Source organism: Streptomyces sp. NPDC058231 (genome assembly GCF_042882275.1).
In the GTDB taxonomy this organism is placed as follows: domain Bacteria; phylum Actinomycetota; class Actinomycetes; order Streptomycetales; family Streptomycetaceae; genus Streptomyces.
In genome coordinates this window covers 1-55,839 of the sequence record NZ_JBHVWN010000006.1, presented here as the reverse complement: position 1 = coordinate 55,839, position 55,839 = coordinate 1, and the positions used below count along the sequence as shown (strand labels likewise).

The 55,839-nt window shown below is 70.7% G+C and carries 54 protein-coding genes, 1 tRNA gene and 1 pseudogene (1 of these 56 only partly in view); 25 read left to right on the top strand and 31 right to left on the bottom strand.

Annotated features, from left to right (window positions below):
* From ACFVXE_RS06210 to rsmI, 4 genes are all read right to left on the bottom strand, one after another.
* Positions 1-8, bottom strand: partial view of a ubiquitin-like domain-containing protein gene (locus tag ACFVXE_RS06210; protein ID WP_389669638.1) — the 5' end (the start) only. 1,366 nt of this gene lie to the left of the window's left edge; only the first 8 of its 1,374 coding nucleotides appear in the window; its start codon is at positions 6-8; its stop codon lies beyond the left edge, outside the window.
* Positions 9-120: 112 nt separating this feature from the next.
* Entirely contained in the window at positions 121-987 is an 867-nt protein-coding gene (locus ACFVXE_RS06205; RefSeq protein ID WP_389669637.1) for a TatD family hydrolase, read from the bottom strand.
* Between the two features lie 33 nt (positions 988-1,020).
* On the bottom strand, positions 1,021-1,404 hold the full coding sequence (locus ACFVXE_RS06200; RefSeq protein WP_389669635.1) for a hypothetical protein: 384 nt from the start codon (positions 1,402-1,404) through the stop codon (positions 1,021-1,023).
* A gap of 159 nt (positions 1,405-1,563) precedes the next feature.
* A complete protein-coding gene (gene rsmI / locus ACFVXE_RS06195; RefSeq protein ID WP_389669633.1) occupies positions 1,564-2,457 on the bottom strand; it encodes a 16S rRNA (cytidine(1402)-2'-O)-methyltransferase in 894 nt (297 codons plus the stop codon).
* A 53-nt stretch (positions 2,458-2,510) separates the two neighbouring features.
* Here rsmI and ACFVXE_RS06190 point away from each other — a divergent pair, with 53 nt between their 5' ends.
* The 6 genes from ACFVXE_RS06190 (at position 2,511) to ACFVXE_RS06165 (ending at position 8,478) form a co-directional block, all read left to right on the top strand.
* The gene (locus ACFVXE_RS06190; protein WP_389669631.1) at positions 2,511-4,295 is read left to right on the top strand and encodes a dolichyl-phosphate-mannose--protein mannosyltransferase; all 1,785 of its coding nucleotides are present in this window, start codon (positions 2,511-2,513) and stop codon (positions 4,293-4,295) included.
* Positions 4,296-4,429: 134 nt separating this feature from the next.
* The gene (locus ACFVXE_RS06185; protein ID WP_389669630.1) at positions 4,430-6,064 is read left to right on the top strand and encodes a penicillin-binding transpeptidase domain-containing protein; all 1,635 of its coding nucleotides are present in this window, start codon (positions 4,430-4,432) and stop codon (positions 6,062-6,064) included.
* 189 nt (positions 6,065-6,253) lie between these two features.
* Positions 6,254-6,490, top strand: a complete 237-nt coding sequence (locus ACFVXE_RS06180; RefSeq protein WP_389669629.1) for a helix-turn-helix domain-containing protein — start codon at positions 6,254-6,256, stop codon at positions 6,488-6,490.
* A gap of 96 nt (positions 6,491-6,586) precedes the next feature.
* On the top strand, positions 6,587-7,009 hold the full coding sequence (locus ACFVXE_RS06175) for a hypothetical protein (RefSeq protein WP_389669627.1): 423 nt from the start codon (positions 6,587-6,589) through the stop codon (positions 7,007-7,009).
* A gap of 111 nt (positions 7,010-7,120) precedes the next feature.
* Positions 7,121-7,630: a YbaK/EbsC family protein gene (locus tag ACFVXE_RS06170; protein ID WP_389669625.1), complete on the top strand. Its 510-nt coding sequence runs from the start codon at positions 7,121-7,123 to the stop codon at positions 7,628-7,630.
* Positions 7,627-8,478 (top strand): EamA family transporter, encoded by an 852-nt coding sequence (locus ACFVXE_RS06165; RefSeq protein ID WP_389669624.1) that lies wholly within the window; start codon positions 7,627-7,629, stop codon positions 8,476-8,478. The genes ACFVXE_RS06170 and ACFVXE_RS06165 overlap by 4 nt, the downstream gene beginning before the upstream one ends.
* Positions 8,479-8,592: 114 nt before the next feature.
* Here ACFVXE_RS06165 and ACFVXE_RS06160 read toward each other — a convergent pair whose 3' ends face one another.
* The 5 genes from ACFVXE_RS06160 to ACFVXE_RS06140 form a co-directional block, all read right to left on the bottom strand.
* Complete coding sequence (locus ACFVXE_RS06160) at positions 8,593-9,387, bottom strand: SDR family NAD(P)-dependent oxidoreductase (protein WP_389669622.1); 795 nt, start codon at positions 9,385-9,387, stop codon at positions 8,593-8,595.
* Positions 9,384-10,547 (bottom strand): serine hydrolase domain-containing protein, encoded by a 1,164-nt coding sequence (locus ACFVXE_RS06155; protein ID WP_389669904.1) that lies wholly within the window; start codon positions 10,545-10,547, stop codon positions 9,384-9,386. The genes ACFVXE_RS06160 and ACFVXE_RS06155 overlap by 4 nt, the downstream gene beginning before the upstream one ends.
* Positions 10,548-10,772: 225 nt before the next feature.
* Positions 10,773-11,549, bottom strand: a complete 777-nt coding sequence (locus ACFVXE_RS06150) for an energy-coupling factor ABC transporter ATP-binding protein (RefSeq protein ID WP_389669620.1) — start codon at positions 11,547-11,549, stop codon at positions 10,773-10,775.
* Positions 11,537-12,298, bottom strand: coding sequence for a cobalt ECF transporter T component CbiQ (cbiQ, locus tag ACFVXE_RS06145; RefSeq protein WP_389669618.1), 762 nt, complete (start codon positions 12,296-12,298; stop codon positions 11,537-11,539). The genes ACFVXE_RS06150 and cbiQ overlap by 13 nt, the downstream gene beginning before the upstream one ends.
* A complete protein-coding gene (locus ACFVXE_RS06140) occupies positions 12,298-13,353 on the bottom strand; it encodes an energy-coupling factor ABC transporter permease (protein ID WP_389669616.1) in 1,056 nt (351 codons plus the stop codon). The genes cbiQ and ACFVXE_RS06140 overlap by 1 nt, the downstream gene beginning before the upstream one ends.
* 178 nt (positions 13,354-13,531) lie before the next feature.
* On the opposite strand from ACFVXE_RS06140, the gene ACFVXE_RS06135 reads away from it, so the two are divergent.
* Complete coding sequence (locus ACFVXE_RS06135; RefSeq protein ID WP_389669614.1) at positions 13,532-13,885, top strand: SsgA family sporulation/cell division regulator; 354 nt, start codon at positions 13,532-13,534, stop codon at positions 13,883-13,885.
* 129 nt (positions 13,886-14,014) lie between these two features.
* Here the strand turns inward: ACFVXE_RS06135 and ACFVXE_RS06130 are convergent, their stop codons facing one another.
* Both ACFVXE_RS06130 and ACFVXE_RS06125 read right to left on the bottom strand, forming a co-directional pair.
* Positions 14,015-16,243 (bottom strand): MMPL family transporter, encoded by a 2,229-nt coding sequence (locus ACFVXE_RS06130; RefSeq protein ID WP_389669612.1) that lies wholly within the window; start codon positions 16,241-16,243, stop codon positions 14,015-14,017.
* A gap of 110 nt (positions 16,244-16,353) precedes the next feature.
* Positions 16,354-16,926: a TetR/AcrR family transcriptional regulator gene (locus ACFVXE_RS06125; RefSeq protein WP_389669610.1), complete on the bottom strand. Its 573-nt coding sequence runs from the start codon at positions 16,924-16,926 to the stop codon at positions 16,354-16,356.
* A gap of 199 nt (positions 16,927-17,125) precedes the next feature.
* Between ACFVXE_RS06125 and ACFVXE_RS06120 the strand changes: the two genes are divergently transcribed.
* Complete coding sequence (locus ACFVXE_RS06120) at positions 17,126-20,404, top strand: S41 family peptidase (protein ID WP_389669608.1); 3,279 nt, start codon at positions 17,126-17,128, stop codon at positions 20,402-20,404.
* Between the two features lie 357 nt (positions 20,405-20,761).
* Here the strand turns inward: ACFVXE_RS06120 and ACFVXE_RS06115 are convergent, their stop codons facing one another.
* The 4 genes from ACFVXE_RS06115 to ACFVXE_RS06100 all read right to left on the bottom strand — a co-directional run bounded on the left by ACFVXE_RS06115 (position 20,762) and on the right by ACFVXE_RS06100 (position 24,409).
* Positions 20,762-20,938 (bottom strand): hypothetical protein, encoded by a 177-nt coding sequence (locus tag ACFVXE_RS06115; protein ID WP_389669607.1) that lies wholly within the window; start codon positions 20,936-20,938, stop codon positions 20,762-20,764.
* A gap of 95 nt (positions 20,939-21,033) precedes the next feature.
* The gene (locus ACFVXE_RS06110; RefSeq protein WP_389669605.1) at positions 21,034-21,936 is read right to left on the bottom strand and encodes an SDR family oxidoreductase; all 903 of its coding nucleotides are present in this window, start codon (positions 21,934-21,936) and stop codon (positions 21,034-21,036) included.
* On the bottom strand, positions 21,933-22,877 hold the full coding sequence (locus tag ACFVXE_RS06105) for an alpha/beta fold hydrolase (RefSeq protein WP_389669603.1): 945 nt from the start codon (positions 22,875-22,877) through the stop codon (positions 21,933-21,935). Before ACFVXE_RS06105 ends, ACFVXE_RS06110 begins: the two co-directional genes overlap by 4 nt.
* Positions 22,874-24,409 carry a flavin-containing monooxygenase gene (locus ACFVXE_RS06100; protein WP_389669601.1) on the bottom strand — a complete coding sequence of 512 codons (1,536 nt, stop codon included), beginning with the start codon at positions 24,407-24,409 and terminating at the stop codon, positions 22,874-22,876. The genes ACFVXE_RS06105 and ACFVXE_RS06100 overlap by 4 nt, the downstream gene beginning before the upstream one ends.
* 168 nt (positions 24,410-24,577) lie before the next feature.
* On the opposite strand from ACFVXE_RS06100, the gene ACFVXE_RS06095 reads away from it, so the two are divergent.
* On the top strand, positions 24,578-25,228 hold the full coding sequence (locus tag ACFVXE_RS06095) for a MerR family transcriptional regulator (RefSeq protein ID WP_389669902.1): 651 nt from the start codon (positions 24,578-24,580) through the stop codon (positions 25,226-25,228).
* Between the two features lie 68 nt (positions 25,229-25,296).
* Positions 25,297-25,572 carry a DUF2087 domain-containing protein gene (locus ACFVXE_RS06090; protein ID WP_389669600.1) on the top strand — a complete coding sequence of 92 codons (276 nt, stop codon included), beginning with the start codon at positions 25,297-25,299 and terminating at the stop codon, positions 25,570-25,572.
* Positions 25,573-25,607: 35 nt separating this feature from the next.
* Here ACFVXE_RS06090 and ACFVXE_RS06085 read toward each other — a convergent pair whose 3' ends face one another.
* Positions 25,608-26,423 carry an exodeoxyribonuclease III gene (locus ACFVXE_RS06085; protein ID WP_389669598.1) on the bottom strand — a complete coding sequence of 272 codons (816 nt, stop codon included), beginning with the start codon at positions 26,421-26,423 and terminating at the stop codon, positions 25,608-25,610.
* A 50-nt stretch (positions 26,424-26,473) separates the two neighbouring features.
* Between ACFVXE_RS06085 and ACFVXE_RS06080 the strand changes: the two genes are divergently transcribed.
* Positions 26,474-26,959: a GNAT family N-acetyltransferase gene (locus ACFVXE_RS06080; RefSeq protein ID WP_389669596.1), complete on the top strand. Its 486-nt coding sequence runs from the start codon at positions 26,474-26,476 to the stop codon at positions 26,957-26,959.
* 78 nt (positions 26,960-27,037) lie between these two features.
* Here ACFVXE_RS06080 and ACFVXE_RS06075 read toward each other — a convergent pair whose 3' ends face one another.
* Positions 27,038-27,823 (bottom strand): SAM-dependent methyltransferase, encoded by a 786-nt coding sequence (locus ACFVXE_RS06075; protein ID WP_389669595.1) that lies wholly within the window; start codon positions 27,821-27,823, stop codon positions 27,038-27,040.
* A gap of 445 nt (positions 27,824-28,268) precedes the next feature.
* Between ACFVXE_RS06075 and ACFVXE_RS06070 the strand changes: the two genes are divergently transcribed.
* Positions 28,269-28,586, top strand: coding sequence for a DUF1963 domain-containing protein (locus tag ACFVXE_RS06070; protein WP_389669593.1), 318 nt, complete (start codon positions 28,269-28,271; stop codon positions 28,584-28,586).
* A gap of 130 nt (positions 28,587-28,716) precedes the next feature.
* On the opposite strand, the gene ACFVXE_RS06065 is transcribed toward ACFVXE_RS06070, so the two are convergent.
* The 8 genes from ACFVXE_RS06065 to galU form a co-directional block, all read right to left on the bottom strand.
* Entirely contained in the window at positions 28,717-29,691 is a 975-nt protein-coding gene (locus ACFVXE_RS06065; RefSeq protein ID WP_389669591.1) for an alpha/beta fold hydrolase, read from the bottom strand.
* A gap of 581 nt (positions 29,692-30,272) precedes the next feature.
* Positions 30,273-30,346 (bottom strand) — tRNA-Ala (locus ACFVXE_RS06060).
* A gap of 88 nt (positions 30,347-30,434) precedes the next feature.
* Positions 30,435-31,571 carry a gephyrin-like molybdotransferase receptor GlpR gene (gene glpR, locus ACFVXE_RS06055; RefSeq protein ID WP_389669590.1) on the bottom strand — a complete coding sequence of 379 codons (1,137 nt, stop codon included), beginning with the start codon at positions 31,569-31,571 and terminating at the stop codon, positions 30,435-30,437.
* A 158-nt stretch (positions 31,572-31,729) separates the two neighbouring features.
* Entirely contained in the window at positions 31,730-32,341 is a 612-nt protein-coding gene (locus ACFVXE_RS06050; RefSeq protein ID WP_389669588.1) for a GNAT family N-acetyltransferase, read from the bottom strand.
* A gap of 17 nt (positions 32,342-32,358) precedes the next feature.
* Complete coding sequence (locus ACFVXE_RS06045; RefSeq protein ID WP_389669586.1) at positions 32,359-32,880, bottom strand: molybdenum cofactor biosynthesis protein B; 522 nt, start codon at positions 32,878-32,880, stop codon at positions 32,359-32,361.
* Positions 32,877-33,377 carry a cyclic pyranopterin monophosphate synthase MoaC gene (moaC, locus tag ACFVXE_RS06040; protein WP_389669584.1) on the bottom strand — a complete coding sequence of 167 codons (501 nt, stop codon included), beginning with the start codon at positions 33,375-33,377 and terminating at the stop codon, positions 32,877-32,879. The genes ACFVXE_RS06045 and moaC overlap by 4 nt, the downstream gene beginning before the upstream one ends.
* Before the next feature lie 124 nt (positions 33,378-33,501).
* Positions 33,502-34,812 (bottom strand): gephyrin-like molybdotransferase Glp, encoded by a 1,311-nt coding sequence (gene glp, locus ACFVXE_RS06035; protein ID WP_389669582.1) that lies wholly within the window; start codon positions 34,810-34,812, stop codon positions 33,502-33,504.
* A gap of 4 nt (positions 34,813-34,816) precedes the next feature.
* Positions 34,817-35,719 carry a UTP--glucose-1-phosphate uridylyltransferase GalU gene (galU, locus tag ACFVXE_RS06030; protein ID WP_389669580.1) on the bottom strand — a complete coding sequence of 301 codons (903 nt, stop codon included), beginning with the start codon at positions 35,717-35,719 and terminating at the stop codon, positions 34,817-34,819.
* 105 nt (positions 35,720-35,824) lie between these two features.
* On the opposite strand from galU, the gene ACFVXE_RS06025 reads away from it, so the two are divergent.
* Positions 35,825-36,406: a 5-formyltetrahydrofolate cyclo-ligase gene (locus ACFVXE_RS06025; protein WP_389669578.1), complete on the top strand. Its 582-nt coding sequence runs from the start codon at positions 35,825-35,827 to the stop codon at positions 36,404-36,406.
* Positions 36,407-36,457: 51 nt separating this feature from the next.
* Here ACFVXE_RS06025 and ACFVXE_RS06020 read toward each other — a convergent pair whose 3' ends face one another.
* Positions 36,458-39,211 (bottom strand): penicillin acylase family protein, encoded by a 2,754-nt coding sequence (locus ACFVXE_RS06020; RefSeq protein WP_389669577.1) that lies wholly within the window; start codon positions 39,209-39,211, stop codon positions 36,458-36,460.
* Between the two features lie 216 nt (positions 39,212-39,427).
* Between ACFVXE_RS06020 and ACFVXE_RS06015 the strand changes: the two genes are divergently transcribed.
* The 6 genes and pseudogenes from ACFVXE_RS06015 to ACFVXE_RS05990 all read left to right on the top strand — a co-directional run.
* The gene (locus tag ACFVXE_RS06015) at positions 39,428-40,951 is read left to right on the top strand and encodes a potassium/proton antiporter (protein ID WP_389669900.1); all 1,524 of its coding nucleotides are present in this window, start codon (positions 39,428-39,430) and stop codon (positions 40,949-40,951) included.
* 318 nt (positions 40,952-41,269) lie between these two features.
* Entirely contained in the window at positions 41,270-42,553 is a 1,284-nt protein-coding gene (locus ACFVXE_RS06010) for an MFS transporter (protein WP_389669575.1), read from the top strand.
* A gap of 66 nt (positions 42,554-42,619) precedes the next feature.
* Positions 42,620-42,973: an FmdB family zinc ribbon protein gene (locus tag ACFVXE_RS06005; RefSeq protein ID WP_389669573.1), complete on the top strand. Its 354-nt coding sequence runs from the start codon at positions 42,620-42,622 to the stop codon at positions 42,971-42,973.
* Between the two features lie 89 nt (positions 42,974-43,062).
* A complete protein-coding gene (locus ACFVXE_RS06000; protein ID WP_389669571.1) occupies positions 43,063-43,896 on the top strand; it encodes an S-methyl-5'-thioadenosine phosphorylase in 834 nt (277 codons plus the stop codon).
* 442 nt (positions 43,897-44,338) lie between these two features.
* On the top strand, positions 44,339-44,812 hold the full coding sequence (locus ACFVXE_RS05995) for an RcpC/CpaB family pilus assembly protein (protein WP_389669898.1): 474 nt from the start codon (positions 44,339-44,341) through the stop codon (positions 44,810-44,812).
* A gap of 171 nt (positions 44,813-44,983) precedes the next feature.
* Positions 44,984-45,451 (top strand): annotated as a pseudogene (locus ACFVXE_RS05990) (MscL family protein); the annotation flags it as partial.
* Between the two features lie 13 nt (positions 45,452-45,464).
* Here ACFVXE_RS05990 and ACFVXE_RS05985 read toward each other — a convergent pair.
* The gene (locus ACFVXE_RS05985) at positions 45,465-45,692 is read right to left on the bottom strand and encodes a hypothetical protein (protein ID WP_389669569.1); all 228 of its coding nucleotides are present in this window, start codon (positions 45,690-45,692) and stop codon (positions 45,465-45,467) included.
* 22 nt (positions 45,693-45,714) lie between these two features.
* Positions 45,715-46,092, bottom strand: coding sequence for a hypothetical protein (locus ACFVXE_RS05980; protein WP_389669896.1), 378 nt, complete (start codon positions 46,090-46,092; stop codon positions 45,715-45,717).
* A gap of 413 nt (positions 46,093-46,505) precedes the next feature.
* Between ACFVXE_RS05980 and ACFVXE_RS05975 the strand changes: the two genes are divergently transcribed.
* The 3 genes from ACFVXE_RS05975 to ACFVXE_RS05965 all read left to right on the top strand — a co-directional run bounded on the left by ACFVXE_RS05975 (position 46,506) and on the right by ACFVXE_RS05965 (position 49,733).
* A complete protein-coding gene (locus ACFVXE_RS05975; RefSeq protein WP_389669568.1) occupies positions 46,506-47,693 on the top strand; it encodes a low temperature requirement protein A in 1,188 nt (395 codons plus the stop codon).
* Between the two features lie 10 nt (positions 47,694-47,703).
* Positions 47,704-48,780 (top strand): P1 family peptidase, encoded by a 1,077-nt coding sequence (locus ACFVXE_RS05970; protein WP_389669566.1) that lies wholly within the window; start codon positions 47,704-47,706, stop codon positions 48,778-48,780.
* Between the two features lie 182 nt (positions 48,781-48,962).
* Positions 48,963-49,733, top strand: a complete 771-nt coding sequence (locus ACFVXE_RS05965) for a DUF6227 family protein (RefSeq protein ID WP_389669564.1) — start codon at positions 48,963-48,965, stop codon at positions 49,731-49,733.
* Positions 49,734-49,806: 73 nt separating this feature from the next.
* On the opposite strand, the gene ACFVXE_RS05960 is transcribed toward ACFVXE_RS05965, so the two are convergent.
* Positions 49,807-51,357 carry an MFS transporter gene (locus tag ACFVXE_RS05960; protein ID WP_389669562.1) on the bottom strand — a complete coding sequence of 517 codons (1,551 nt, stop codon included), beginning with the start codon at positions 51,355-51,357 and terminating at the stop codon, positions 49,807-49,809.
* Positions 51,358-51,418: 61 nt separating this feature from the next.
* Between ACFVXE_RS05960 and ACFVXE_RS05955 the strand changes: the two genes are divergently transcribed.
* The gene (locus tag ACFVXE_RS05955; protein ID WP_389669560.1) at positions 51,419-52,417 is read left to right on the top strand and encodes a helix-turn-helix transcriptional regulator; all 999 of its coding nucleotides are present in this window, start codon (positions 51,419-51,421) and stop codon (positions 52,415-52,417) included.
* A gap of 88 nt (positions 52,418-52,505) precedes the next feature.
* On the opposite strand, the gene ACFVXE_RS05950 is transcribed toward ACFVXE_RS05955, so the two are convergent.
* Complete coding sequence (locus ACFVXE_RS05950) at positions 52,506-53,504, bottom strand: RNA polymerase sigma factor RpoD/SigA (RefSeq protein WP_389669558.1); 999 nt, start codon at positions 53,502-53,504, stop codon at positions 52,506-52,508.
* A 148-nt stretch (positions 53,505-53,652) separates the two neighbouring features.
* Here ACFVXE_RS05950 and ACFVXE_RS05945 point away from each other — a divergent pair, with 148 nt between their 5' ends.
* The gene (locus ACFVXE_RS05945; protein ID WP_389669556.1) at positions 53,653-54,198 is read left to right on the top strand and encodes a GNAT family N-acetyltransferase; all 546 of its coding nucleotides are present in this window, start codon (positions 53,653-53,655) and stop codon (positions 54,196-54,198) included.
* A gap of 24 nt (positions 54,199-54,222) precedes the next feature.
* Here ACFVXE_RS05945 and ACFVXE_RS05940 read toward each other — a convergent pair whose 3' ends face one another.
* The gene (locus tag ACFVXE_RS05940; RefSeq protein WP_389669554.1) at positions 54,223-55,005 is read right to left on the bottom strand and encodes a dioxygenase; all 783 of its coding nucleotides are present in this window, start codon (positions 55,003-55,005) and stop codon (positions 54,223-54,225) included.
* A 178-nt stretch (positions 55,006-55,183) separates the two neighbouring features.
* Here ACFVXE_RS05940 and ACFVXE_RS05935 point away from each other — a divergent pair, with 178 nt between their 5' ends.
* A complete protein-coding gene (locus tag ACFVXE_RS05935; protein WP_389669553.1) occupies positions 55,184-55,696 on the top strand; it encodes a MarR family winged helix-turn-helix transcriptional regulator in 513 nt (170 codons plus the stop codon).
* Positions 55,697-55,839: the final 143 nt, after the last annotated feature.

Sequence of the window (55,839 nt, the reverse complement as noted above, 5' to 3'; positions counted from 1 at the left end):
TTGCTCACGCCGCTCCAGAAGATCCGTACGTCCCGGTCGCCCGATGGGCTTCGGGGACGATAGTGGAGCTTCGGTCACTCTCCAAAGCGGCACGACCACACACCGTCATGGCGCGATCGGTCAGTAATCGAACGCGCGGGCCGTGTTCTCGTTGATCGCCGTCGCGAGGGTGTCCTCGTCGACGCCCTTCACCTCCGCCATGGCACGGAGCGTGACCGGAATGAGGTAGGGCGCGTTGGGCCGTCCGCGGTACGGGGCCGGGGTGAGGAAAGGAGCGTCGGTCTCGACCAGGACCAGTTCGGCCGGCGCCACGGCCAGCGCGTCCCGCAGCGGCTGGGCGTTCTTGAACGTCACATTGCCCGCGAAGGACATGTAGTACCCGGCGTCCGCGCAGATCCGGGCCATTTCGGCGTCCCCGGAGTAGCAGTGGAACACGGTCCGCTCCGGGGCGCCCGCGTCGGCCAGGACGCGCAGCACGTCGGCGTGCGCCTCACGGTCGTGGATGACGAGCGCCTTGCCGTGCCGCTTGGCGATCTCGATATGGGCCCGGAAGGACTCCTCCTGGGCGGCCATGCCCTCGGGGCCGGTACGGAAGTGGTCGAGTCCGGTCTCGCCGACACCGCGCACCTGGTCGAGCGCGGCCAGTCGGTCGATCTCGGCGAGCGCCTCGTCGAGCGCCGCCTTCCCGCCGGGTCCGCGCGCCCCCTGGCGTGACCAGCCGTCCGGATCACCGTGCACGATGCGCGGCGCCTCGTTCGGGTGAAGCGCAACCGCGGCGTAGACGCTCGCGTGGGCGGCCGCGGTCTCCGCGGCCCAGCGCGAGCCCTGCACGTCGCAGCCCACCTGGATCACGGTGGTGACGTTGACCGCCGCGGCCCTGGCCAGGCCCTCCTCGACGGTGGCGTCCTGCATGTCCAGATGGGTGTGCGAATCGGCGACCGGCACCCGCAGGGGTTCGGGCAGTGGCGGGGCTTCCGTACGGCTCATGGCCACGATCGTACGAGGACCGTGGCCGTGACCTCACTTGCGGTGGAAGGGGTGGAGCAGATCGGACAGGTGCCAGTGGCGTGCCGTGTCCGGGGCGCCGGCGGTGGCGGCCTCGCGCTCGCTCGATCCGGCGCCGGCCTCGTGCGGGACGTCCGGCGCTTGCGTCCGGAGCAGCCGCTGGACGGTCGAGACCCGGCCGGCCCCCATGATCCGGAGCAGATGTCCGCCGCAGTTCGCGCAGGTGGGCCTGGACAGAGGCGACGGCACCCGCTCCCCGTCCGCCTTGTAGATGATGAAAGGCTTGTTGGCACCGTCGACGTGGTGCTCTATTTCGTAGGCCTGTTCCCACCCGTATCCGCACCTCATGCAGGCGAAGGCATACGCCTCATGCACGGTGGTTGCTGCGATCTCGCTCATGCCTGCTCCTCGTGTCCGCCGGACGAGCATTCCGGAGAATGCGTCCCTCATTAAGTGGACGCCTTTACCGGCGGAAGCGCACCGACCCCTGTCGAGTATTGGAGCGGTCTTGGCCCTTTCGTGGCAGATGGGGCCGGTGCGCGGTTCTCGCTTTGCTTTCTACGCCGGTCCTTTGCCCTCCGCAGGACCGGTCCGCGCCGCATTCTTTGCCGCCACGACCGCATCGAACACGTCGCGCTTGGGCAGTCCCGCGGCCGCGGCGACGGCGGCGATCGCCTCCTTGCGCCGCTCCCCCGCCTCCTCGCGCACCTGCACCCTGCGCACCAGCTCGGCGGCGTCCAGTTCCTCGGCCGATTCCGCCGCGCCCTCGACGACGACGGTGATCTCCCCGCGCACCCCTTCGGCCGCCCAGATCGCGAGGTCGCCCAGCGGGCCGCGCTTGACCTCCTCGTACGTCTTGGTCAGCTCCCGGCAGACGGCGGCCCGGCGGTCGCTGCCGAACACCTCGGCCATCGCGGCAAGGGTGTCGTCCAGCCGGTGCGGGGCCTCGAAGAAGACCATGGTGCGGCGCTCGTCGGCGACCTCGCGGAGCCGGCCGAGCCGTTCGCCCGCCTTGCGCGGCAGAAAGCCCTCGAAGCAGAACCGGTCGACGGGCAGTCCGGACAGGGCGAGCGCGGTGAGCACGGCGGACGGCCCGGGGACCGCGGTGACCTTGATGTCCTTCTCCACGGCGGCGGCGACCAGCCGGTACCCGGGGTCGGAGACGGACGGCATCCCGGCGTCCGTGACCAGCAGGACCCGCGCACCGCCGGTCAGCGCCTCGACGAGTTCCGGCGTACGGGCCGACTCGTTGCCCTCGAAGTAGGAGACGACGCGCCCCGTGGTGTGGATGCCGAGCGCCTGCGTCAGACGGCGCAGCCGGCGGGTGTCCTCGGCGGCGACGACATCGGCCGTCTCCAGTTCGGCGGCGAGGCGTGGCGGGGCGTCCGCCACGTCGCCGATGGGGGTCCCTGCAAGTACCAGCGTTCCAGTCGTTCCAGTCACAACAGCCATCCTCCCAGCCCGGGCGGCAGCGGTCGCACAGATGAGTTCCCTACGATGGCGCGGTGACGAGTACTGCGCCCGAAGCCCAGCAGGGTCAAGACGCCGGGGAACAGCACGGCGAAGAGCTGCCGTCCTGGCAGCAGCGGCTGCGCCGGTTCGGCCATGTGCCCCGGTCCGGAATCGGGCTGCGTGAACGGCTGATCCCGCCCTACACACAGCCGGGAGCACAGCTCTGGGCGGTGCTCGGGGTGTCCCCGCCGACGGCCGAGCGGCTGGTCCGGTGGTCCGCCTGGGGCGGTCCGCTGCTGGTGACGCTGGTCGCCGGGGTGCTGCGGTTCTGGCATCTGGGCAGCCCGAAGGCGGTGATATTCGACGAGACGTACTACGCCAAGGACTCCTGGGCGCTGATCAAGCAGGGGTACGAGGGGTCCTGGCCGAAGGGCGTCGACAAGTCGGTCCTGGCCGATCCCTCGCTGGTGCACGTACCGACGGATCCCGGCTATGTGGTGCATCCACCGGTCGGCAAGTGGATCATCGGCATCGGTGAACAGATCTTCGGGTTCACACCGTTCGGCTGGCGGTTCATGGTGGCGCTGCTCGGCACGCTGTCGGTGCTGATGCTGTGCCGGATCGGGCGGCGGCTGTTCCGTTCGACGTTCCTGGGATGTCTGGCGGGGGCCCTGCTCGCCGTGGACGGGCTGCATTTCGTGATGAGCCGCACCGCGCTGCTCGACCTGGTGCTGATGTTCTTCGTGGTGGCGGCGTTCGGCTGTCTGCTGATCGACCGGGACCGGGCGCGGGGCAGGCTCGCCGCGGCGCTGCCGGTCGACGGGGAGGGTGTGCTGCGCCCGGACGCGCTGGTCGCGGAGACGCTGCGGCTCGGGTGGCGGCCGTGGCGGATCGCGGCGGGCCTCTCGCTGGGTCTGGCGTTCGGCACCAAGTGGAACGGGCTCTACATCCTGGTCGCGTTCGGCCTGATGACCGTGTTGTGGGACGTCGGCGCGCGCCGGACGGCCGGTGCGGTCAGTCCGTACACGGCGGTGATCCGGCGGGATCTGCTGCCTGCGTTCGTCTCGACGGTGCCGGTCGCGATCCTGACGTACATCGCGTCATGGACCGGCTGGATCATCAGGAACGACCCCGAACGCCACGGCTACTACCGCGACTGGGCGGCGACCGACGGGAAGGGCGGCAACTGGACCTGGCTCCCGGACTGGCTGCGCAGCCTGTGGCACTACGAGTACCAGGTCTACGAGTTCCACGTGAACCTGACGTCGGGTCACACGTACCAGTCGAACCCGTGGAGCTGGATCGTGCTGGGCCGCCCCGTCTCGTACTTCTACGAGGAGCAGAGCTGCCCGTCCTCGGCGACGGGCAAGTGCGCCCGCGAGGTGCTGGCGCTCGGCACCCCGCTGCTGTGGTGGGCGGCGTGCTTCGCGCTGGTGTACGTGCTGTGGCGCTGGCTCTTCCGCCGCGACTGGCGGGCGGGTGCGATCGCGTGCGGTGTGGCGGCGGGCTGGCTGCCCTGGTTCCTCTACCAGGAGCGGACGATCTTCCTCTTCTACGCGGTGGTGTTCGTGCCGTTCCTGTGTCTCGCGGTGGCGATGATGCTCGGCGCGATGCTCGGCCCCGCGGCCGCCGGTTCCGGGACGGGGACCGGGCGGGACCCGGGACGGGCGGCTGTCGATCCGTCCGGTGAACGGCGCCGGACCCTCGGGGCCATCGCCGCGGGGGTACTGGTGCTCCTGATCATCTGGAATTTCATCTATTTCTGGCCGCTGTATACGGGAACCCCCATTCCGGACGGTTCCTGGCGTGACCGCATGTGGCTGGATACCTGGATCTGAGCGGCCTGTTCGCGCCACAGGGGATCGCATTCCGATAACAACCGCCCCTGCTGTCACTACCGTCCCGTAGTGTGCCCACAAGCGCTCTCTTGAACATGTTCAAGAGAGCCTCCTGGGGGAGGGGGACTGCACGGATGCGCAGTGGGGCGAAGGTCGCCGTGGTCGGTGGGGTGTTCGTGCTGGTGATCGGCGGCGTGGGGTACGGGGCGTACAACGTGCTCGACGGGATCGGCGGCGGGGGCGGTACGGACAGCCGCTCCGCCTCCGCCGAGGTGCGGACGGGGCCGCCGAGCAAGGCCGAGATCAGCGAGACGTCCAAGAAGTTCCTCACGGCCTGGGCGGACGGCCGGGCGTCCGACGCGTCACAGCTCACCGACAACCCGGTCGACGCCGAACCGGCCATCAGCGGATACAGCGCGCAGGCCCACGTCACGAAGGCTGTGATCACTCCCGGTCCGGCGACCGGCTCGAAGGTCCCGTTCACCGTGAAGGCGACGGTGTCGTTCGAGGGGAAGTCCAAGCCCTGGTCCTACTCGTCCGAGCTGACCGTGGTGCGCGGCCTGACCACCGGCAGGGCGCTCGTCGACTGGAAGCCGTCCGTGATCCACCCGGACCTGGAGGACGGGGAATCGCTGAAGACCGGCGAGGCCTCGACCCCGTCCATCGAGGCGCTCGACCACAACGGCCGGGTGCTGACGAAGGAGAAGTACCCGTCGCTCGGGCCGGTCCTGGACGTGCTGCGTGAGAAGTACGGGGAGAAGGCCGGCGGCACCGCGGGCATAGAGACCTGGATCGAGTCCGGGAACGCGGACGCCCCGGACCGGACGCTGCTGACCCTGGCCAAGGGGAAGCCGGGCACGCTGCAGACCACGCTGGACGCGAACGCCCAGGCGGCGGCCGAGAAGGCGGTCAAGCGGTTCAGCCAGGCGGCGGTGGTCGCCGTCCGGCCCTCCACCGGCGCGATCCGCGCGGTCGCCAACAACCCCGCGACCGGATTCAACACGGCCATGCTCGGCAAGCAGGCGCCCGGTTCGACGATGAAGATCGTGACCGCGGCGATGCTGATCGAGAAGGGGGTCACCGCCGCCAACCGTCCGGTCGAGTGCCCGAAGGAGGTGTTGTGGCAGGGCCGCACCTTCCACAACCTGAACTACTTCTCGCTCCCGGACACCGACACGCTCACCACCAGCTTCGCCCAGTCGTGCAACACCGCCTTCATCAAGCTCATCGACGAGACGCACGACGACGCCGCGCTCGCCAAGGAGGCACGGGACGTCTTCGGGATCGGCCTCGACTGGCACACCGGCATCACGTCGTTCGACGGGAGCGTGCCCGAGGAGACCGGCGGCGAGGCGGCCGCCCAGTACATCGGCCAGGGCACCGTCCAGATGAACGCACTCAACATGGCGTCGATCACCGCCACCGCACGGAACGGCACCTTCCGGCAGCCGGTACTCGTCCCGCAGTCCCTCGACGGCCGGCAGCTCGCCACCGCGTCCCGCTCGCTGCCGCCCGGCGTCACCCAGCAGCTGACCGCCATGATGCGGGCCACGGCCTCCTGGGGCACCGGCAGGACGGCGATGGCCTCGGTCGGCGGCGACAAGGGTGCGAAGACCGGTTCGGCGGAAGTGGACGGACAGGCCACGTCCAACAGCTGGTTCACCGGCTTCAGCAACGACCTCGCCGCCGCGGCGGTCGTCGACGCGGGCGGCCACGGCGGCGACGCCGCCGGCCCGGTGGTGGCGGCGGTACTGCGCGCGGGCTCCTGAACGGCCTCACCGGACGAGCGGTGGCCGACGGCGGACTCCGGCCGGGAGTGCTGGCGTAATTACGCCGGCACTCCCGGCCGCTTTGTCGTCTCTGGCGAACAATATTCTGCTGTTGTGACGCGATCATGGCTCCTAGACTGGCTGTCGGCCGCCGAATGCCACGGTTCGCCGGGGGGGAATATGTCTGTCGTGCCGGATATCGACGACACGGAACTAAGTATCCTGTTCATGCTGCACGAAGGTGCCAACGACGCAACCATTGCGCGCCGTCTCGGCGTAGGGCATCGCACCGTGCAACGCCGGGTGCACGATTTAGTGCAACGCTGGGAAGTCACCGGCCGGTTCGCACTCGGGGCCCACGCGCAGGAAGTCGGCCTGCTGAAGAATCCGCCTCAAGCCACGACGAAGCAGACAACTCGCATCTGACGCAATCACGCCACTTCTTTTGATTCGGCCGAGAAAGCGGATGCCCGGCGCTAGCCTAAAGCGGATTCGATCCCGGCACGAATGAATGGATTTATAATGCGCAGATCGCTCATCGCAGTCGCCTCCCTCATCGTGGGAATAGCCGGAATGGGCCTGGCGACGGCACCCGCGGCCGGTGCGGCCGGGTACGGCTGCGGAGGCTCGCTCATCGACCAGTACAACATCAAGGACTCCGCGGGCAGCACCTGGGGAACCATCAATCTGTACTACTCCACCGCGAACGGCGGCACGAACTGCGCGGTCAACGTGACCAAGAAGTACGTGGGAACGCCCCACCACATGGAGGTCCACCTCTTCCAGGGGTCCAGGGTGAAGAACGACAGCGGCACCTACTCCCAGTACGCCGGTCCGGTCTCCCTGACCGGAACCGACGGGGACTGCATCAGCGTTTCCGGAGAGGTCGACGACCCGGCCGGAAACTCCGTCGCCGCCGGCTGGTCCGACGTCCACTGCGGCTGACGGTCGCGGGCGGTGGTCGTCCGGCGCTTCCCGGTGGACGGCCACCGACGTCGGCCCGCACTCCGTAAACCCTGTCGCATGCCCTGCGCACCGGCCACTAGCGTGCAGGGCATGAGCGCACCCGAAACCACCTCCGCCGTCTCCTCCTCCGCCGCCCACCCCCGCTTCGCGGAGGCACTGCGCGAGCTGGGACTCGACGTGGAGATCCGCCGTTTCCCGGACGCCACCCGTACCGCCGCCGAGGCCGCCGCCGCCATCGGCTGCGAGCTCAGCGCGATCGTCAAGTCGCTGATCTTCGAGGCGGACGGGACTCCGGTCCTGGTCCTGATGGACGGCGCGTCCCGCGTCGACGTCGAGCTCGTACGGCGTGAGCTGGGCGCGGCGAAGGTCAGGCGCGCCGGGGCCGATCTGGTCCGGGAGGCCACCGGGTACGCGATCGGCGGGGTGCCGCCCTTCGGGCACCGCACGAGGACCCGGGTGCTGGCCGACCGCGGACTGCTCGACCACGCCGTGGTGTGGGCCGCCGCGGGCACCCCGCACACGGTCTTCCCGCTCGACCCCGAAGCAGTCATCAGGCATGCCGGCGGCACCGTGGTGGACGTGCGCGAGCAGTCGAAGTGACGCCGCTGGTCGCCCTCGCGGTCCTGATCGCGGCCGTCACGCACGCCGGCTGGAACGCCCTCGCACACGCCGTCAAGGACCAGCTGCTCTCGTTCACCCTGATCTCCGGGGGCGGGGTGCTCATCGGCGCGGTCATCGCCTGCCTCGTACCGCTCCCGGCCGCGGCGGCGTGGCCGTACCTGGCCGTGTCGGCGATCCTGCACGTCGCCTACATGGCGCTGCTGATGCGGTCGTTCACCCTCGGCGACTTCGGCCAGATGTACCCGATCGCGCGCGGCACCGCACCGCTGGTGGTGACGGTCCTCGCGGCGGTCTTCGTCGGCGAACGGCCCGACCGCTGGGCGACGGCCGGGGTCGCGGTCGCCTGCGCCGGGCTCGTCGGCGTCGCCCTGTGGGGCATCCGCGGCTCACGGGGCCGCCCGCAGTGGCCGGCGATCACCGCCGCGCTGGCGACGGGGCTGGCGATCGCCGGGTACACGACCGTCGACGGCGCGGGGGTCCGGGCCTCCGGCACCCCGCTCGGCTACATCGCCTGGCTGATGATCCTGCAGGGACTCGTCGTCCCCGCGTACACGCTCCACCGCCGTCGCGGACGACTGGTGTCCCAGTTGCGGCCGTTCGCGGCACGGGGGCTGCTCGGCGCGCTGATGTCGGTGACCGCGTACGGGCTGGTCCTGTGGGCACAGACGAGGGCCCCGCTGGCCCCGATCGCCGCTCTGCGCGAGTCGTCGATCATTGTGGGTGCGGCGATCGGGACGGTGTTCTTCAAGGAGCGGTTCGGTGCGCCGAGGATGGCCGCGGCCGGACTGATGGTCGTCGGGATCGGCCTGATGCTGCACACGAGTTGAGCCGGCCGTCCACGGCAGGCACCGCCGGGCAGCACCTGCCGTGGACGGTCGCGGCGACGGGGATCGGCTGCCGGTGTTCGTGCGGGCGGTGCGGCCGCCCGGCGGGGTGGCGCCTCAGCCCTGTGCGACCGCCTCCCGGAAGCCCGTGTTGACGGCGAGCAGGCCGCCGTCCACCCGCAGGGTCGTCCCGGTGATCCAGGACGCGTCACTCGAGGCGAGGAAGGCGACCGCCGCCGCGATGTCGTCCGGTTCGCCCACCCTCCCCAGCGGGTAGAGCGGGCTCACCCGGTCCAGCTCCGCTTCGCGCCCCTCCCAGGCATCCGTACGGATGGTGCCGGGGGTGATCAGGTTGACGCGGACCCCACGCGGTCCGGCGTGGCCCGCGAGCGTCCGGGTCAGGCTGCCCAGGCCCGCCTTGGCGGCACTGTAGGCGTGGTTGCCGAAGTCCTGCTCGCCGTTGACCGAGCCGATGTTGACGATCGCACCTCTGCCCGACGCCACCAGATGCGGGAGTGCCGCGCGAGAACAGCGGTACGGGCCGGTGAGTGTGGCGTCCAGATCGCGCTGCCAGGTCTCGTCGGTCTCGTCCTCGAAGAGCGGTACGTCGGGCGTGCAGGAGTAGGCGTTGTTGACCAGCACGTCGAGCGAGCCGAACACCTCGACCGTGCGGGCGACCGCCGCCTCGACCGCCGCCCGGTCACCCACGTCGCAGGCCAGTGCCTCGGCGGTGGCGCCCGACTTCCGTATCGCCGCCGCGGCGCGTTCGGCGCGGCCGCCGTCCAGATCGGTCACCAGGACCCGCGCGCCCTCGGCGGCCAGCCGGCGCGCCGTGGCGGCGCCGATGCCCTGCCCCGCGCCCGTGATGAGAACGCCGTATCCGTCGAACCTGGAACCACCGGTAGAAGTCATGGCGCCGACCGTACTGCCCTGATCAGGGCCTGGGCCCGGGGATCGGCGGTGACTCCCTTCTGCAGACCGTTCGTCACATAGCCGAGTGCGATGCCCGATTCGGGGTCGGCGAAGCCGAGCGAGCCGCCGCGTCCGGGGTGACCGAAGGAGCCGGGGGCGAGGAGCGGGGCGGCCGGGCCGTGCAGCATGTAGCCGAGGCCGAAGCGGGTGTTCACGACCAGCACCCGGTCCGGTCCGGCGGACTCCTCGGTGCGGGCCAGGGTGAGGGTGGCCGGGGCGAACAGCCGGTGCCCGTCGACCGGTCCGATCATCGCGGCGTAGGCGCGGGCCAGTGCGCGGGCGGTCGCGATGCCGTTGGAGGCGGGGAGTTCGGCCGCCCGGTAGCCGGCGTCGTTCTCGTCGGGGAGCGGGTCTATGGCCCCGAACGCGTGCCTGGTCAGCGACTCGGGGTCACGGTAGGCGTCCACGACCGACCTCTTGGGGCGCATCCGCAGCGATCCGCCGTTGCCATCGAGGACGGGCGGCTCGACGGGTCCGATCCGGCCCGCCCGGTGAGCCTCGTCCGCCGGGAGCCCGAACCAGAAGTCGAGTCCGAGCGGGCGGGCGATCTCCTCGGCGACCCAGCGGCCCACGGTCCGTCCGGTGGCCCGGCGCACCAGTTCGCCGAGGAGCCAGCTGTACGTCTGCGCGTGGTAGCCGTGTGCGGTGCCGGGCTCCCACTGCGGGCGCTGGGCCGCGACGGCGCGCGGCCCGGAGATCCCGTCGGCGGCCTCCTGCGGTGTCAACGGCACGTCGAGGGCGGGGACTCCGGCGCGGTGGGCGAGGAGGTGGCGTACGAGGACGCGTTCCTTGCCGGCCGCCTTGAACTCCGGCCAGTAGGTGCCGACCGGGGCGTCCAGGTCGACCTGACCGCGCTGGTGCAGCAGCAGCGGTACGGCGGCGGCGATGCCCTTGCCCGCCGAGCGGACGATCTGCACCGTGTCGACCGCCCACGGCTCGATGCCGTCGACGTCTCTCGTGCCGGCCCACAGGTCGACGACCTTGCGCCCGTCCCGGTAGACGGCGACCGCGGCCCCCCGCTCGCCCCGCTGTTCGAAGTTACGGATGAAAGCGTCCCTGACCGGTTCGAATCCGGCCGCCACCGTGCCCCGTACGTCCACGCCTGCTCCTGCACTCCCGCTCATCCCCCCATGGTGCACGGAGTCGCAGGTGAGCTGTACCGCGGGTGACCCCCCGGTACGGCCCTGCCGGGACGCCGGCTCCGCCCGGACGGCACGGGAGCGGGTCTTCCGTTCGGTTCCGGCCTGATCCGAACGGAAGGCCCCCGGGGCGGAGGCCGCCGCGGTGACGAAGGGCGTGCCCCGGCACGCGCACGGCCGTCGCCGTCACGCCCCGACGGTCACCGAGCGCGGGTCGAACCCGAAGGGCAGCTCCAGGCGGTGGGCGCGCATCAGCTCCTCGTCGCAGAGCAGTTCCTGGGTGCGGTCGTCGGCGGCGATGACGCCCTCGCTGAGGATGACGGCGCGCGGGCAGAGCTCCAGGGCGTACGGCAGGTCGTGCGTGACCATCAGCACGGTGACGTCCAGCGACCGCAGGATGTCGGCGAGCTCGCGCCTGGACGCGGGGTCCAGGTTGGAGGACGGCTCGTCCAGGACGAGGATCTCCGGCCGCATCGCGAGGACGGTGGCGACGGCGACGCGGCGGCGCTGGCCGAAGGAGAGGTGGTGCGGGGGCCGGTTCGCGAACTCCGCCATGCCGACCTGTTCGAGGGCTTCGACGACGCGCTTGTCCAGTTCGGCGCCGCGCAGCCCGGAGGCGGCGGGCCCGAAGGCGACGTCCTCGCGGACGGTCGGCATGAAGAGCTGGTCGTCGGGGTCCTGGAAGACGATGCCGACGCGGCGGCGGATCTCGGCCAGGTTGCTCTTCCGCACCGGGAGACCGGCGACGTGGACGCTGCCCGCGCCCGCGTCGAGGATGCCGTTGAGGTGGAGGACGAGCGTGGTCTTGCCCGCGCCGTTCGGGCCGAGCAGGGCGACGCGTTCACCGCGGGCGACGGTCAGGTCGACACCGAAGAGCGCCTGGTGGCCGTCGGGGTAGGCGTAGGCGAGGCCACTGACCTCGAGGGACGGTGCGGTGGTGCTGGACGGGCTCATAGGGTCCATCCCAGCAGACAGACCACGAGGGCGAGCACGGGGAGTGCCGATGCGTAGGCCCACTGCGCGCCGGAAGCCGTCACTTCGTCGATGACCGGCATCGAGCCGGTGTAGCCGCGGCTGACCATGGCGAGGTGGACGCGCTCGCCGCGCTCGTAGGAGCGGATGAAGAGGGCGCCCGCCGTCTTGGCGAGGACGCCCCACTGCCGTATCCCGCGCGCCTCGAAGCCGCGGGAGCGGCGGGCGATCGACATCCGCCGCATCTCGCCGGTGATCACGTCCCCGTACCGGATCATGAACGACGCGATCTGGACCAGCAGCGACGGCAGCCTGAGGCGCTGGAGGCCCAGCAGGAGGGAGCGCAGTTCGGTGGTGGAGGCGAGAAGCACCGAGGCGGCGACGCCGAGGGTGCCCTTGGCCAGCACGTTCCAGGCGCCCCAGAGACCGGGGACGCTGACGGAGATACCGAGGAGCTCGGTCTGCTCGCCCGGCACCACGAACGGCATCAGCACGGCGAACGCCACGAACGGCACCTCGATGAGCAGCCGCTTGAGGAGGAAGCCCGCGGGGATCCGGGCGAGCGCGGTGACCACGCCGATCAGCGCCGCATAGAGGGCGAAGGCCCAGACGGCTTCGCGCGGCGTCGAGACGACGACCACGACGAAGCAGATGACGGCGGCGAGCTTGCAGTGCGGGGGCAGGTCATGGACCGGTGAGTGCCCGTGGCGGTAGAGCTTGTGCGCGTGCCCGGCGCCCATCAGACGGTCTCCTCGACGCGGCGGCCGGCGGGCGCGTCCGGGGTACGGCGGCGGCGGACGGTCCAGAAGACCCCGCTGCCGACCACGATCGTGGCACCGACCCCGATCACCCCGGCGAGACCGCCGGACAGGCGCGCGTCGGAGACGTCCTTGACGCTGTAGTCGGCAAGCGGCGAGTCCTTGGCCGCGTGGTCCTCGGTCTTGCGGTCGATGCCCTTGTCGGCGGCGACCTTCTCCAGGCCGTCCGGGTCGGCGGAGGCGTAGAAGGAGACGAAGCCGGCCAGGACGAGGGCGGTGATCAGGCCGGCGGCCCAGACTCCGCGGGTGGAGCGGGCGGCGACCGGCGCGGCGGACTGCGGGGCGGGGGCGTCGACGAGCTCGCCGCCGACCCGGAGCTTGAGCGGGGTGGTGAGCCCGCGGGCTCCGTGGACCAGGTCGGGACGGACGGCGACGACCGCGGCGACGGTCAGCGCGGTGATGACGGCCTCGCCGATGCCGATCAGGACGTGGACGCCGACCATCGCGGTGAAGACCTTGCCGATCGGGATGGCGGTGGTGCCGCCGATCCAGTAGATCAGCGTGAAGACGCAGGCCGCGGCCGGCACGGAGACCAGTGCGGCGACGAACGACGCGGCGGTCACGGAGCGGCGGGTCCGTGGCAGCACGGCGGTCAGGCCACGGAAGAGCGCGTACGCGACGACCGTGGTCGTGATGCCCATGTCGAGGACGTTGACGCCGAGCGCGGTGAGCCCGCCGTCTGCGAAGAGGATGCCCTGCATGAGCAGGACGACGGATATGCAGAGCACTCCGGTGTACGGGCCGACCAGGATCGCGGCCAGCGCCCCGCCCAGGAGGTGGCCACTGGTGCCGGCGGCGACCGGGAAGTTCAGCATCTGCACGGCGAAGATGAAGGCGGCGACCAGGCCGGCGAGCGGCGCGGTGCGTTCGTCGAGCTCGCGGCGGGCGCCTCGCAGACTGACCGCCACGGCACTCGCGGCGGCGACACCGGCGACGGCGGAGACGGGTGCGTTGATGAATCCGTCGGGTACATGCATGGGTGAGGCTCCGCTTCCTGCATCGCTGCGCGGGGTCGAGAACCTCTCAATGATAGGGCCTTATTGCGAAGGGCTCGCAAGAGCGCATGAGTGACAACTGCCGAGCGCTCCCGGCGCGCCGATCCGCAGAAATATGGGACATTAGATGACAAGAATGACCAAAAGGAGGAGTCGGCCCATGTCCCCCGTGATTCAAGAAGAGGCCGAAGCCCGGCTCGTCACCGAAGCGACCGACACCTTCTCGGTCCCCGTCGACCTGCTGTACGACGGCGCCGCCGACCCGCGCACCGTCCATGTCGCCTTCCCCGGCGGCACCGACTGGGCGTTCGGCCTCGACCTGCTGGAGGGCGGCATGCAGACCCCCACCGAGCGGGGCGCCATCCGGGTCTGGCCGTGCGGGCGCGCACAGCTGATCGTGGAACGGCACTCGGCGGACGGTGTCGAGGTGGTCCAGTTCGACACCGCACCGTTGATCCGCTTCCTGGAGCGCACGCACACCGAGAGCAGGACGTCCGCCACCGCACCGGCCTGACCAGGACATGGACGAGCCCCCGTGCCGCTCGCACGGGGGCTCGTCGTCGCCCCGGCCCCGTCCCCACAGGTAACCGGCGCATTCCGGGGCCGCGCTCCGCTCAGACGCGGGCCCCGGGGCTCGTGACGGTCAGACGCGCGTCAGTTCGCGCTCGCCGCGGGCATCGCCGGGCCCGTCGCCGGCGGACGTGTCGCCGAGCTGCTTGCGCAGCCCCTCGCCCTCCACGTCGACATTGGGCAGCAGCCGGTCCAGCCAGCCCGGCAGCCACCAGGCGCGCTTGCCGAGCAGAGCGAGGACCGCGGGCACGATCGCCATCCGGACGACGAACGCGTCGAAGAAGACGGCGATGGCGAGCGAGAAGCCGATCATCTTGATCATCGACTCGCTGGATCCGATGAACCCGGAGAAGACCGCGATCATGATCACGGCTGCCGCGGTGACGACGCGGGCGCCGTGCCGGAAGCCGGTGACGATCGCCTGCGGGGGCTTCTCCCCGTGGACGTACGCCTCGCGCATCCGGGTGACCAGGAAGACCTCGTAGTCCATGGCGAGGCCGAAGACCACGCCGACCATGAAGATCGGCATCATGGACATGATCGGGCCGGTCTGTTCGACGCCGAAGAGCGAGCCGAGCCAGCCCCACTGGAAGACCGCGACGACCGCGCCCAGGGCCGCGACGACCGAGAGCAGGAAGCCGAGGGCCGCCTTCAGCGGCACCAGCACCGACCGGAAGACCAGCATCAGCAGCAGGAACGCCAGGCCGACGACGAGCGCCAGGTACGGCAGCAGAGCGTCGTTCATCTTCTGCGAGAAGTCGATGTTCATCGCCGTGGCGCCGGTGACCAGGACCTCGGCGCCGGTCTCGGACCTGATGTCCTTACCGGCGTCGCGGATCGCGTGGACCACGTTCTGCGTCTCGGCGGAACTCGGCCGGTCCTTCGGGACGACGGTGATCATCGCGGTGTCGCCGGCCTTGTTGAACTGGGCCGGGCTGACGGCGACGACGTGCCGGATGGCGGAGATCTCGTCGGTGACCTGCTTGACCGCGGTCTTGCCGTCCGAGCTGTTCGCGGTGTCCACGACGACCATCAGCGGCCCGTTGAAGCCGGGGCCGAAGCCGTCCGAGAGCAGGTCGTAGGCGCGGCGCTGGGTGGTGCTGGTGGGCTGGGACCCGTCGTCGGGCAGGCCCATCTCCAGCGACGCGGCCGGCACGGCGACCGTACCGAGACCGATGACCCCGACCAGCAGCACCCAGACCGGCTTACGCAGCACGAACCGCGCCCACCGGGTGCCCATGTTCGCCTTCTGCTCGACCGTGTTCCCCGCCTCGGCCGCCTTGCGCGCCTTGCGTCCCATGACGCGCTTGCCCGCGAAGCCCATCATGGCCGGGACCAGGGTGAGGGCGATCAGAACGGCGATCGCGACCGTGCCGGCCGCGGCGAAGCCCATCTTCGACAGCATCGGGATGTTGACGACGGCGAGGCCGACCAGGGCGATGACGACGGTGAGACCGGCGAAGACGACCGCGGAGCCGGCCGTGCCGACCGCCCGGCCCGCCGCCTCCTCGCGCTCGCGGCCCTCGGCCAGCTCGGCGCGGTAGCGGGAGACGATGAAGAGCGCGTAGTCGATACCGACCGCGAGGCCGATCATCATCGCGAGGGTGGACGTGGTGGAGCCCAGGTCGAGCACGTTCGCCAGCGCCGTGATCGTCGAGACCCCGATGCCGACGCCGATGAGGGCCGTGAGCAGCGGCAGACCCGCCGCGATCAGCGAACCGAAGGTGATGACCAGCACCACCGCGGCCATCGCCACCCCGATGATCTCGGTGGCACCGGTCTCCGGCATCACCTGGAGCGCGTCACCGCCGATCTCCACGGTCATCCCGCTCTTCTGCGCCGCGTGACCCGCGTCCTCCAGGGCGTCCCGGGTCGCATCGGTCAGCTCCATCGAGCTGACCTTGTACGAGACGGAGACGTACGCGGTGGAACCGTCCTTGCTGACGGCGTTGGCCGTGTACGGGTCGGTCACCGAGGCGATCTGGTCCGAGCCGGACTTCAGCTCGTCCGCGACCTTGTGCACCTCGGTCTTGTTGGCCCGGTCCGTCATCTTCTCGCCGTCGGGCGCCTTGAAGACGACCCGTGCGGTCGCGCCGTCGGCGCTCGCGGCGGGGAAGCGCTGTTCCAGCAGGTCGAAGGCCTTCTGCGCCTCCGTACCCGGAATGGAGAAGGAGCTGGATGTCGCGGTGGACGCGGAGGCCGCGCCGAATCCGGCGAGCGCCAGCAGTGCCACCCAGACGAGGGCGACATAGCGGCGGCGCCGGAAGGCGAACCGTCCGAGTTTGTAGAGGAATGTGGCCACGGGGGCGTACTCCCGGTCAGGTCGTGTGAGTGGAAACGGGCGTGCTGAACCAGCCCGACGACGAGAGCGGCGTGTCAGGTGGGGCTTGGGGAGAGGGCCGTGCGGGGAGGTCAGAGTCCGAGGGCGGGGAGGACCACGGAGTCGACGTAATCGATAACGAAGGCCTGGTCGGCCGGTCGGTTCTCGATGAACTGCCGGGCGACGAGACCGCCGACCAGCATGTGCGGGACGTAGTTCAGCGCCGGATTGTCCGCGCGCAGTTCACCCCGGTCCACGGCCCGGCGCAGCAATCTGTCGAGACTGGTGATCTCGGGCTCGATGAGCAGTTCGCGCAGCGCCTGGTGGAGATCGGGATTTTCGTGGACGGCATGGCTCAGGCCCCGCATCAGCGCGGAGTCCTTCTCCATCTGGCAGTCATCGGTCCGGCCCAGCGCGGCGTGGAAGTCTCCGCGCAGCGAACCGGTGTCGATCTCGTCGAAGGCGACCGGCTTGCTGTGGCGCAGCGCCTTGACGACCAGCTCCGGCTTGCTCCCCCACTGGCGGTAGAGGGTGGCCTTGCTGGAATGGGTGCGGGAGGCGACGGCATCCATGGTCAGGGCGTCGTAGCCGACCTCGCGCAGCAGGTCGAGGACCGCGGCGTACAGCTCGCTCTCGCGCTCGGGTGTCAGCCGGGTGCGCGCCATGGTTCGACCTCCTGTTCATTCGCTCGCACGACAGTCGTGGGCGGGCCGTACAGGTCAACCAGCCGAACGAAACTGTTTCGTACACATCGACGGTACCCCGCCGGTCCAGCGAAACTGATTCGTTTCGCTTGTGTGTTGCACCACAAGTTCCTCCGCACCACGAGTTGCCGCCACCGTCTCCCACGGAAAGCATTGGGGGGTGAGTGACGACGTCGCGTATCTCCGTTTCCCGCACCTCCACGACGACCTGCTCTGCTTCGCGGCCGAGGACGACCTCTGGGTCGCCCCCCTCGTCCCCGAGGGGCAGCAGCCCGGCCGGGCGTGGCGGGTGACCGTCGACCGGACCCGGGTCAGCCACCCGCGCTTCTCACCCGACGGGACCCGCATCGCGTTCACGACCTGGCGCAGTCTGGACCCCGAGATCCATCTCGCCCCGGTCGAGGGCGGGCCGGCCCGCCGGCTCACCTACTGGGGGTCGACCGACGCGCGGGTCTGCGGCTGGAGCCCCGATCCCGGGGAGTCGTCGCACATCCTCGCGGTGTCCTCGCACGCCCAGCCGTTCTCGTACTTCTCCTGGGCCTACAGCGTCCCCACGGACGGCTCCCCCGGCGGCAAGCTCCCCTGGGGTCCGGTCTCGCACATCGCGGTGGCGGACATCGAGGGCGACCGCCGCACCCTGCTGCTCACCGGCACGCCGCCGCACGAGCCGGCCGCCTGGAAGCGGTACCGGGGCGGGGCGATGGGCCGGCTGTGGCTGCACGGCGAGCAGCTGCTGGCCGATATCGGAGGCCATCTGGACTCGCCGATGTTCGTCGGCGGCCGGATCGCGTTCCTCTCCGACCACGAGGGCGTCGGCAACCTGTACTCCTGTCTGCCCGACGGCAGCGATCTGCGGCGCCACACCGACCACGACGCGTTCTACGCCCGGCACGCATCCAGCGACGGGAACCGGGTGGTCTACCAGTGCGCGGGAGAACTGTGGCTGGTCGACGACCTCTCGCCGGACTCGGTGCCGCGGAAACTGGAGGTGCGGCTCGGCGGGCCGCGCGCCGGGCGGCGCACGTACCAGGTGCCCGCCGCCAGCAATGTCGACTCCCTGTCCGTGGACGAGACGGGGCGGGCGAGCGCCGTCTCGGTACGCGGCAGCCTGTACTGGCTCACCCACCGCGACGGCCCCGCCCGCACGATCGCCGACACCCCGGGGGTCCGGGTCCGGCTGCCCGAGATGCTCGGCAGCGTCGGGCAGGTCGCGTACGTGACGGACGCGGACGGCGACGACGCGATCGAGATCGCGTACCTGCCGCGCGCCAGCGGCGACCGGCCGCCGCGCAGACTGGCCCCGGGCCAGGTGGGCCGCGTCCAGGAGCTGATCTCGGACCCGGACGGCGAGCGGCTGGCGATCGCCACGAACGACGGCCGGCTGCTGCTCCTGGAGACGGCCGAGGAGGCCACCGGCGAACCCACCGAGCTGATCCGCTCCATCAACGGTCCCGTCCGCGATCTCGCGTTCTCCCCGGACGGCGTCTGGCTGACCTGGTCGCACCCCGGGATCGGCCGTTCGCTTCGGCAGATCAAACTGGCCCGGATCATGGGGCCCGGCTCGCCGACGATCGTCGATGTCACCAACGGCCGCTTCGAGGACGAGAACCCGGTGTTCACCGGCGACGGCCGGTATCTCGCCTTCCTCTCCTGGCGCGGCTTCGACCCGGTGTACGACGTCCACACCGGCGACCTCTCCTTCCCGCTCGGCTGCCGCCCCTACCTGGTACCGCTCTCCTCCGCCACCCCGTCGCCCTTCGCGCTCTCGCCGGACGGCCGCCCGGCGGCGGGCGGGCTCGACCCGGTCGACACCTCGGAGGAGACCACGGGCGAAGGCTCCACGGTCACGGTCGAGTTCGAGGGGCTGGAGAACCGGGTGACGCCGTTCCCCGTCTCCGCGTCGAAGTACTCGGGGCTGCGTCCGGTCAGCGGCGGCGGCCTCGTCTGGCTGCGCTGGCCGATCTCGGGCGCGCTCGGCGAGACATTCGTCAACCCGGCCGACACCTCCGGCCGGCCCACCCTCGAACACTTCAACATCACCAAGGCCCGCAAGACCGAACTCGTCGGCGACCTCGACTGGTTCGCCGTCAGCGGCGACGGGACGCGGCTGGTCGTCATGGACGAGGGGGAGCTGCGTGCCGTACCGGCCACCGAGGCAGGCGACAGCGACTCGACCGTCTACCTCGACCTTCGGCGGATCCTGCACGACGTCGACCCGGGGGCGGAGTGGCGGCAGGCGTACGGGGAGGCGGGGCGCATCATCCGCTCCTACTTCTGGGAGCCGGACATGTGCGGCATCGACTGGGACGGAGTGCTGGACCAGTACCGGCCGCTGATCGAACGGGTCGCCACCCCGGACGAGTTCGCGGACCTGCTGCGCGAGGTGCTCGGCGAACTGGGCACCTCGCACGCGTACGTGGCACCCGCCCGCCGCAACGAGGGCCCGCCGCACTACCAGCGGGCGATCGGACTGCTCGGGGCGAACCTGGTGTGCCGGGACGGGGCCTGGATGGTCCAGCGGATCCTGCCCGGCGACTCCTCGGACTCCAAGGCGCGTTCGCCGCTGGCCGGCACCGGCATCCGGGAGGGGGCGATCCTCACCCATGTCGACGGACGCCCGGTGGACCCCGCCGCCGGCCCCTACCCGCTCCTCTCCCAGGCGGGCGGCACCACCGTCGAGCTCACCTTCAGCCCTCCCGAGGGGGAGGGCCGCGCGCGCCGGGTCGCGATCGTTCCGCTGGTCGACGAGCGGCCGCTGCGCTACCAGGACTGGGTGGCCAAACGCCGCGAAGTCGTACGGGACCTGAGCGGCGGCAAGTGCGGCTATCTGCACATCCCCGACATGGGCGGCTCGGGCTGGGCCCAGTTCAACCGGGACCTGCGGATGGAGGTCTCCCGCCCGGCCCTGATCGTCGACGTACGCGGCAACGCGGGCGGGCACATCAGCGAGCTGGTGGTCGAGAAGCTGACCCGCACGATCCTCGGCTGGGACCTGACCCGCGACGCACAGCCGGTCTCGTACGCCTCCAACGCACCCCGCGGCCCGGTGGTGGCCCTCGCCGACGAGGCGACCTCCTCCGACGGCGACATGATCACCGCCGCGTTCCGGCTGCTGGATCTGGGCCCCGTGGTGGGCCAGCGGACATGGGGCGGCGTGGTCGGCATGACCGGGCGTCACCGGCTGGGCGACGGCACGGTGATCACGGTTCCGATGAACGCGGCATGGTTCGACGCGTACGGGTGGTCGGTCGAGAACCACGGCGTGGAGCCGGATCTGGAGGCGCTGCGCACTCCGCTCGACTGGGCGGAGGGGCGGCACGCGGTGCTGGACGACGCGGTGCAGGTGGCCCTGGATCTTCTGAAGTCCCACCCGGCGGCGACCCCGCCGACGTACGAGGACGCCCCGAACCGGGCACGGCCGCCGCTGCCGCCGAGGTAGGCGGACGGGGGCGCCCTGCGGGCCGGGGCGCCCCCACTCCGGCCCGTCCGCGGTCAGGACGCCGCCGGATCCCGCCCCGAAGACGATCCGGCCCACTCGCCGGAACGGCGGCCGATCCGAACCTTCGCATCGGCGGCGGCACTGCACCTCCCCCGCCCACCTCTCAACTTCCGTGCCCGGTAGAGCTGGAGACCGTTCCCGGCCTCAACTCCCCCGAGGCGAGCGGGGGCAGGTGAGTGGAACCCGGCCCACCGACCCGACCTCACACACGAAAGGGCGCGTCCGGTCTCCCGAACGCGCCCTTCACACCGCACGAATGCTCAACCACGCCTCCGCGCAGAAAACCGAGGAGTCAGATCAGTCCTCGTCGTAGCGCTCGCGCGCACCCTGCTCCGTACCCTGGACCCGGTGCCGAGCGTGCTCCGACGGCTCGGACGAACGCCGGCGCGTCTCGCCCTTCTTCTCGCCGGGGTTCTTCTTGGCCTGGTCGGCGAGCTCCTGGGCCTTGTCCTTGAACTGGTCTGCAATACCCATGCTGTTCACTCCTAGTGGGGTGCTGGGGATGCGATGGGGGTGGCCCGGAAGGGCCTTGACCAGAGTTACACGGACAGACATCACACGCATTTCGATCACTTACGCTGCGTATCCGCACCCCGTGCACGCCGCGCGCTCTTGTCCGCGGCGCCTCCGGCGCCCACGAGTCCCTTGCTCACACCCTCCAGTCGCGTCCCGAACCGTTTCATCTCCCGTTGCCCGACCACACCGATGAGCGCCGGAAGGTATCCGCGCACCGACTGCATGCCGCGCAGCCACCACTGCGCGTACACATGCGCGGAACGCCGTTCGATCCCGGCCACGATCCGGTCGACCGCCGGGCCCAGCGGGTACGTACGGTTCGCCGGCCAGGGCAGTCGCTGCCGCAGCTCACGCATGACGTCGTCCTCGTCGGCGCCGCGCACCATGTCGGTGTCGGTCCAGGACAGGTAGCCGACCCCGACCTTCACACCCCGGTAGCCGACCTCCGCCCGCAGACTGTGCGCGAACGCCTCCACACCCGACTTCGACGCGCAGTACGCGGTCATCATCGGCGCCGGAGTGATCGCGGCGAGCGACGCGATCTGCAGGAAGTAGCCGCGGCTCTCCATCAGTACGGGCAGGAACGCACGGCCCGTCACGGCGCCGCCGATCAGATTGACCTCGATGACCCGTCGCCACGCCTCCGGGTCGGAGTCGACGAACGGCCCGCCCGAGGCGACCCCCGCGTTGGCGACGACCACATCGACCTTGCCGAACCGCTCCTTCACCTCCTGCGCGACCTGCGCCATCGCCACGTGGTCGGTGACGTCCGCGTACCAGTGGTCGCTCTCCGCGTGCAGCCGCTCGGAGACCTGCTTCAGTTCGTCCGGCTCCAGACCGACCAGCGCCAGCTTCGCGCCCCGCGCCGAGAGTTTGCGGGCCAGCAGCTCGCCCACACCGCGCGCCGCGCCGGTGACGACCACGACCTGTCCTTCGAGACTGCGCCTGTCACTCATACGACCTCCTCCTCAACAGTGCCATCGACCTTGCCGGTGACCGGGACGACATACCTGGCGGCCAGGTCCCGGATCGCCGCCGTGATCGCCTCCGGCGCCTCGACCGGTGTCATGTGACCCATGCCCGCCAGCTCGGTGAGGCCGAGGCAGTCGGGCAGCGCCGCCGCGAGTGCGCGCGCGTGGACCGGCGGAGTCAACCGGTCGTCGGTGCCGGCGATCACCGCGGTGGGCACCCTCAACTCCCCCACGGCCGTGTCGAGATCGAGCTCGGCGAGCACATGCCCCCAGGCGACCCGTGGCCCCCGTGGACAGGCGTGCACGATCCGGGCGCATGCGTCGACCCGGTCCGGGGCCGAACCGGCGCCCATCGTCGCGTACTTGAGGATCCGCTTCGAGACGGGTGTGACGGGACCGAGTGGTGCCCGCGCCCCGAGGATCGCCCGGGTCGCCCGGGTCCGGGCGGCGCCCGCCCGCATCGGTACCACCAGGGACTCGGAGATCAGGCGCGAACTGCCGGTGCTGCACAGCAGTACGGCTGCCGCGTGCTCACGCAGACCGGCCCGCCGCGAGGCGGCCATCAGCGTCATGCCTCCCATGGAATGCCCCGCGAGGACGGCCTGTTCGCCCGGGGCGAGCGTGGCGGCGAGCACCGCTTCGAGGTCGTCGGCGAGCGCGTCCGTGCTGTACCCCTCGGGGCGCACGGCGGGCGTGCGGCCGTGGCCGCGCTGATCGTAGGCGATGACCCGGTGGTCGGCCGCCAGGTCGCGGATCTGCGCGGCCCAGAAGTGGGTGTTGCAGGTCCAGCCGTGTGCCAGCACCACCGCGGGGGCGCCGTCCGGCCCGTGCACCTCGACGTGGACGGGGGCCCCGTCGGCGGAGACGGCGGTCAGTTCGCGCGCGGGCGCCGGCCGGGCGTCCGCGGGGCGCAGCGGCCGGCTCATCGCACGACCTCCTGGGCCACGGTCCTCCGGGGCGCGGCCGCCCCGGATCCCTCCGGTGCCGGTGGCCGGATCACCTCGTACTCCCCGAGGTCGACCGTCCGGGTCGCCCTGCGGAACTCGGCCGTCGTCCCGGGCCAGACCGTGGTGTTGCGGCCGGTCGCGTCCAGATACCAGCTGGTGCAGCCACCGGTGTTCCACACGGTCCGCTTCATCCGCTCCTGGACCCGCCGGTTCCATGCCCCGACCGCCGAGGCCCGCGCACCGAGCGCGGTCCGTCCGCCCAGGACGTTCAGCTGGCGCAGGTAGTCGGCCATGTAGTTCAGCTGGGACTCGATCATCAGGATCATGGAGGAGTTCCCGAGTCCCGTGTTGGGGCCGATGATCGTCATCCAGTTGGGGAAGCCGGCCGCGGTCGCGCCCCGCAGCGACTGCATGCCGTCCTTCCAGGACTCGGCGAGCGTGACGCCTTCCGCGCCGACGACCCGGTCGGCGATCGGCATGTCCGTCACATGGAAGCCGGTGCCGAAGATGATCGCGTCGACCTCGGTCTCCGTACCGTCGGCCGCGACGACGGTCGAGCCGCGCACCTCCGTCAGCCCGGAGGCGACCACATCCACATTGGGCTGGGCGAGAGCCGGGTAGTAGGTGCTGGAGAGCAGGATGCGCTTGCATCCGATGCGGTACGAGGGGGTCAGCTTGGCCCGCAGCGCCGGATCCTTGATGGCCCGCGCCATGTTGGACTTGGCTATCCGCTCCACCAGACCGAGTTCGTTCGGATGCTTGGTGAAGGCGCTGACCTGCAACTCCCGTATGCCCCAGAGCAGTCCGCGGCGCGCGGTGCCGGTGAACGGAAGCTTGCCGTGCAGCCAGCGCTCGACGCCGCTGATGCCGCGGTCCATGCGTGGCATGACCCACGGCGGGGTGCGCTGGAACAGCGTCAGCCGGCCGGCCTTCGGCTGGATCGACGGCACGATCTGGATGGCCGAGGCACCGGTGCCGACCATGGCGACCCGCTTGCCGGTCAGGTCGTAGTCGTGGTCCCAGCGGGCCGAGTGGAAGACCTTGCCGGGGAATTCGGCGAGGCCTGGGATGTCCGGCATCTTCGGGTCGGAGAGCGGGCCGGTCGCGGAGACGACGACATCGGCGACGATCGTGGCCCCGTTCGCGGACTCGATGACCCAGTACAGCTCGTCGTTGTCCCACCGCATCATCGTCACTTCATGGCCCAGCCTGATGTGCGGGCGCAGTCCGAAGGTGTCGGCGACGCGTTCGAGGTAGGCGCGGATGTGTTCCTGCCCGGAGAAGGTGCGCGGCCAGTCGGGGTTGGGGGCGAACGAGAACGAGTAGAGGTGGGACGGTACGTCGCAGGCGCAGCCCGGATAGCTGTTGTCGCGCCAGGTGCCACCGACGGAGTCGGCCCGCTCCAGGACGACGAAGTCGGTGATGCCTTCGCGGCGCAGCCGGACCGCGGCCCCCAGGCCGCCGAATCCGGATCCGATCACCGCCACTCGTACATGCTCGTGCTGGGCCATGCTGCCGCCTCCCGCGGTACGTCACACGACTCTGCCAGCAATCACTGGCATTGTTGGGAGAGTAGAGCAGCTCCGTACCGATGGGTAGGGGTCCGGCAAGGGAAAGTTACCGGCGGTACAACATAGGGTGCGGTAGTGGCTGAAGGACGCGAGCACCGCGAATACCGCATGGAGGAGCTGGCCAAGGAAGCCGGCATCCCCGTGCGGACCCTGCGTTTCTACCGGGAGCGCGGCCTGATCGCCCCGCCGCGCCGGGAGGGGCGCATCGCCTGGTACGACGACCACCACCTGGCCCGGCTGCGGACCATCGCCGGCCTGCTGGAGCGCGGCCACACACTCACCGGGATCGCCGACCTGGCCCGCACCTTCGAGAGCGGCCGCGACGTCGCCGAGGTGCTGGGGCTGGGCGAACCGACCGAGGAGGTCCCGGTCCGTCTGACGCCCGAGCAGCTCGCGGACCACTTCGAGGGCGAGGTCACCCCGGAGAACCTCGCCGCCGCGCTGGACCTGGGCTACCTCGCCACCGACGGCGACGAGATCGTGCACATCAGCCGCCGTCTCCTGGAGGTGTCGGCGGAGCTGGTGCGGGAGGGAGTCCCGCTCTCCACCGTGCTCTCGGCCGGCCGCCGGGTCCGCGAACACGCGGACGCACTCGCCGACCTCTTCGTAGGCATACTGCAGGCGCACACCGCACAGACCGAACCGGCCGGGCTCCGCCCGCTCGCCCGCGCGGTGGTGGACGCGGAGCTCTCCATGGCACTGGACCGGCGGCTGCGCCGCGACGAGGGCACGCAGCCGCCCAGGACCCCGGCGGCGTGAACCCCCCGCCGGGCCGCCCGCACGAAAACGCGTTGCCCGGCCCCCCGCCGTAGGACAGGCTTCCCGTCATGCCTGACAACGACGCAAGCGACTCACGCGGGGTCGCCGCCCTGTTCTCCCACGGACGGCTGACCGCGATCCCCCGCAAGCCGGCCCGCCGGGAGCAACTGCTCGTCCACCTGACCCGGACCCTGTTCGAGCCCGGCCGCACGTACACCGAGCGCGAGGTCAACGAGGCGCTGCTCACCGTGCACGACGACTACTCGGCGCTGCGCCGGTATCTGGTCGTGGCGGGCCTGCTGACCCGTCCCAAGGACGGCAGCAGCTACCGGCGGGCCCAGTAGGCGTTCCCCCTCCGCACCCCGACCGGGCTACCGGGCTACCGGGTGAAGACGGCCGTCACCGGCGCGTGGTCGCTCCAGCGTTCGCCGTGCGTGGCGGCCCGCTCCACCCAGGCCTTCGTCGCACGCGCGGCGAGGCCGGGGGTCGCCACCTGGTAGTCGATGCGCCAGCCCGTGTCGTTGTCGAAGGCGCGCCCCCGGTAGGACCACCAGGAGTACGGCCCCTCCTCGTCGGGGTGGAGCGCCCGCACCACGTCGACGTACGCGGCCTCGTCGAAGACCCGGGTCAGCCACTCCCGCTCCTCCGGCAGGAAACCGGAGTTCTTCCTGTTGCCCTTCCAGTTCTTCAGGTCGGCCTCCCGGTGGGCGATGTTCCAGTCACCGCACACCAGCACCTCGCGGCCACCGGCCGCGGCCCGCTCCTTGAGGCCCTTCAGGTACGACAGGAAGGCGCCCATGAAGCGCTCCTTCTCGTCCTGCCGCTCCGTGCCGACCTCACCGGAGGGCAGATAGAGGCTGGCCACCGTGACGCCGGGCAGGTCGACCTCGACGTACCGGCCGCTGTCGTCGAACTCCTCGCTCCCGGCGTCCCCGAATCCACCGAACCCGATCTGCACCCGCTCCGGCGCCCGGCGCGTGTAGAGCGAGACCCCGGCCCGCCCCTTGGCGGCGGCGGGTGCGTGCACGGTGTGCCAGCCCTCGGGCTCGCGCACCTCGGGGGCGAGCTGCTGCGGCTCGGCGCGCACCTCCTGCAGACAGATGACATCGGCCTCGGTCCCCGCCAGCCACTCGACGAAGCCCTTCTTGGCGGCGGCGCGGAGCCCGTTCACGTTTACGCTGGTCACGGTGAGCATCCCGGCACAATACCGACAACCATTCGTCGTATACCTGTACCATACTTCGCATGAATATCCAGTACAGACCGTTTGATCACCCCGATGCCGTCAAACTCAACGACGAGGTGCAGCTCGAGTACGCCGAGCGCTACGGGAGTGAGGGCGATGCCACACCGCTGGCCCCGTCGATGTTCCGACCCCCGAACGGTCTGTATCTGGTCGCCTACGACGAGTCGGACGTGCCGGTGGCCACCGGCGGCTGGCGCGCGCAGGACGAGAACGAGGAGAACTACTCGGACGGTGACGCCGAGCTCAAGCGGATGTTCGTGACCCGGCAGGCCCGCGGGAAGGGTCTGGCCCGCCGCATCCTCGCCGCTCTCGAAACGGACGCACGGGAGGCGGGCCGTACCCGCATGGTGCTGGAGACCGGGGACCAGCAGCCCGAGGCGATCGCGCTCTACCTGTCCAGCGGCTACACGCCCTGCGACAAGTTCGGGTACTACCGCACGTACGAGAGCAGCCTCTGCTTCGCCAAGCCGCTCCAGGGGTCCTGATCAGGGCCCCACGCCGCGCGGGGCCCGTCGCAGGGCCCTGCTGACCGCCCGGCCGGCGCCGCCCCGGGCCCTGCCGCCTCACCTGACCCGTGCGACACCCACGTAGAACCCGCTTCGTTCGACCTCCGGAGCCGGCTCCTCGCGGTACCACTCCGTGGCCGGTACGAGCCCGGGCTCGGCGAGGTCCAGGCCGTCGAAGAACGGCTCGACCTCGGTGCGGCTGCGCATCCGCAGCGAGATGGCGCCCTTCCGGTAGGCGGACTCGGTCTCGGACCGGAGTTCCGGATGCTGGTCCGCCGTACCGTGCGACAGCACCAGCCAGCTCCCCGACGGCAGGGCGTCCACCAGGGTGCGCGTGATGCCGTACGGGTCCTGCTCGTCGGGCAGGAAGTGCATGAGCGCGATCAGGGACAGGGCGATGGGCCTGTCGAAGTCCAGCAGTTTCCGGGCACGGTCGAGGATCAGCTGCGGCTGCCGCACATCGGCGTGAATGTAATCCGTCGCCCCGTCAGGACTGCTGACCAGCAGCGCCTCCGCATGGCGGAGCACTATGGGGTCGTTGTCCGCGTAGACGACCCGAGCCGTCGGTGTGATCGCCTGGACGATCTGATGCAGGTTGGGTGAGGTGGGTATGCCCGTGCCCACATCGAGGAACTGGTCGATGCCCTGGCGCGCCAGCCAGGCGGAGGCCCGGTGCATGAAGGCCCGGTTCCGCGCCGCGTTGGCCCGTGCCTCCGGGGGGAGTTTCTCTCCCACGGCCTGATCGACGGGGTAGTTGTCCTTGCCCCCCAGCAGCCAGTCGTAGACGCGCGCCGGGTGCGGTTTGCTGGTGTCGATCTGAGGCGTGGACGGGCCGACGGTCACAGGTCGCTCCTCCGGAGGGTGAATCGCGGGCAGGGGGCTGCGGTTCATCCTGCCGCCAGGCATCCCCAAAAGGGAGTGCCGGTGCGGAAGGTGATCGAAAACAGCGTAGGCGAAACGGAGTTCGACGGATCCCCGAGGTGCCGGACTCCTCGCCGTACGACCCGTCCCCCCGTCCGCCGCCCGGCCGGAGCCCCGGGAGTGTCAGTGGGAGCGCGCATCATCACCTCATGACACAAGGACCGTCCGGGACACTGCGCGAACTCGCCCACGAGCACCTTCCCTCCGACATCGCGGAGCAGTGGCTGGGGCTGTTGCGCCCGGGCTTCCGCCTGGACCCGGCGACCGGCGCGCCGCGCGGGCGACGGGCACCGCGACGGATCCCTGGCACCCGGATGTCCGGGAGGCCTTCGCTCCCGAGGCACCCTTCGGACGGTACGACCACCCGGTGTGCGCCCAGGAGTTCCTGGACGCGTTGGGGGACCACGACGGTGTGGCGGGCCACCGGATCGGTGGCCACGCCCGGTCGATCCAGAACCCGGTGGAGATCGAGATCGCGGCTGCGGTCCGGGACGAACCCCTCTCCTGGAACGACCCCGAGTTGTCGCGGGAGGCCCGCGAGTGGCTGCTGCTCGCCCAGTTCGACAGCGATACGGCGGCCGACATGATGTGGGGCGACAGCGGCGTCCTGTACTGGCTGATCCGCCGGCAGGATCTGGCGGACCTCCGTTTCGACCGGGCGATGTTCACCTGGCAGTGCAGCTGATCACCGGCGAACCGCCCGCCACCGGCCGGACCTGAAGGCTGTGCCGCTTCCGCGCGATTCCCCGGCGCCGGCGCCGGGGCTCCCCCGACGTCGCCGATGAGAAGGGATGGTCACCGAAATGGCGGGACGGTCACTGCGGTGAAGGCTTTCCGCTCTGCCGGCCGCGGACCTTCTCGACGACATCGTGAATCGCGTCGACGACGAGCTGGGGCCGGTTGTTGTGAATGTTGTGGTCGCTGCGCGTCTTCGTGATGTGTTCCGCATCGGGATACTGCTCTGCGAGACGCTCCTGCGACGCCAGTTGTGCCCGCCAGAAAACCTGGGCGAAACCGGCCGGTGCACCCGCCGGAAGGCGAGCGCGGAATGCGGCGGGGTCGAAAGTGTCGCCGGACAGCACGACGACGGGAATCCGCGGCGCCGCGGGAGCGGCGCGCACCTGGTCGAAGACCTTCTCGGGATTCTGCCTCTCCACATCTTTCCACTGGGCGACGCGCTTACTGTCGTCGTTGCGGATCAGCGCGAGGAAGGTGTCGAATTGCGCGGGCGTGAGCTCCGACTGCAGGAATTCCGATTCCGCGTCGACGAGCACGAGGCCGGACACCTCGTGCGGATGCTCGGCGGCGAAGATCCTCACGACCGGACCGCCCGCCGACCATCCGGCGAGCACATAGGGTCCGCCCACCCCCGCCGTGTCCAACACCGCGCGCAGGTCGGCGACGTCCCCCCGCGGCGTGGTGGGTTGCGGCACCGATGTCGAGGTGGTGACGCCACCGCTCTCCCGTGCCGTTCCCGGGCGGTCGTAGGAACAGACTCGGGTGAATTCTCCGACCCTGGGGTATACGGCCGATCCGCTGGGTTTCATGGCGCCGGCGGAGTCCTTCACATAACTCCAGGTATCGGCGGCGGCAACGAGTCCCGGGACGAGAACGACCGTGGGGGACCCGCTGCCGCGGCATTCGAGATAGATCTTCCGGCCATGGCCGATATCGATCAGCCGCGCGAAAGACGCCTCGGTCCTCGCGCTGGCACTTCCCCCTGGGATGGAGCCCGCTTCGGAGGAACTGCATGCCGTGAGCACCAGGGCGGATACGGCCAGCAGCCCCACCGGCACCCGAGATCCACGGCGCGCACGACGACCGCTCTGACGTCCGGGGCCGGATCGACTCATCTCACTCCGTCACGTTTTTCGCCGGCACAACGGGAAAGGGCCGCGACCACGGATCTCCCCTGGCAAGCGGCCGCGGTGGAATCCCGCAGGACATGACACCGCATCACGCAGGAAGACCGTCGCCCTGAGAACCGAGCAGGCAATGACACCACCGGGCAAAGTATGTGATCCCCCGCACATCGACAACGATGCGCGCCCGGCGCGTCCCTCAGGTCCCGCTCGTGCCACCCCGCGACCGCCCCGTACGGAGGTATCCCACGCTCCGGCCCTCGCACCCGGCAGGCGGGCGGGGAGGCTTCCCGGCCGTCCGTCCGCGCGGTCCCGGCCCCTTGCGCGGCCGGGTGGATCCCGCACGGCGGACGGGGGCACCGCGAGCGCCTTGAGCCACGCACAGCCCCTTTCCCGCCCACGCCGGGCCGGACCCGGCCCGCAGAGCGCGGCCGTCCGCTCGGAGCGGACCGCCGCACAACGCCAAAGAGCCCCTACCGGGTTTCCCCGGTAGGGGCTCTGAGCTGCGGTGGACCTGTGGGGATTTGAACCCCAGACCCCCTCGATGCGAACGAGGTGCGCTACCAGACTGCGCCACAGGCCCTTGCAACGAGTGAAACTCTAGCACCCCTACGGGGGTGCTTGGAAATCCGTTCCTCCGCTGGTCAGCCGGGTGGGCGGCGGGACGGGTCTCACTCGTTGGCGGCGCGGGGGCGGTCGCCGTTCTCGTACTGGTCGAAGAGCGGGGTCCGGCCGCGGTCGCGGGTGCGGCGGGACGGGTTGCCGCGCTGGCGCGGCGCCGGGTCGACGGGCGGCACCACGGGGGCCGCCGTGCCGGTCTGGGTCGGCTCGGCGACGCTGGAGCGGGCCGCGCTCCAGGTCTCCGGGTTGCCGACCTCGACACCGCTGGTGGCACGCGGGGCGACCGGCGCCGTGACGTACGTCGGCAGCGGGACCGGGACCGGCTCCCAGCTGTCGCCCTGGGCCCGTCCGCGTTCACGCTGCTGGTCGACCCATTCCGCGTGGTCCGTCTGCTCGACCAGGGCGCGCCGGCCCGCTTCCTGCGGGGAGACCGTGACGGTGGGCTCCGGCTCGGGATCGGGGTGGCGCGCCTCGGCCTCCTCGTCGGACTCGACCGGGGCCGCCGCCGGGGGCTGGTGCCTGCGGGGGCGGTTCTCGCGCAGGCGCTGCGCCGCGACCTCCGCCCTGCGCCGGTCCATGGTGAAGACGAACCGGCGGCGTTCCTGGGCGCGCAGATGCACGATGTACGCGCTCAGCAGTACGGCCGGGACCGCGGGCGCCCACAGGAAGTGGAGGCCGCCGACGGCCGCGACGACCGCGCCGAGGGTGAAGGCGAGGAAGAGGACCGAGGTGGTACGCCGACGGCGCGCGAGGACCTGGAGGCGCTGGGCGCGCCGGGCGCGCTCGGCGTCGATCCCGCCGGGACGCGCGCGCCGCGCGGGCGCGGAACCTTCCCGGACCTGCCGGGCCCGGTCCGTACGCTCCGGGGCCGCGTGCGCCGGATCGTGCACCCGGGCTTCGGTGTGCGCCGGAGGCGCGGCGAAGGCCCGGACGTCCACGGAATCCATTCGGTCCGTGCTCGCGTCCGGGTCGACGTCGGGCTCCGCCTCGTCGTTGGCGCGTTCCCGCAGCTCCTTGGCGTACCGGCGCTCCATGGCCGCCCGTCCGGACAGCAGCCGGATGGCGGTGCTGAAGCGTTCCGTCGGACGGTCCTCGTTGAGCTCGTCCTGCCTTCGGAGCCACATCGGCACCAAGTAGGCGGCCCAGGCCCCGACGATGACTGCATAGATGAGGCCGCTGCTGCTCACGTCTCACACCGTAGAGGGGTTTGCACGGAGGCATCCGCCAATTGGCCCGGTGTGTCGCACGATCCGGCTGATATCACGGACTTTTTTTGTGATTGTTCAGATCAACAGTCGGCGTTCGCCCGTTCGTTTGCAGTCACGCGACGATCAATTTCGAACACTTATTTTATTTCGCGTGGCGTCCCGGGTCGTGCCCGGTGCCAGCGCCGGAGCAGTCCGTCGGGCACTTCCTCCGCGGTGAGCGCGTAGATCAGGTGGTCCCGCCAGGCACCGTCGATGTGGAGATAGCGAGGACGCAGACCTTCCTCGCGGAATCCGAGTTTTTCCACCACCCTTCGGCTGGGCCCGTTCTCCGGACGAATGCACACCTCGATGCGGTGCAGTCCGACCGCGCGGAAGCAGTGGTCGACGGCGAGCCCGACCGCGGTCGGCATCACGCCGCGGCCCGCCACGTCCTGGTCCACCCAGTAGCCGACATGACCCGAGCACATCGACCCCCAGGTGATTCCGGCGACGGTCAACTGCCCGACCAGGCGGCCCTCGTACTCGATGGCGAAGGGCAGCATCCGGCCCGCGTTCGCCTCCGAGCGCAGATGACGGACCATCTGGCGGTAGGTGGGACGCCGGGCGACGGGGCCGCCCGGGGCGGGTGGCGGGACGGTCGCCTCCCAGGGGCGCAGCCAGTCGCGGTTGCGCCGGTTGACCTCGCGCCACATGCGCTGGTCACGCAGCTTTATCGGCCGGAGGGCGACTGCTCCGTCCGTCAGGATCACCGGCCAGGTCGGGACGTTCAGCTCGGGCTCCCGGGTCGGGGGTGGTCGCCGCCGCGGAGCTGGTCGACGGCGTGCACCAGAAGGCGTTCGAGTACGGCGAGCCCGTCGCGCACCCCGCCGGTGGAACCCGGCAGGTTCACGACGAGGGTGTGGCCCGCGACGCCCGCGAGACCGCGGGAGAGGGCGGCCGTGGGGACCTTGTCACGGCCCTGGGCGCGGATCGCCTCGGGAATCCCGGGGATCTCGTGGTCGAGGACGCGGCGGGTGGCCTCGGGGGTGCGGTCGGTCGGCGAGATGCCGGTGCCGCCGGTGGTGACGACGACGTCGTACGCGGCGGCCACGCCGGCCCGCAGCGCCTGCTCGACGGGGTCGCCGTCGGGGACGACCCGCGGGCCGTCGACGGCGAAACCGAGCGCGGTGAGCGCCTCCGCGATCAGCGGACCGCCGCGGTCGGCGTAGACACCGGCCGCGGCGCGGTTCGACGCCGTGACGACGAGGGCGGTGTACGGAGCGGCCGGGGCCGCGTCGGGTGCCGTCATGCGTCCGCTCCCTCGGGCGCGGGGCGCCGGTAGTCGCCGGACTTGCCGCCGGACTTCGCCTCGACCCGGACGTCCGTGATGACCGCGCTCTTGTCGACCGCCTTGACCATGTCGACGACGGTGAGCGCGGCGACCGAGACGGCGGTCAGCGCCTCCATCTCCACGCCCGTACGGTCCGTCGTCTTCACCGTGGCGGTGATCTCCACCGCGTCGTCGGCGACACTCAGATCGACCCCGACACCGGAGACGGCGAGCGGGTGGCAGAGCGGGATCAGCTCCGGGGTGCGCTTGGCACCCATGATCCCCGCGATGCGGGCGGTGGCGAGGGCATCGCCCTTGGGGACTCCCTCGCCACGGAGCAGTTCGACGACGCGCGGCGAGACCAGCACCCGGCCGCTGGCGCGGGCGACGCGCGCGGTGACGTCCTTCCCGGACACGTCGACCATCCGGGCCGCACCCGCCTCGTCGAGATGCGTCAGCCTGTTCTGCGTACTCACTGGACTCCGCCTAGCGGTAGGGCGCCGGTTGCCCGCTCGGCCTGCACCGGAGTGCGGCCGGGGGTCCGGGGGGTGTCCCCCGGGAAGGCACAGCGGCAGATACCGTACCGCCACCGGGCGGCGGTCAGCGGAGCAGGATCACCTCCGTGACCGTGCCGGGCTCCGCGGAGGTGACGTCCTCGGGCAGGACGATCAGTGCGTCGGCCTGGGCGAGGGCGGCGATCAGATGCGATCCGGACCCGCCGACGGGGGTGACGGTGCCCTCCTCCGCGTCGTACGCACCACGCAGGAACTGGCGCCGGCCGGACGGCGAGGTGAGTGCCTTCTCGGTGTTCAGCGTGGCCCGGACGGTCGGGCGGTTCACTTCCTCCAGCCCCATCAGCGTGCGGATCGCGGGCCGCACGAACAGCTCGAAGGAGACGTACGAGGAGACCGGGTTGCCCGGCAGCGCCAGCAGCGGCGTGTGCTCCGGGCCGATCGAGCCGAAGCCCTGCGGCTTTCCGGGCTGCATGGCGAGCCTGCGGAAGTCGATCCCGCTGCCCGGCTCGTCCGCGTCGCCGACGGAGGACAGGGCCTCCTTGACCACGTCGTACGCGCCGACGCTGACCCCGCCCGTGGTGACGACGATGTCGGCGCGGATCAGCTGGTCCTCGATGGTGGCGCGGAGCGAATCGGCGTCGTCGGCCACAGCGCCGACGCGGTAGGCGATCGCTCCGGCGTCACGCGCGGCGGCGGTCAGCGCGAAGCTGTTCGAGTCGTAGATCCGGCCGCCGGTCAGCTCCTCGCCGGGCTGCACCAGCTCGCTGCCCGTGGAGATCACGACGACGCGCGGCCGGGGTCGTACCTTCACGGTCGAGCGGCCGATCGCGGCGAGCAGCCCGATCTGCGGCGGCCCGATCACCGAACCGGCCCGCAGGGCCAGATCGCCGGGCTGCACGTCGCTGCCGCGGTCCCGGACGTGGGCGCGGGCCTCGACCGGGCGGTGGACCCGGACCTCACCGCCCGCGTCCTGCGGGGCTTCGCGGTGGGCGCGCATGGTGTCCGCGGGGCCGCCGCCCGTGCCCCCGTCGGTCCACTCGACGGGCACGACGGCGTCCGCACCGGCCGGCAGCGGGGCACCGGTCATGATGCGGGCGGCCTGGCCCGGTCCCACGGTCCGGTCGCCGCCGAGTCCGTCGCTGCCCGCCGCGATGTCACCGACGACCGTGAGCACCGCGGGGAACTCCTCGCTGGCACCCTCGACATCGGAGACACGGACCGCGTACCCGTCCATCGAGCTGTTGTCGAAGGGCGGCAGGGCGATCTCCACCATGACGTCCTCGACGAGGACGCAGCCCTGGGCCTCCGGCAGTTGCAGCTCGATGGGTTCGAGTGGCCGAACTGCTCCGAGGATGTCTGCCAGGTGCTCGTCCACCGACCAGATGGTGCTGCTCAAAGTGCTACATCTCCTCGCTGACATAACTGCGGAGCCAGGTCCGGAACTCCGGTCCCAGGTCTTCACGTTCGCATGCGAGTCTGACAATGGCACGGAGGTAATCGCTCCGGTCGCCGGTGTCATAACGGCGTCCCTTGAAGACGACACCGTGCACCGGCCCGCCGATCTTCTCGTCCGCGGCGAGCAGCTGCAGCGCGTCGGTGAGCTGGATCTCGCCGCCGCGGCCCGGCTCGGTCCTGCGCAGTATGTCGAAGACGGCGGGATCGAGGACATAGCGCCCGATGACCGCGAGATTGCTCGGTGCTTCGGCCACCTCGGGCTTCTCGACCAGCGCAGTCACCCGGACGACATCACCGTCGACGGTGGCGTCGACGGCCGCACAGCCGTACTGGTGGATCTGCGCCGGCTCGACCTCCATCAGCGCGATGACGCTGCCGCCCTCGCGCTCCTGGATCTCGACCATGCGGGCGAGCAGCGGGTCGCGGGGGTCGATGAGGTCGTCGCCCAGGAGGACGGCGAACGGCTGGTCGCCGACGTGCGGCGCGGCGCACAGCACGGCGTGGCCGAGGCCACGCGGGTCGCCCTGGCGGACGTAGTGCATGGTGGCGAGGTCGCTCGACTCCTGGACCTTCTGGAGCCGCTCGGCGTCGCCCTTGCGGGTGAGCGCCGACTCCAGTTCGTAGTTGCGGTCGAAGTGGTCCTCGAGCGGCCGCTTGTTGCGGCCCGTGATCATGAGTACGTCGGAGAGCCCGGCGGCGACCGCCTCCTCGACGACGTACTGGATCGCGGGCTTGTCGACGACAGGCAGCATCTCCTTGGGCGTGGCTTTGGTGGCCGGCAGGAAGCGGGTACCGAGTCCCGCGGCTGGGATGACAGCCTTGCTGATCCTGGGGTGCGACTGAGTCATGCGCGCAACCATAACCGTTGGCTATGGGCGGAAGATGAGCGTCCGGTTAACTTTGTACTTATATATGCACATACGAGAGATCATAGGTGCGCGTTGAACACCGACATGTCCGGAAAGAAGTCGCTGCGGCGTCAACTGCTCGCCCAGCGGGCCCTCCTGACCAGCAAGGACGTGGAACGTGCCGGTGCGGTTCTGTCCCGGGGCGCGGTGAATCTCGCCGAGCTGGCCGAGGCCCGCACCGTCGCCGCCTACGTCTCGGTGGGCAGTGAGCCCGGGACCCGGGCCCTGCTGGACGAGCTGCGCGCGCGAGGTGTGCGGGTGCTGCTTCCGGTGCTGCTCGCGGACGACGATCTGGACTGGGCGCCGTACGAGGGCGCCGGCCGCCTCCTCCCGGCGGCCCGCGGGCTGCTGGAGCCGGACGGCCCGCGGCTGGGGCCCGACGCCGTTCTCGACGCGGACGCGGTCCTGCTGCCGGGGCTCGCCGTGGACGGGCGCGGCATGCGGCTCGGCCGGGGCGGCGGGAGTTACGACCGGGTACTGGCCCGGCTCGCGGCAGCCGGGGCGCACCCGGCGCTGATCGTCCTGCTGTACGACAACGAGGTGGTCGCGCAGGTCCCCGTGGAACCGCACGACCACCCCGTGGATGCCGTGGTGACACCTGCCGGCGCCCGGCGCTTCACCGGATGACGGGAAGCCCTCTGCGGACACCGCGCCGGGCCCACCGGCCCGGCGCGCGCCCTACGACGGTTTGAGCGTCAGAGTGTCCTTCGTCGAGTTGGCCACGGCATTCGTCCCGAAGGACCAGTCGAGCAGATCACCGTTGACCCACTTTCCGGTCTGATCGGTGTAGTGCGCGCTGAACGCGTGCCCGGAGGCGCCGGTGAGGTTGATCCAGCGGGACTTGTCCCAGTCCCCCACGTTGACGACCATCCGCATCGACGGGACCCAGACGACCTCGTAGCCGCCCGCCGCGTTCCAGCCGGTGGCGTCGACCGCGGCCTCGCCGCCGCCGAGGTTCCACGGACCGCGGTTGAGGACCCGCTGGAGCAGATCGGGGCCTTCGGTGCCGAGGGTCTGGTTCTTCAGGGTCAGCTGGTGCAGCCGGCCCCAGCTCCAGGTGGAGGTGTCCTTGCCGAGCTTGGCGGTCAGCTCCCAGCGGGCATCCGCCATGGCGCGGCCGAAGAGCTCGTCCCGGGTCGTGGTCGCCTCGTCCTTGCGGCTCCTCGGCGACTTCCACCAGTCGTTGTTCTTGTCGTCCATGAGCCCGGCGACCACCTGGTACCACCGGTCGCCGCCGTCCGGCTGCGCCGTGTCCGCGGCGCGCTGGCCGCACTCGCGCACCGGCTTGTCCTGCTCGTCGACCGGGCCCGTGCTGTCGGCCGGGAGGACGGTGAGGCATTCGCCCTTGACCCGCATCTCCTTGGGCAGCTTGTCGCCGAAGGCGAGCTTGAGGATGTTGCGCCAGACCGCGTTGAAGTACGCGGCGGCCGCCGAGTCGGACTCCTGGGTGTAGTCCCAGCCCTCCAGGAGCTTCTGCGCCTGGCGGACGCTCTTGTCCGAGACGTTGATCTTCATCAGCTCGGGCACCAGCAGCGCGGCGATCTCGCTGGTGTTGTCCATCTGCATCTTCTGCATGTCGTCGGTCGAGATCTTCCCGCCGCCCTTGATCTTCGACTCGATGAGGTCGTTGATCCGCTGGCTGCGGGTGCCGTATCCCCAGTCCTTGGTGAGCAGGTAGGGGTACTTCTTCTCGTCGATGACGGCCTGGTTGGCGGTGACGATGTAGCCGCGCTTCGGGTTGTACTCGTACGGCAGCTGGTCGAAGGGGATCGGGTCCTTCTTCCAGCCGTAGGCCGAGGTCCAGCCGGGGCTCGGCATCGTGCCGTCGCCCTGCTTGCGGACCGGGATCTTCCCCGGGGCCTGATAGCCGATGTTGCCCTTGGTGTCGGCGTAGATGAGGTTCTGCGAGGGGACCTCGAAGTGCTCGGCGGCGGCGCGGAAGGTGGTGAAGTCCTTGGCGCGGTCGAGCTCGAAGACGGCGTCCATCGAGTGGCCCGGCTCCAGTGCGGTCCACTTCAGGGCGACGGCGTAACCGTCGGCGCGGTCCGGCGCGGAGTTGGTGACGGGGGCCTTCTGACCGACCTTCTCCAGTTCACCGCTGCGGTCGGAGACCAGCGGACCGTTGTTCGTCTCACGGACGGTGATGTGCCGGCTCTCGCCGCCCGCGACCTTGATGGTCTCCTCACGGGAGACGAACGGCTTCACCTTGCCGTCGTACTGGTACCCGTCGCCGGAGACCTTCTCCAGGAAGAGGTCGGTGACGTCCGCACCCAGGTTGGTGAACCCCCAGGCGATGTCCTGGTTGTGACCGATTATCACGCCGGGCATGCCCGAGAAGGTGTACCCGGCGGTGTCGTACTGGCAGGTCGCCGAGAGCTGCCGGCAATGCAGCCCCATCTGGTACCAGAGCGAGGGCAGCTGCGGCGCCAGGTGCGGGTCGTTGGCGAGCAGCGGCTTGTCGGTCGTCGTGTATCTGCCCGAGACGACCCAGGAGTTGGATCCGATGCCGTTGCCGTTCGGGCCGAGCAGCGCGGGGATCTCGTCGAGGGTGTCGGAGAGCGAGGCGAGCTGGGTGGTCACGCCCTCGGTGGCGCCCTGCACGGTGCTCGCGCCGGGGCCGGCGGAGTCCGTCGCGGCGGGGTCGAACGCACCGGTGACCTGCGAGATCCCGCCCTGGTCGACGATCGGCCTGTGCTTGTCGTACGGGTACGCCGGGTACAGGTCCTTGATCTGCTTCTGGCTGAGCCTGCTGGTCATCAGCGAGCGGTCGATCTCGTCCTGCATGTTGCCGCGCAGGTCCCAGGCCATCGCCTTCAGCCAGGCGACCGAGTCGACCGGGGTCCACTTGGTCGGCTTGTAGTCGTTGGTGAGTCCGAGTGCGGCGTACTCGACGGAGATGTCCTTGCCGTCGCGCCCCTTGAGGTAGGCGTTCACCCCGTCCGCGTACGCCTGCAGGTTCTTCTTGGTGTCCGCGGACAGGACGGTGTCGTACTCCTCCTGCGCGATCTTGCGCCAGCCCAGCGTGCGCAGGAAGGCGTCCGTGTCGACCTGCCCGGAACCGAACATCTCGGAGAGCCGGCCGGCCGTCATGTGACGGCGGACGTCCATCTCCCAGAAGCGGTCCTGCGCCTGCACGAAGCCCTGGGCGCGGAACAGGTCGGTGTCGGAGTCGGCGTAGAGCTGCGGAATCCCGTAGCTGTCGCGTTTGACGTCGACGTTGCCGGCGAGACCGGCGATCTTGATGGAGCCGTTCGTCTGCGGGTACGAGGCCCGCACGGTGGTAACGGACCAGAACGTGCCGTAACCGATACCCGCGACAAGCGCCAGCACCAGGACGATCACGATCAGGCGGGCGCGTCGCCCCTTCTTCTTGCCGGTCTTCTCACCGGCAGAACCGGAAGAGCCGGAAGAGGCGGTTGTGTTGGCGGGCATCGCTGTCCTTCGAGGGGCAGGGTGGTCCTGGGAGTGCAGGAGCAACCATAGGCGCAGCACCGAAGCGGGTCCGACGCGGTATCGGGATGCATCGAATCGAGTAGCGATCGCACGGACACTCGAACGCATCAAGAAAGCGTTAAAGATTAGGTAAGGTAACGAAGTACCGGCCGCCGGAGGACGATCCGGCAGGCGTACACAGGGAAGGAACGGCCACTGACTGTCCACGCGCTCAACGAACTCCTGCTCGTCTGCTCGCTCGTCCTGCTCGTCGCCGTCGCGGCGGTACGCATCTCGTCCCGCAGCGGCCTGCCCAGCCTGCTCCTGTATCTCGGCATCGGGATCGCGATGGGGCAGGACGGGTTCTTCGACGTCAAGTTCGACAACGCCGAGCTGACCCAGGTGTTCGGCTACGCCGCCCTGGTCGTGATCCTGGCCGAAGGCGGCCTCGGCACGAAGTGGAAAGAGATCAAACCGGCGCTGCCCGCCGCCGCCGTGCTGTCGATCGTCGGCGTCGCGGTGAGCGTGGGTGTGACGGCGATCGGCGCGCACTATCTGGTCGGCCTGGACTGGCGGCAGTCGCTGATCATCGGTGCGGTCGTCTCCTCGACGGACGCCGCCGCGGTCTTCTCCGTGCTGCGCAAGGTGCCCCTGCCGGCCCGGATCACCGGTGTGCTGGAGGCCGAGTCCGGCTTCAACGACGCCCCCGTGGTGATCCTGGTGGTGGCGTTCTCGACCAGGGGCCCGGTGGACAGCTGGTACGTACTGATCGGCGAGATCGCCCTGGAACTGGCGATCGGTGCGGCCGTCGGCATCGCAGTCGGCTGGCTCGGCTCGTACGGACTGCGTCACGTGGCGCTGCCCGCGTCCGGTCTCTACCCGATCGCGGTGATGGCGATCGCCGTGTCCGCTTACGCTGCGGGCGCCATGGCCCACGGCAGCGGCTTCCTCGCCGTCTACCTGGCCGCGATGATCCTCGGCAACGCCAAGCTGCCGCACTGGCCCGCCACCCGCGGCTTCGCCGACGGGCTCGGCTGGCTGGCCCAGATCGGCATGTTCGTCCTGCTCGGACTGCTGGTCACCCCGCACGAACTGCTCGACGACTTCTGGCCGGCCGTGGTCGTGGGTCTGGTGCTGACGGTGGTGGCGCGGCCGATGGAGGTCTTCATCTCGCTGATTCCGTTCCGGATGACGTGGCAGGAGAAGACCCTGATGTCGTGGGCCGGGCTGCGCGGCGCCGTGCCCATCATCCTGGCGACCATTCCGATGGTGTCCAAGATCGAGGGCTCCGGCCGGGTCTTCAACATCGTCTTCGTGCTCGTCGTCGTATACACGCTGATCCAGGGGCCGACGCTGCCCTGGCTGGCGAAGGCGCTGAAGATCGCCGAGGATCCATCCGAGGCCGCCGACCTGGGCATCGAGTCGGCGCCGCTGGAACGGCTGCGCGGGCATCTGCTGTCGGTGGCGATCCCCAGGAGATCGAAGATGCACGGCGTGGAGGTCGGCGAGCTTCGGCTGCCCGCCGGGGCCGCCGTCACGCTGGTCGTACGGGACGCGAAGAGCTTCGTACCTGCGCCGTCGACCGTGCTGCGGCACGGGGACGAACTGCTGGTCGTCACGACCGATCCGGTGCGCGACGCCGCGGAGGCCCGGCTGCGAGCCGTCGGCGAAGGCGGCAAGCTGGCCGGCTGGCTGGGAAGCGGTGAGACGGGCACCGGCACAGTAAGGACGCACCACTGATCCGAGGTGCCGAACGGAAGAGCGCGCACAATCACAGGCATGCGCGTATTCCTGCCTGTAGCATGAAGGAAACCGGATCGAAAAATCCGGTCACTCATACATCTGCTCAACCCACCTGATCGACCAACTCTGCCTGACGCAGAGCTGGCGCGACCGTATGGCGGTCGTGGCGTCCTCCGCCTCTGCAGCGAGCGCCCGGCATCTACCGCAGTTCCGCGCGAAGAGGACAGCTCTCGGCAGCCCCCGTACGGGAACGGCCCCCACATCTGCGGGCCGACGGCGGTGGCACCGCTACCAGGCGGCAGAAAGGCATGGACCGTGGCGTCCACGGTCTCCGACCGCCCCGGTTACCAGCAGTTGCTGCGCACCCCGGGCGCATGGACCTTCCTCCTGCCCGGCTTCGCGGCACGGCAGCCCTTCGCGATGCTGACCATCGGCATCGTGCTCCTGGTCCAGCACACCACCGGCTCGTACGGCAGCGCCGGCGCGGTCGCCGCGGTCACCGGTGTCTCCATGGCGCTGTTCGCACCGCAGAGCGGCAGGCTCGCCGACCGCATCGGCCAGCGCGCCGTACTGCTGCCGGGCGTGCTCGTGCACGCGGCGTCCGTGTCGGCGCTGACCGCACTCGCGCTGGCGGACGCGCCGCTGTGGCTGCTGTTCCTGGCCGCCGTTCCGGCGGGCGCGTCCGTACCGCAGGTCGGGCCCATGGTGCGGGCCCGCTGGGCGGCCCTGCTCGGCGCGGCGCCCGGCCGGGCGGCCTCGCCGCTGATGCCGACCGCCGCCGCGTTCGAGTCGGTGACGGACGAGTTCACCTTCGTCATCGGACCGGTCCTGGCCACCGCCCTGTGCACCGGGGTGCACCCGGCGGCCGGACTGATCACGGAAGCCGCGCTGACGCTGGTGGGCGGGGTGCTCTTCGCGGCGCAGCACCGCACCCAGCCCGCGGTCCGCGCCGCCACGGCCACCGACTCCGGGCGGCACGCCTCCGCCCTGTCCGTGCCGGGCGTACGGGTGCTCGCGGTGGCCTTCCTCGGGATCGGCGCGGTCTTCGGCGGCATGCAGGTCTCGCTGACCGCGTTCGCCGAGGAGATCGGCCGCCCGGGGGCGAACGGCCTGCTGTACGGGATCTTCGCGGCCGGCAACATGCTGGCCGGGATCGCCTGCGGCGCCATCGCCTGGAAGAGCGGGCCGCGGCGCAGGCTGATCGCCGGGTACGCCGCGCTGACGCTGACCGCGTCCGGGCTGTGGGCCGTGCATTCCGTGCCGCTGCTGGCCGGGCTGGGGCTGCTGGTCGGGTTCTCCATCGCTCCGGCGCTGATCAGCGGATACACGCTCGTCGAGGCGCTGGTTCCGGCGTCCGCGAGGACCGAGGCCTTCACCTGGCTGACGGGTGCGGTCGCGCTCGGACAGGCGGCGGCCGTGACGGTCGCCGGACGGCTTGCGGACGCCCACGGCGCGAGCACCGGATTCGTGGTGCCGCTGGTGGGGACCGTACTGGCGCTCGCGACCCTGGTGACGCTGCGTTCGCGGCTGGCACCGAGGGCGTCGGGGCGGACCGTGGCACGTGGGATCGGTCACCGCGAGCCGGTCACGGTGGACTGATCCAGCGGAATAGGTCAGTATGGAGCGTCGTTAGCACTCATAGAGTCAGAGTGCCAGGAGGATCAAGTGCCGACCTATCAGTACCAGTGCACCGAGTGCGGCGAGGGCCTCGAAGCGGTGCAGAAGTTCACCGATGATGCCCTGACCGTGTGCCCGAACTGCGAGGGACGCCTGAAGAAGGTGTTCTCGGCGGTCGGCATCGTCTTCAAGGGTTCCGGTTTCTACCGGAACGACAGCCGCGGCTCCTCGTCGAGCAGCGCGCCGGCTTCGTCGTCCGCGAAGGCCTCCGGTTCAGCTCCAGCTTCTTCCCCGTCGTCTTCGACGGGCTCGGACTCGAAGGCGTCCACGTCTTCGTCCTCCGCTTCTGCCTCTTCCTCGTCGTCCTCCGCGTCGTCGTCGAGCGGTACGTCGGCCGCCTGAGCCGGGGTATCCACCCTCTCTTCACCGAGGACCCCGCCGATTCGATCGGCGGGGTCCTCGGCGTTTTCCGGTCCCGCTACTGTGACCGCATGGTGAACGCAGAGATCGGTGTCATCGGCGGCTCGGGCCTGTACTCCTTCCTGGAGGACGTCACCGAGGTTCGCGTGGACACCCCGTACGGACAACCGAGCGACTCCCTCTTCCTCGGCGAGATCGGCGGCCGCCGGGTCGCCTTCCTCCCCCGCCACGGCCGCGGCCACCATGTGCCGCCGCACGGCATCAACTACCGGGCCAATCTGTGGGCCCTGCGTTCCGTGGGCGTACGGCAGGTACTCGGCCCGTGCGCGGTCGGCGGGCTGCGACCGGAGTACGGCCCGGGAACGCTGCTCGTGCCGGACCAGCTGGTGGACCGCACCAAGGCCCGCACCCAGACGTTCTACGACGGGGAGACCCGGGCGGACGGCGTGGCGCCGAACGTGGTGCACATGGGCTTCGCCGATCCGTACTGCCCCGAGGGGCGGAAGGTCGCGCTGGCGTCGGCCCGCGGCCGGGGCTGGGAAGCGGTGGACGGCGGAACGCTGGTGGTCGTCGAGGGGCCCCGCTTCTCGACCCGGGCCGAATCGCGCTGGCATGCGGCGATGGGCTGGTCGGTGGTCGGCATGACCGGGCATCCGGAGGCCGTGCTCGCCCGGGAACTGGGTCTCTGCTACACGACGATGACGCTGGTGACGGACCTGGACGCGGGCGCCGAGGCGGGCGAGGGCGTCTCCCACGGGGAGGTGCTGAAGGTGTTCGCGGCCAATGTGGACCGGCTGCGGTCGGTGCTCTTCGACGCGGTGGCCGCGCTGCCCGCGCAGGAGACCCGCAACTGTCCTTGTGCGCACGCGCTGGACGGGATCGACACGGGGATCGAGCTGCCGTAAGGGAGCTGACCGGGGCTGCGCCAACCTGGGTGGGACTGACCCGGGTGGGACTGACCCGGGTGGGGCTGCCGCAGGGGGAGCCGGTCCGACGGGGCTGCTGGTGTGTGCCTGCTGGGGGTGACGTGCTCGGGGACGTGGCGGCGGGCGGGTGACGGACTTGTCCACAACGTGAGGGCTGTCCACAGGGCTCAGCGGATGTCGCGTGGAAGGCGGATGGTGGGGACGTCGGTGTTCGTCCGAACTCGGCTCTCCTTCGTCACGGCTGGTGGTGTTGGCCATGGTCCCGCCCGTTCCCCCCGTCCCCTTCTCCTCGTCGCACTCTCCCTCACCGCGGTCTCGCCCGTCACCGCGGTCTCCCTCGCGCGATGCGTGTCCCGCGGTCCCCGGCCCCCCGGTCTCCGCGCCAGCACCGTGCGGGGTGCCCGCCTTCGCGCCGCTGCGGGTGCGCGGGGGCGGTGGGCGCCGGTTACGGCGGGCCGTGTGGCGGCAGCGGCGCGCGATGGCGGCCGGTCTCGCGCTGACAGCCGCGGCACTCGCCGCGTCGGGGCTGGGCGGCGGTGAGACGCCGGGCGGCGGGGGCGGCACGGGAGGTGCGGCGCCGGAGGCGGAGCGACGACCGGTTCCGCTGGTCGCGGCGCCGGTCCGGATCGCGGACGCGGCGACGGTCCGGCTGCTGCGCCCCGGGGACCGGGTCGATGTGATCGCGGACGGCGGGACCGGGGCCGGCGCCAAGGTGGTCGCGAAGGGGGCGCGGGTCGCCGAGGTGCCGCGGACCCCGGCCGACGGCTGGGCCGAGGATCCGGCGGAGGCCTCCGCGGCAGACGGCGCCCTGGTCGTACTCTCCGTGCCGCGGAGTACGGCCGCGTCGTTGGCGGGTGCGGGCATCTCGGGCCGGCTGGCGGTGACGCTGTGCTGATCCGGATGCGCCGCCCCGACGGCACTGACGTTCCGTCAAGCAACCGAACGGAAGGCGCGTACGGGGAGATTCCCTCTCATTCTGTCGTAGGTTGCGGAGCAGTCCGCTCCCCTTACGGTGCATGCGGAGGAAGAGTCACTCGTGAGCGAGAAGAAGAAAAGGGTCAGCCTGATGGAGGGCTTCAAGGCCTTCCTGCTGCGCGGCAATGTGATCGACCTGGCGATCGCCGTCGTCATCGGCGCCGCGTTCACCAACATCGTGAACGCGTTCGTCTAGGGCGTCATCAATCCGCTCGTCGGTGCGTTCGGCACCAAGGATCTGGACAGCTACAGCTCCTGCCTCAAAGGCCCCTGCGTCACGGATCCGAAGACGGGCGAGACGGTCGAGGGCATCCGGATCCTGTGGGGATCCGTGCTCAGCGCCGCCCTCGGCTTCCTGATCACGGCGGCCGTCGTCTACTTCCTGCTGGTGCTGCCGATGGCCAAGTACCTGGCCAGGCGAGCGCACATGCAGGCCGCCAAGGACGGGGTGCAGGAGACGCTGGAGGTCGGCGAGCTGGAAGTGCTGAAGGAGATCCGCGACGCGCTCGTGTCACAGCGCAGCGGCCCGGCCGGCGCGGGCCCGGATTCGGGCCGCGGGCACGACGAGCAGCTCAGCCGTGGTGCGGCGGCTTCTCGTCGAGGAAACGCGCGAGGTCGGCGGCGCTGCCGCCGGCCGGGGCCCGCTCTCCCCAACCCCGGTCCGTATCGTCCGCGGACTGCTGGTCCAGCGGATCGTCGAAGATCAGAGCCGGCTTGGGCTTCCTCTGTTCCGGCTGTGTCGGACTGGCCGGCTGGGACGGTTTCGCATCGCGCGGTCCGGGGGCGGGGGCGGTACTCATGTCTCCCAGGGTACGGCGGTGGTCAACGATCCTTCGGGTCGACCACCCGGAGCCCGAGGACGACGAGGAAGGGCAGGCAGAGAAAGCCGGCGCCCCACCAGGCCGTTCCGCTGTTGCCCTCCATCCACTCGTCGATGACGACGGTCAGACACCAGAGCTGGCCGATGACGACGGTCATGGCAAGGGCAAGCCGTGCCGTAAGTTTCGAGGATCGCTCGGGCTCCTGATCCGTACCGGCTCCGGGTCCCGGACCGGTGCGGCGGACCCGGGGATCGCCGTAGCCGCTGGTGGAGCGGATCTGCGGATAACGCTCATGGACGGGACGGTTCAGCTCCGGCCGGGCGCTGCCCGGGTGGTACTCCGGATACCGCGGCTCGGTGGGCCGCTCGGCGTCGGTCATGCCCCGCCTGCCGGTGTGCTCGGCCTCGGCGGTCCGGGTCCCGGACGCCCTGGCACCCATGTCACCGGCGGCCGGAGCGTGGGCGCGCGGAGCATCGGCTCCGGGGCCGTCCACGCCGCCCCGGACTCCGGGGCAGCCGTTCGCGCGGCGCCTGCACGAGGCGGGCAATCCCGCGGTGCGAGGAGGGGCTCCGCCGCGGAACGGGCGACGGACCGCCGTACGGGGCGAAGGGCCTCACGGAGTGCGACGTGGCCCCACGGACCGAGCCGAACCGGGCTGGGCCGGAACGGCATCGGGCGAACCGGGTCCCGGCCGGCCGGTGCGTGTGCTCGCGGGAGTCCATCGGAGGCTTTCCCCGACCGGGCTGCGCGTCCCACGGCCCGCCGCCGCGGCGGTCTGCTGTGCTGGGGCCCATGCCCCGGATGACCGCCCGCAGCCCCGCCGAGCCCCATCGTGTCGCGACCCCGCTGGAGCTCTTCTTCGATCTGTGCTTCGTCGTCGCCGTCGCCCAGGCGGGCGGCCGTCTGGTGCACGCCGTCGCGGTGGGGCACCCCGGCACCGGTGTCACCGGCTATCTGGCCGTGTTCTTCGCGATCTGGTGGGCCTGGGTGAACTTCTCCTGGTTCGCCTCCGCGTACGACACCGACGACCCGTGGTACCGCCTGGTCACGTTCGTGCAGATCACCGGCGTGCTCATCTTCGCCGCCGGGGTGCCGCGCGCCTTCGACCGAGGGGACTGGACACTCGGGGTTCTCGGATACGTGGTGATGCGGCTCGCGCTCACCAGTCAGTGGCTGCGCGTGGTCCACGGCGCCGAGGGCGCGGAACGCAGAGTCGCGCGGCGCTACGCATCAGGAATCGTCCTGGCCCAACTGGGCTGGATCGGGATGCTGTTCCTGCCGACCGGTGCCGAGGGCGCCCGTACCGCGGTCTTCGTCGCGCTCGCCCTGTGCGAACTGTCGATCCCGGCTCTCGCCGAGCGCGGCCACGGAACGAGCTGGCATCCGCACCACATCGGCGAGCGGTACGGGCTGTTCACCATCATCGTGCTCGGCGAGACGATCGCCGCGGCCACGGTCGCCGTCCAGGAGGCGGTCGACGAGCACGACGCGCTCGACGATCTCCTGCCGGTAGCCGCAGGCGGCCTGCTGCTCGTCTTCGCCGCCTGGTGGATCTACTTCGCCGTACCGATCCACGACTATCTCCGCAGCAAACGACGGGCGTTCATCTGGGGGTACGGCCACTACCTGATCCTCGGTTCCGCCGCGGCGATCGGCTCCGGCATCGAGGTCGCCGTGGAGCAGGCCACCGGCAAGGCCCATGTGACGGTCACGGCGGCGGCGGCCGCCGTGACCGTTCCCACCGCCGTCTATCTGCTGACGGTGTGGCTGCTCCACTCCCGCCACTTCAAACGGGACCTCGCCGAGCAACTGCCGCTACCGCTGGCCGCGGTGGCCGTCCTTGGCTGTACGTTCGCCGGGGAGTGGGCGACCCTGGCAGCCGGTCTGGTGGCGGCCGCGACGGTGGCCGTCGGGGTGTCGCTGTCGCGGCGCCCCACGCCGGGTGCACCGGTGTCGGCCGAGGTCTCGCCGCCTATGTGAGGAGCGCAGGATGACCGGTCATGGCGCACAACCCCCGTTCTCGCCGCCCGGGGCGGTGGACGCGCTCACGGATGTCGCCGGGCTCCGCGTCGGGCATGCGCGGGTGCCGGGCGAAGGCGCGTTGAGCGGCACCACCGTCGTCCTGGCGCCCGAGGGCGGTGTGGCCGCCGCCGTCGACGTGCGCGGCGGCGGACCCGGCACCCGGGAGACGGACGCCCTCGACCCGCGCAATCTGGTGCGACGCATCGACGCCGTCGTCCTCACCGGCGGCAGCGCGTACGGACTGGACTCGGCGTCCGGAGTGATGGCCTGGCTGGAGGAGCGGCGGCGCGGCGTGCAGGTCGGCCCGGATCCGTCGCAGGTGGTCCCGGTGGTCCCCGCCGCGTGCCTCTTCGACCTGGGCCGGGGCGGCGACTGGCGGGCCCGCCCGGACGCCTCGACCGGCCGCGCCGCCGTGGAGGCCGCGGCGCGCACGGAGCCGGGGGCTCCGGTCGCCGAGGGCGGCGTCGGCGCGGGCACGGGTGCGGTCGCCGGCCACCTCAAGGGCGGCGTCGGCACGGCGAGCACGGTGCTGCCGTCCGGGATCACGGTCGGCGCGCTGGTCGTGGTGAACGCCGCGGGCTCGGTGATCGATCCGGTGACCGGGGTGCTGTACGGGGAGTACGGCGCCGCCGAACCTCCCGTGCGCCCCGTCGCCGAGGTCCACGAAGCCGCACGGCGCCGGCTCGACGAGGCGCGGGACGCGAACAGGATCCCCCCGCTCAACACCACGCTCGCCGTCGTCGCGACGGACGCCGGTCTCACCCGCTCGCAGGCGCAGAAACTCGCGGGCACGGCGCACGACGGGATGGCGCGCGCCGTGCGGCCCGTACATCTGCTGAACGACGGGGACACGGTGTTCGCACTGGCCACCGGCGAACGACCCCTGCCGCAGGGGAATCCGCTCGCTCTGAACGACATCCTGGCGGCGGGCGCGGACGCCGTGACCCGGGCGATCGTGAAGGCCGTGCGGGCGGCGCGCGGCGTCGACGCCCGCCCCGGGGCGGGGTTCCACCCTTCGTACAGCGATCTCTACGGCACCCTCTGACCCCGCCGCCTCAGCCGTCACCTCGCCGCCTACTCGCGTTCCAGGAAAGGAAGTTCGGATGAAACACCAGGAACCTTCTGTGTGTCCCGTACGTTTTCTGGAACCCCGGCCGCAATGTCGGACCCAGGGACTACGTTAAGCACGCATCAAGTCACACGCGGCGACGGCCTGGAGACAGCACCTTGAGCGATCCGTACGAGACAACCGAGCAGCATCTCGACCGACTCCTGCGACGGGCACTCAACTCCTTCGACCTGCCCGACCGCACGGTCGAGCAGCTCGGGACCGCGCTGGCCCACAGCAGCTCCCTGCATTCCTCGCACCACAGTTCCGTACTGCACCGCGAGACCTTCCGGCACACGTATCTGCTGGCCGACGGGTCCGCGCTGACCCTGTGGGAGCTGGTCCACGGAACCTCCAGGGGCTCGACGGACCCCCGGTCGCGGCTGCGGCCCGCTCCCCAGCACCATGAGCTGTACGACGACGAGGGCGACGCCCAGCTCGCCGCCGCCCGGCTGTCCGGCAGCTTCTCCGACGTACCCGCGTTCGGCGAGGACGGGTCCCAGGCGGACCTGGAGATACTCACGGTCCTGATGGCCGCTCCCCCGGCCCCGCTGCCCCGGATGTACGCGCCGGACAACTCCGCGGACCATGCCCGCCGGGTCCTGCGGCGCGCGGAGAACCGGGACGGTCCGGGCGAGGGGACCGCGCGTCTGCTGCGGACCGCGTTCGCCCACCACATCACCCAGGTCTTCGGCCGGCAGTGCCGGGTCGAGGGACGGGATGCCGGATTCACGCTCTACGAGCACGCATTCCTGCTCCTCGACGGAAGCGAGACGAGTCTGTGGGAGGTCGAGCACACGGCGACGCCGGACGGCCGCCACATGTGCGAGGTGTACGGGGACGAGGAGGCGGCACGCGAGGCGATGGCGAGCCGGACGCGCATCTGCTGACCGGGGCGCGGCACACGCGAAGGCGCCCGCACCCCCGAGGGGAGCGGGCGCCTTCGCCGGCGGACGGGCGACGTCAGTGCGTCAGCGCGGCCTCCTTGGCCACCCCGTCCGTCGCAGCGGCTTCCTGGACGTCGTCGCCGCCCTCCACGTGCTGGCGCGGCCGCGCGGGCAGCGCGAACATCACCACGAAGATCACCGAGAGCACTCCGGCCACCCACCACAGCGAGTGCTGGAACGCCTCGACGAACGCCGGCCCCATCGCGGCCGGCGCCAGACGGTCATCGATGGAGCTGAAGAAGACGACGGAGACCAGGCCGAGCCCCAGGGCGTTGCCCATCTGCTGAACGGTGTTGATCAGTCCGGACGCCGATCCGGAGTGCTCCCTTGGCACCTCGGACAGCACGGCGTCCGTCAGCGGAGCCACGATCAGCCCCATCCCGAGACCCATGACGACCAGCGGCAGAGCCATCTGCCAGGGGGCGATGTCCATGCCGTACCGGTCGGACTCCCAGATGTAGAGCAGCAGTCCGGCGACCATCAGCAGTGCCCCGGTCTGCAGGACCTTGCGCCCGAACCGCGGCACCAGCTTCTGCACGGAGATCCCGGCGGCGAACGACACGGCGATGGAGAACGGGATACCGGTCGTGCCGGCGCGCAGCGCGCTCCAGCCCAGGCCGATCTGCATGTACAGCGTCCAGACCAGGAAGAAGATGCCGAGCCCGATGCCGAAGGTCAGCTGGACGGCGATACCCGCCGCGAAGCTCTTGACCCGGAAGAGTGAGAGCTCGACGAGCGGTGAGCCGTCCTTGCGTGCCTTCTCCCGCTCGAACAGCACCAGGGCCAGGAAGACCAGGGCGCTGCCGGCCATCAGCGCGTACCCCCACAGCGGCCAGCCCAGCTCGCGCCCGCGGGTCAGCGGGTAGAGCAGCATCAGCAGCCCCAGTGTCACCAGCGCGACGCCGACCAGGTCGAGCCGGAGGGCCTTGGGAGCCTTGGACTCCGTGATGAACTTCCGGCCGAGGAGCAGTCCCGCGATGCCGACCGGCAGGTTGATCAGGAAGATCGGCCGCCACTCCAGGCCGGCGATGTTCCACTCGGTGAGCAGTGCGCCCAGCAGCGGTCCCGAGACGGCGCCGAGGCCGACGATCGCACCGAAGAGGCCGAAGACCTTGCCGCGCTCGTGCGCCGGGAAGGTGGCGTGGACGATCGACAGCACCTGCGGAACCATCAGGGCGGCGGTGCCGCCCTGCAGGATGCGGGACGCGACGAGCATCTCCGGGTTCGCGGCGAAGCCGCAGAGCGCCGAGGCCAGCGTGAAGCCGCCGATGCCGATGAGGAAGAGCCGCTTGCGGCCGTAGATGTCGCCGAGCCGGCCGCCGGTGATCAGACCGGCCGCGAAGGCCAGGGCGTACCCGGCGGTGATCCACTGGATCGAGCTGAACGTGGCGCCGGTGTCCTGCTTGATGCTCGGGATGGCGATGTTGACGATCGTGACGTCCACCAGGTCCATGAAGGCCGCGGTCATCACGATGGCGAGCGCGAACCACCGGCGCCGGTCCGACGGGTCCGAGGACACCGCGGGAGCGGCCGCCGTGGACGGCAGAGGGGATTCGGAAGAGTTCATGCGAAGAAGTTAAAGGCCTATTAGGTCAGGTCATGACCCAATGGGTGGGCATCCTGGTTCCATGACCGACACCCCGGCACGACTGCTGAATCTGCTGTCGCTCCTGCAGACGCCGCGCGAGTGGCCGGGCAGCGAACTCGCCGAGCGGCTCCGGGTCAGCCCGCGCACCATCCGCCGCGACATCGACCGGCTCCGCGAGCTCGGCTACCCGGTCGAGGCGTCGCGCGGCTCGGTGGGCGGATACCGCCTGGTCGCGGGCGCCGCCATGCCGCCGCTGCTCCTCGACGACGAGGAGGCGGTGGCCATCGCCGTGGGGCTGCGGGCGGGGGCCGGGCATGCCATCGAGGGCGTCGACGAGGCGTCCGTACGGGCGCTGGCGAAGCTGGAGCAGGTGCTGCCGTCCAGGCTGCGGCACCGGGTCTCGGTCCTGCAGAACGCGACCATGCCGCTGACCCGCGGCGACGGTTCGACCATCGACCCGCAGACGCTGACGGTGATGGCGGCGGCGGTCACCGGTCGGGAGCGGCTGCGTTTCGCGTACCGGGCGGGGGACGGCGCCGAGTCGAGGAGACAGGTCGAGCCGTACCGGCTGGTGAGCACGGGGTGGCGGTGGTACCTCGTCGCGTACGACCTGGAGCGCGAGGCATGGCGCACGTTCCGCGTGGACCGGGTGAGCGAGCCGTTCCCCACGGGGGCCCGCTTCACCCCGCGCGAGCTGCCCGCGGGCGATGTCGCGGAGTTCCTCACCAGCTCCATCCAGCGCCGGCAGCCGGAACTGGCGGTCGAGGTGACCTTCGCGGCGCCGGCGGAGTTCGTCGCCGCGCGGCTGCCGGCGACGTTCGGCCGGCCGGAACCGACCGGGGAGCACAGCTGCCGGCTGCGCACGGTCCTTGCGGACTCCCTGGAGTGGGTGGCGCTCCGGCTGGCGCTGGTCGACTGCGAGTTCACCGCGCACGCGCCGCCGCAGCTGGTGGCGTACCTGGGTGATCTGGGGCACCGACTGACGCGCGCGGCCGCGCCTCCGCCCGGGCGGCCCGCACGGGGCGACGCAAAAGAATGAGCCCCGGCGCCAGGGGGGGGTGGGCGCCGGGACTCAGCTCAGGGGGTCCGTACGAAGCGACCCATATCGGAGGCTACTGGACGCGAGCTCATGCCGCAGCGTCAAAACCCGTGTCGTGGGCCATTCGCTTCAGTTCGAGCAGTGCGTGCTTCTCGATCTGACGGATCCGCTCCCGGGTCAGCCCGTGCTGCTTGCCGACCTCGGTGAGGGTCCGCTCACGGCCGTCCTCGATGCCGTACCGCATACGGATGATCGACGCGGTGCGGTGGTCGAGCTTGCCGATCAGGTCCTCCAGCTCCTCGCTGCGCAGCAGCGTCATGACCGACTGCTCGGGCGACACCGCGGAGGTGTCCTCCAGCAGATCGCCGAACTGGGTCTCGCCCTCGTCGTCGACAGCCATGTTGAGGCTGACCGGGTCACGCGCCCAGTCCAGTACGTCACCCACTCGCGTGGGCGTGGTGTCGAGCTCCGCGGCTATCTCCGCGTGCTCCGGGTCGCGCCCGTGCTCGCGGTTGAACTCGCGCTGCACACGGCGGATCCGGCCGAGCTCCTCCACCAGGTGGACGGGGAGCCGGATCGTGCGGGACTGGTCGGCTATGGAACGTGTGATGGCCTGACGGATCCACCACGTCGCATAGGTGGAGAACTTGAAGCCCTTGGCGTAGTCGAACTTCTCGACCGCGCGCACCAGGCCCGCGTTCCCCTCCTGAATCAGGTCGAGCAGAGGCAGACCTGCCCGCGGATAGCGGCGTGCGACCGCGACCACGAGCCGAAGGTTGGAGCGGATGAATACGTCCTTGGCGCGCTCGCCCTCGGCGACCAGCGCCTCCAGCTCCTCACGCGTCGCTCCGCCGGCATCGCTCTCCAGCGCGCCGTCAAGGATCTGCCGGGCGAAGACGCCTGCCTCGACGGCCTGCGACAGCTCGACCTCCTTGGCGGCGTCGAGCAGAGGCGTACGTGCGATCTCGTCCAGGTACATGCCGACCAGGTCGCGATCGGCGATCTCCCCGCCCACGGCGCGAACACTGCTTGCCCGGCTGCTCCCGCCACTGGCGGACGAACGACGGGCGACGGCACGGGTTGCCATGCGTGCTCCCTTGCTGAGTAGGTCGCGACACCCTTTCGAGTGCCCTGCATCCGATGGAAACAACGACTGGAATCCGGACAGAATTCCCATGGCGCGCGTTCATTTTCGCGATCATGCAGTACCCTGTCCGGCTGCGAGGGAGGTACATATGCCGGAGTTTCGTACAGAAGTGCAGGTCAGGCCTGGCGTCGAGGGCGATTTGGTGGCCCTCACCGACATCTACAACCATTACGTGCGCGAGACCGCGCTCACATTCGATCTGGTGCCGCTCACACCCGAACAGCGGCTGCCCTGGCTGCACTCCCATCCGGTGGACGGCCCGCACCGCCTCCTGGTCGCCCAGGAGGTCGAGGTCGACGGCTCCGGCCCCGGAGCGATCCTCGGGTACGCCACCAGCAGCGAACTGCGCCCCAAGGCGGCGTACGCGACGTCGGTGGAGGTGAGCGTCTACTGCGCCCCGGGAACCGTCGGACGCGGCCTCGGCACGCTCCTGTACAAGTCGCTCTTCGAGGCTCTCACCGGCGAGGACCTGCACCGCGCCTACGCCGCGATCACCCAGCCCAACGACGCCTCCGTGCGGTTGCACGACCGCTTCGGCTTCCGCCACGTGGGCACGCATGCCGAGGTGGGCCGGAAGTTCGACAGGTACTGGGACGTGGCCTGGTACGAGAAGCCGCTGGGCCCGGAGGCGTAGGGCCGGGGCACCCGGGGCCGGGGCTCATCCGAACTGCACCGACCGTTTGGCGAGCCCCATCCAGAACCCGTCGATGACGCTGCGCCCCTGGTCGAGTTCCCCCTCCGCGGCGCCCAGCGTCACGAAGAGCGGCGCGAAGTGCTCGGTGCGCGGGTGGGCCAGTCGGCCGGCCGGGGACTTGTGCTCGAAGTCCAGCAGCGCGTCGATGTCCTGTGCCTGCAGTGCCCGGTGGCCCCAGTCGTCGAACTCCACCGACCAGCCGGGGTTGCCGCCGCCCGTGTGCCGCAGCGCGGCCAGATTGTGGGTGAAGAAGCCGCTGCCGACGATCAGCACACCCTCGTCGCGCAGCGGTGCGAGCTTGCGCCCGATGTCCATCAGCTTCTGCGGGTCCAGCGTCGGCAGGGAGATCTGGAGCACGGGAACGTCGGCGCCCGGGTACATCTCCACCAGCGGGACGTACGCCCCGTGGTCGAGCCCGCGGCCGGGGATGTCCTGGACCGGCGTGCCGGCCCCACGCAACAGCTTGCGCACGTTCTCCGCCAGCCGCGGGGCGCCGGGGGCCGCGTACTGCACCTGGTAGTAGTGGGCCGGGAAGCCCCAGAAGTCGTAGACGAGCGGGGTGGTCTCGGTCGCGCCGAGCGCGAGCGGGGCCTCCTCCCAGTGGGCGGAGACCATGAGGATCGCCGTGGGGCGGGGCAGCTCCGCGGACCAGGTGGCGAGCTGGCCGGGCCAGACGGGGTCGTCGGCCAGCGGCGGCGCGCCATGGGAGAGATAGAGGGCGGGCATGCGCTCCGCAGTGACAGTCATGACACTCCCCATCAGCTACTTCTCAGGACAAGTCTTCCGCAGGGAGCCTGAAGTTTCCTGAGCCGCGAGGTTCCTAGAACTGTGAGGTCTCTCGGACCGAAGATTCATTGAAGCTTCAAGTTCCCACCTCCGGAGACCTTAGCTCGATCTAGTTCAACTTTCAAGAAAAGGTCGTACAGTGGAGTACATGACCACGGCATCCACCGACGGGACCCGCTGGCTCTCCGACGAAGAGCAGCGGGTCTGGCGCGCCTACCTCCACGCCACCACGCTCCTGGAGGATCACCTGGACCGCCAGCTCCAGCGCGATGCCGGAATGCCGCACATCTACTACGGACTTCTCGTCGAACTGTCCCAGGCGCCTCACCGCCGGATGCGGATGACCGAGCTGGCCAAGATCGCCAAGATCACCCGCTCCCGACTCTCGCACGCCGTCGCCCGTCTGGAGCGGAACGGCTGGGTGCGCCGCGAGGACTGCCCGTCGGACAAGCGCGGTCAGAACGCGGTGCTGACCGACGAGGGGTACGAGATGCTCCGCCGTTCCGCGCCGGGCCATGTCCGCGCCGTGCGTCAGGCGATGTTCGACCGATTGACACCCGAGCAGGTGCGCTCGTTCGGCGAGATCATGCAGATCGTCGCCACCGGCCTGGAGCCGGAGGGCACGGACGCGGACCTGCCCTGGCTGCGCTGAGCCGCCCTCCGAACGCCGACGCGGGTCTGCCCCGGCTCCACTGTGGGGCCGGGGGCGACCCCCGGTCACAACACGTCACACCGCGCGTCCCCCGGCCGTGCGCGACGACCGGGGCCGTGAACTCGTCCTCGACACCCCCCGCG

Bases quoted from the DNA above. Each gene is read 5' to 3' on its own strand.
- ACFVXE_RS06205 (WP_389669637.1), bottom strand. From the start codon at position 987: ATGAGCCGTACGGAAGCCCCGCCACTGCCCGAACCCCTGCGGGTGCCG.
- ACFVXE_RS06200 (WP_389669635.1), bottom strand. From the start codon at position 1,404: ATGAGCGAGATCGCAGCAACCACCGTGCATGAGGCGTATGCCTTCGCC.
- rsmI (WP_389669633.1), bottom strand. From the start codon at position 2,457: ATGGCTGTTGTGACTGGAACGACTGGAACGCTGGTACTTGCAGGGACC.
- ACFVXE_RS06185 (WP_389669630.1), top strand. From the start codon at position 4,430: ATGCGCAGTGGGGCGAAGGTCGCCGTGGTCGGTGGGGTGTTCGTGCTG.
- ACFVXE_RS06175 (WP_389669627.1), top strand. From the start codon at position 6,587: ATGCGCAGATCGCTCATCGCAGTCGCCTCCCTCATCGTGGGAATAGCC.
- ACFVXE_RS06170 (WP_389669625.1), top strand. From the start codon at position 7,121: ATGAGCGCACCCGAAACCACCTCCGCCGTCTCCTCCTCCGCCGCCCAC.
- ACFVXE_RS06160 (WP_389669622.1), bottom strand. From the start codon at position 9,387: ATGACTTCTACCGGTGGTTCCAGGTTCGACGGATACGGCGTTCTCATC.
- ACFVXE_RS06150 (WP_389669620.1), bottom strand. From the start codon at position 11,549: ATGGACCCTATGAGCCCGTCCAGCACCACCGCACCGTCCCTCGAGGTC.
- cbiQ (WP_389669618.1), bottom strand. From the start codon at position 12,298: ATGGGCGCCGGGCACGCGCACAAGCTCTACCGCCACGGGCACTCACCG.
- ACFVXE_RS06140 (WP_389669616.1), bottom strand. From the start codon at position 13,353: ATGCATGTACCCGACGGATTCATCAACGCACCCGTCTCCGCCGTCGCC.
- ACFVXE_RS06135 (WP_389669614.1), top strand. From the start codon at position 13,532: ATGTCCCCCGTGATTCAAGAAGAGGCCGAAGCCCGGCTCGTCACCGAA.
- ACFVXE_RS06125 (WP_389669610.1), bottom strand. From the start codon at position 16,926: ATGGCGCGCACCCGGCTGACACCCGAGCGCGAGAGCGAGCTGTACGCC.
- ACFVXE_RS06115 (WP_389669607.1), bottom strand. From the start codon at position 20,938: ATGGGTATTGCAGACCAGTTCAAGGACAAGGCCCAGGAGCTCGCCGAC.
- ACFVXE_RS06110 (WP_389669605.1), bottom strand. From the start codon at position 21,936: ATGAGTGACAGGCGCAGTCTCGAAGGACAGGTCGTGGTCGTCACCGGC.
- ACFVXE_RS06105 (WP_389669603.1), bottom strand. From the start codon at position 22,877: ATGAGCCGGCCGCTGCGCCCCGCGGACGCCCGGCCGGCGCCCGCGCGC.
- ACFVXE_RS06100 (WP_389669601.1), bottom strand. From the start codon at position 24,409: ATGGCCCAGCACGAGCATGTACGAGTGGCGGTGATCGGATCCGGATTC.
- ACFVXE_RS06095 (WP_389669902.1), top strand. From the start codon at position 24,578: ATGGAGGAGCTGGCCAAGGAAGCCGGCATCCCCGTGCGGACCCTGCGT.
- ACFVXE_RS06090 (WP_389669600.1), top strand. From the start codon at position 25,297: ATGCCTGACAACGACGCAAGCGACTCACGCGGGGTCGCCGCCCTGTTC.
- ACFVXE_RS06085 (WP_389669598.1), bottom strand. From the start codon at position 26,423: ATGCTCACCGTGACCAGCGTAAACGTGAACGGGCTCCGCGCCGCCGCC.
- ACFVXE_RS06080 (WP_389669596.1), top strand. From the start codon at position 26,474: ATGAATATCCAGTACAGACCGTTTGATCACCCCGATGCCGTCAAACTC.
- ACFVXE_RS06045 (WP_389669586.1), bottom strand. From the start codon at position 32,880: ATGACGGCACCCGACGCGGCCCCGGCCGCTCCGTACACCGCCCTCGTC.
- galU (WP_389669580.1), bottom strand. From the start codon at position 35,719: ATGACTCAGTCGCACCCCAGGATCAGCAAGGCTGTCATCCCAGCCGCG.
- ACFVXE_RS06025 (WP_389669578.1), top strand. From the start codon at position 35,825: ATGTCCGGAAAGAAGTCGCTGCGGCGTCAACTGCTCGCCCAGCGGGCC.
- ACFVXE_RS06020 (WP_389669577.1), bottom strand. From the start codon at position 39,211: ATGCCCGCCAACACAACCGCCTCTTCCGGCTCTTCCGGTTCTGCCGGT.
- ACFVXE_RS06000 (WP_389669571.1), top strand. From the start codon at position 43,063: ATGGTGAACGCAGAGATCGGTGTCATCGGCGGCTCGGGCCTGTACTCC.
- ACFVXE_RS05985 (WP_389669569.1), bottom strand. From the start codon at position 45,692: ATGAGTACCGCCCCCGCCCCCGGACCGCGCGATGCGAAACCGTCCCAG.
- ACFVXE_RS05980 (WP_389669896.1), bottom strand. From the start codon at position 46,092: ATGACCGACGCCGAGCGGCCCACCGAGCCGCGGTATCCGGAGTACCAC.
- ACFVXE_RS05975 (WP_389669568.1), top strand. From the start codon at position 46,506: ATGCCCCGGATGACCGCCCGCAGCCCCGCCGAGCCCCATCGTGTCGCG.
- ACFVXE_RS05970 (WP_389669566.1), top strand. From the start codon at position 47,704: ATGACCGGTCATGGCGCACAACCCCCGTTCTCGCCGCCCGGGGCGGTG.
- ACFVXE_RS05960 (WP_389669562.1), bottom strand. From the start codon at position 51,357: ATGAACTCTTCCGAATCCCCTCTGCCGTCCACGGCGGCCGCTCCCGCG.
- ACFVXE_RS05955 (WP_389669560.1), top strand. From the start codon at position 51,419: ATGACCGACACCCCGGCACGACTGCTGAATCTGCTGTCGCTCCTGCAG.
- ACFVXE_RS05950 (WP_389669558.1), bottom strand. From the start codon at position 53,504: ATGGCAACCCGTGCCGTCGCCCGTCGTTCGTCCGCCAGTGGCGGGAGC.
- ACFVXE_RS05945 (WP_389669556.1), top strand. From the start codon at position 53,653: ATGCCGGAGTTTCGTACAGAAGTGCAGGTCAGGCCTGGCGTCGAGGGC.
- ACFVXE_RS05940 (WP_389669554.1), bottom strand. From the start codon at position 55,005: ATGACTGTCACTGCGGAGCGCATGCCCGCCCTCTATCTCTCCCATGGC.